At 60.0% G+C, this 57,671-nt stretch carries 53 protein-coding genes and 3 pseudogenes (2 of these 56 cut by a window edge); 17 read left to right on the plus strand and 39 right to left on the minus strand.

Annotation, left to right across the window (positions count from 1 at the left end; all coding sequences use genetic code 11):
- The 3 genes from BLR13_RS03405 to BLR13_RS03415 all read right to left on the minus strand — a co-directional run.
- Positions 1-229 carry the 5' portion of a response regulator transcription factor gene (locus BLR13_RS03405; protein ID WP_074827630.1) on the minus strand. The gene continues 176 nt to the left of window position 1, outside the view, so only the first 229 of its 405 coding nucleotides appear in the window; its start codon is at positions 227-229; its stop codon lies beyond the left edge, outside the window.
- Positions 226-507, minus strand: a complete 282-nt coding sequence (locus BLR13_RS42405; protein ID WP_074827628.1) for an ATP-binding protein — start codon at positions 505-507, stop codon at positions 226-228. The genes BLR13_RS03405 and BLR13_RS42405 overlap by 4 nt, the downstream gene beginning before the upstream one ends.
- A gap of 96 nt (positions 508-603) precedes the next feature.
- Entirely contained in the window at positions 604-4,503 is a 3,900-nt protein-coding gene (locus tag BLR13_RS03415; protein ID WP_074827626.1) for a response regulator, read from the minus strand.
- A 235-nt stretch (positions 4,504-4,738) separates the two neighbouring features.
- On the opposite strand from BLR13_RS03415, the pseudogene BLR13_RS03420 reads away from it, so the two are divergent.
- Both BLR13_RS03420 and BLR13_RS03425 read left to right on the plus strand, forming a co-directional pair.
- A pseudogene (locus BLR13_RS03420) lies at positions 4,739-5,495 on the plus strand (IS5 family transposase).
- Positions 5,496-5,592: 97 nt separating this feature from the next.
- Positions 5,593-6,900: an IS701 family transposase gene (locus BLR13_RS03425; RefSeq protein ID WP_083387649.1), complete on the plus strand. Its 1,308-nt coding sequence runs from the start codon at positions 5,593-5,595 to the stop codon at positions 6,898-6,900.
- Between the two features lie 725 nt (positions 6,901-7,625).
- Here BLR13_RS03425 and BLR13_RS03435 read toward each other — a convergent pair.
- Genes BLR13_RS03435 through BLR13_RS03445 form a run of 3 tightly spaced genes read right to left on the minus strand, consistent with a single transcriptional unit; the run spans position 7,626 to position 11,647 of the window.
- On the minus strand, positions 7,626-8,975 hold the full coding sequence (locus tag BLR13_RS03435) for a c-type cytochrome (protein WP_074827622.1): 1,350 nt from the start codon (positions 8,973-8,975) through the stop codon (positions 7,626-7,628).
- A complete protein-coding gene (locus BLR13_RS03440; protein ID WP_074827620.1) occupies positions 8,972-11,173 on the minus strand; it encodes a xanthine dehydrogenase family protein molybdopterin-binding subunit in 2,202 nt (733 codons plus the stop codon). Before BLR13_RS03440 ends, BLR13_RS03435 begins: the two co-directional genes overlap by 4 nt.
- A gap of 9 nt (positions 11,174-11,182) precedes the next feature.
- Positions 11,183-11,647, minus strand: a complete 465-nt coding sequence (locus BLR13_RS03445) for a (2Fe-2S)-binding protein (protein WP_074831963.1) — start codon at positions 11,645-11,647, stop codon at positions 11,183-11,185.
- 320 nt (positions 11,648-11,967) lie between these two features.
- Between BLR13_RS03445 and BLR13_RS41565 the strand changes: the two are divergent.
- Positions 11,968-12,336, plus strand: a pseudogene (locus tag BLR13_RS41565) (PRC-barrel domain-containing protein); the annotation flags it as partial.
- A gap of 66 nt (positions 12,337-12,402) precedes the next feature.
- Positions 12,403-12,720: pseudogene (locus BLR13_RS41570) on the plus strand (PRC-barrel domain-containing protein); the annotation flags it as partial.
- A gap of 199 nt (positions 12,721-12,919) precedes the next feature.
- Here the strand turns inward: BLR13_RS41570 and BLR13_RS03455 are convergent.
- Positions 12,920-13,270 carry a DUF5335 domain-containing protein gene (locus BLR13_RS03455; RefSeq protein WP_074831957.1) on the minus strand — a complete coding sequence of 117 codons (351 nt, stop codon included), beginning with the start codon at positions 13,268-13,270 and terminating at the stop codon, positions 12,920-12,922.
- A gap of 132 nt (positions 13,271-13,402) precedes the next feature.
- On the opposite strand from BLR13_RS03455, the gene BLR13_RS03460 reads away from it, so the two are divergent.
- Entirely contained in the window at positions 13,403-13,891 is a 489-nt protein-coding gene (locus BLR13_RS03460; protein WP_074827618.1) for a hypothetical protein, read from the plus strand.
- 2 nt (positions 13,892-13,893) lie between these two features.
- Positions 13,894-14,232, plus strand: a complete 339-nt coding sequence (locus BLR13_RS42540) for a hypothetical protein (protein ID WP_157793683.1) — start codon at positions 13,894-13,896, stop codon at positions 14,230-14,232.
- On the opposite strand, the gene BLR13_RS03470 is transcribed toward BLR13_RS42540, so the two are convergent.
- Positions 14,170-14,457 (minus strand): hypothetical protein, encoded by a 288-nt coding sequence (locus BLR13_RS03470; RefSeq protein ID WP_074827613.1) that lies wholly within the window; start codon positions 14,455-14,457, stop codon positions 14,170-14,172. The genes BLR13_RS42540 and BLR13_RS03470 overlap by 63 nt on opposite strands.
- Positions 14,458-14,587: 130 nt before the next feature.
- Here BLR13_RS03470 and BLR13_RS03475 point away from each other — a divergent pair, with 130 nt between their 5' ends.
- A complete protein-coding gene (locus tag BLR13_RS03475; protein WP_074827612.1) occupies positions 14,588-15,796 on the plus strand; it encodes an alkene reductase in 1,209 nt (402 codons plus the stop codon).
- A 3-nt stretch (positions 15,797-15,799) separates the two neighbouring features.
- Here the strand turns inward: BLR13_RS03475 and BLR13_RS03480 are convergent, their stop codons facing one another.
- The 6 genes from BLR13_RS03480 to BLR13_RS03505 form a co-directional block, all read right to left on the minus strand.
- Positions 15,800-16,108, minus strand: coding sequence for a UBP-type zinc finger domain-containing protein (locus BLR13_RS03480; RefSeq protein ID WP_171944997.1), 309 nt, complete (start codon positions 16,106-16,108; stop codon positions 15,800-15,802).
- Positions 16,109-16,173: 65 nt separating this feature from the next.
- Positions 16,174-16,611: a hypothetical protein gene (locus BLR13_RS03485; RefSeq protein WP_074827609.1), complete on the minus strand. Its 438-nt coding sequence runs from the start codon at positions 16,609-16,611 to the stop codon at positions 16,174-16,176.
- Positions 16,612-16,762: 151 nt separating this feature from the next.
- On the minus strand, positions 16,763-17,119 hold the full coding sequence (locus BLR13_RS03490) for a hypothetical protein (RefSeq protein WP_074831951.1): 357 nt from the start codon (positions 17,117-17,119) through the stop codon (positions 16,763-16,765).
- 896 nt (positions 17,120-18,015) lie between these two features.
- On the minus strand, positions 18,016-18,702 hold the full coding sequence (locus tag BLR13_RS03495; protein ID WP_079586816.1) for a COG4705 family protein: 687 nt from the start codon (positions 18,700-18,702) through the stop codon (positions 18,016-18,018).
- 87 nt (positions 18,703-18,789) lie between these two features.
- Positions 18,790-19,191 (minus strand): hypothetical protein, encoded by a 402-nt coding sequence (locus tag BLR13_RS03500; protein ID WP_074827608.1) that lies wholly within the window; start codon positions 19,189-19,191, stop codon positions 18,790-18,792.
- A gap of 66 nt (positions 19,192-19,257) precedes the next feature.
- Complete coding sequence (locus tag BLR13_RS03505) at positions 19,258-20,040, minus strand: COG4705 family protein (protein ID WP_074827606.1); 783 nt, start codon at positions 20,038-20,040, stop codon at positions 19,258-19,260.
- A 200-nt stretch (positions 20,041-20,240) separates the two neighbouring features.
- Here BLR13_RS03505 and BLR13_RS03510 point away from each other — a divergent pair, with 200 nt between their 5' ends.
- The 3 genes from BLR13_RS03510 to BLR13_RS03520 all read left to right on the plus strand — a co-directional run bounded on the left by BLR13_RS03510 (position 20,241) and on the right by BLR13_RS03520 (position 23,307).
- On the plus strand, positions 20,241-20,903 hold the full coding sequence (locus BLR13_RS03510) for a response regulator transcription factor (protein ID WP_074831947.1): 663 nt from the start codon (positions 20,241-20,243) through the stop codon (positions 20,901-20,903).
- A 41-nt stretch (positions 20,904-20,944) separates the two neighbouring features.
- Positions 20,945-22,237, plus strand: a complete 1,293-nt coding sequence (locus BLR13_RS03515; RefSeq protein WP_244525217.1) for an ATP-binding protein — start codon at positions 20,945-20,947, stop codon at positions 22,235-22,237.
- Positions 22,238-22,458: 221 nt separating this feature from the next.
- A complete protein-coding gene (locus BLR13_RS03520; protein WP_074827602.1) occupies positions 22,459-23,307 on the plus strand; it encodes a PepSY domain-containing protein in 849 nt (282 codons plus the stop codon).
- A 1,425-nt stretch (positions 23,308-24,732) separates the two neighbouring features.
- Here BLR13_RS03520 and BLR13_RS03525 read toward each other — a convergent pair.
- The 11 genes from BLR13_RS03525 to BLR13_RS03575 all read right to left on the minus strand — a co-directional run bounded on the left by BLR13_RS03525 (position 24,733) and on the right by BLR13_RS03575 (position 36,155).
- Positions 24,733-25,920 carry an NAD(P)/FAD-dependent oxidoreductase gene (locus BLR13_RS03525; protein WP_074827600.1) on the minus strand — a complete coding sequence of 396 codons (1,188 nt, stop codon included), beginning with the start codon at positions 25,918-25,920 and terminating at the stop codon, positions 24,733-24,735.
- A 40-nt stretch (positions 25,921-25,960) separates the two neighbouring features.
- Positions 25,961-26,476: a nuclear transport factor 2 family protein gene (locus tag BLR13_RS03530; RefSeq protein ID WP_074827597.1), complete on the minus strand. Its 516-nt coding sequence runs from the start codon at positions 26,474-26,476 to the stop codon at positions 25,961-25,963.
- A 59-nt stretch (positions 26,477-26,535) separates the two neighbouring features.
- Positions 26,536-27,510, minus strand: a complete 975-nt coding sequence (locus tag BLR13_RS03535) for a Bug family tripartite tricarboxylate transporter substrate binding protein (RefSeq protein ID WP_074827596.1) — start codon at positions 27,508-27,510, stop codon at positions 26,536-26,538.
- Between the two features lie 203 nt (positions 27,511-27,713).
- Entirely contained in the window at positions 27,714-28,982 is a 1,269-nt protein-coding gene (locus tag BLR13_RS03540) for a CaiB/BaiF CoA transferase family protein (RefSeq protein ID WP_074827595.1), read from the minus strand.
- A gap of 36 nt (positions 28,983-29,018) precedes the next feature.
- Positions 29,019-29,216 carry a ferredoxin gene (locus BLR13_RS03545; protein ID WP_074827593.1) on the minus strand — a complete coding sequence of 66 codons (198 nt, stop codon included), beginning with the start codon at positions 29,214-29,216 and terminating at the stop codon, positions 29,019-29,021.
- 18 nt (positions 29,217-29,234) lie between these two features.
- A complete protein-coding gene (locus BLR13_RS03550) occupies positions 29,235-30,437 on the minus strand; it encodes a cytochrome P450 (RefSeq protein ID WP_074827591.1) in 1,203 nt (400 codons plus the stop codon).
- A gap of 16 nt (positions 30,438-30,453) precedes the next feature.
- Positions 30,454-31,272: an SDR family NAD(P)-dependent oxidoreductase gene (locus BLR13_RS03555; RefSeq protein WP_074827588.1), complete on the minus strand. Its 819-nt coding sequence runs from the start codon at positions 31,270-31,272 to the stop codon at positions 30,454-30,456.
- 192 nt (positions 31,273-31,464) lie between these two features.
- A complete protein-coding gene (locus BLR13_RS03560; RefSeq protein WP_074827586.1) occupies positions 31,465-32,364 on the minus strand; it encodes a fumarylacetoacetate hydrolase family protein in 900 nt (299 codons plus the stop codon).
- Positions 32,361-33,437 carry a cupin domain-containing protein gene (locus BLR13_RS03565; protein ID WP_074827580.1) on the minus strand — a complete coding sequence of 359 codons (1,077 nt, stop codon included), beginning with the start codon at positions 33,435-33,437 and terminating at the stop codon, positions 32,361-32,363. Before BLR13_RS03565 ends, BLR13_RS03560 begins: the two co-directional genes overlap by 4 nt.
- Before the next feature lie 55 nt (positions 33,438-33,492).
- The gene (prpB, locus tag BLR13_RS03570; protein ID WP_074827579.1) at positions 33,493-34,419 is read right to left on the minus strand and encodes a methylisocitrate lyase; all 927 of its coding nucleotides are present in this window, start codon (positions 34,417-34,419) and stop codon (positions 33,493-33,495) included.
- Entirely contained in the window at positions 34,416-36,155 is a 1,740-nt protein-coding gene (locus BLR13_RS03575) for an FAD-dependent monooxygenase (RefSeq protein ID WP_079586814.1), read from the minus strand. Before BLR13_RS03575 ends, prpB begins: the two co-directional genes overlap by 4 nt.
- A 298-nt stretch (positions 36,156-36,453) precedes the next feature.
- Between BLR13_RS03575 and BLR13_RS03580 the strand changes: the two genes are divergently transcribed.
- The 3 genes from BLR13_RS03580 to BLR13_RS03590 all read left to right on the plus strand — a co-directional run bounded on the left by BLR13_RS03580 (position 36,454) and on the right by BLR13_RS03590 (position 39,703).
- Positions 36,454-37,215, plus strand: coding sequence for a FadR/GntR family transcriptional regulator (locus BLR13_RS03580; protein ID WP_074827576.1), 762 nt, complete (start codon positions 36,454-36,456; stop codon positions 37,213-37,215).
- Between the two features lie 57 nt (positions 37,216-37,272).
- Positions 37,273-38,283: a LysR substrate-binding domain-containing protein gene (locus BLR13_RS03585; protein WP_083387648.1), complete on the plus strand. Its 1,011-nt coding sequence runs from the start codon at positions 37,273-37,275 to the stop codon at positions 38,281-38,283.
- A 205-nt stretch (positions 38,284-38,488) separates the two neighbouring features.
- Entirely contained in the window at positions 38,489-39,703 is a 1,215-nt protein-coding gene (locus BLR13_RS03590; RefSeq protein ID WP_074827574.1) for an ABC transporter substrate-binding protein, read from the plus strand.
- Positions 39,704-39,839: 136 nt separating this feature from the next.
- Here BLR13_RS03590 and BLR13_RS03595 read toward each other — a convergent pair whose 3' ends face one another.
- The 8 genes from BLR13_RS03595 to BLR13_RS03630 all read right to left on the minus strand — a co-directional run bounded on the left by BLR13_RS03595 (position 39,840) and on the right by BLR13_RS03630 (position 47,597).
- Positions 39,840-40,709, minus strand: a complete 870-nt coding sequence (locus BLR13_RS03595; protein ID WP_244525074.1) for an MBL fold metallo-hydrolase — start codon at positions 40,707-40,709, stop codon at positions 39,840-39,842.
- 2 nt (positions 40,710-40,711) lie between these two features.
- The gene (locus BLR13_RS03600; RefSeq protein ID WP_074827572.1) at positions 40,712-41,815 is read right to left on the minus strand and encodes an NAD(P)-dependent alcohol dehydrogenase; all 1,104 of its coding nucleotides are present in this window, start codon (positions 41,813-41,815) and stop codon (positions 40,712-40,714) included.
- Positions 41,816-42,010: 195 nt separating this feature from the next.
- On the minus strand, positions 42,011-43,123 hold the full coding sequence (locus BLR13_RS03605; protein ID WP_083387647.1) for a cytochrome P450: 1,113 nt from the start codon (positions 43,121-43,123) through the stop codon (positions 42,011-42,013).
- A gap of 268 nt (positions 43,124-43,391) precedes the next feature.
- Complete coding sequence (locus tag BLR13_RS03610) at positions 43,392-44,066, minus strand: 3-oxoacid CoA-transferase subunit B (RefSeq protein ID WP_074827570.1); 675 nt, start codon at positions 44,064-44,066, stop codon at positions 43,392-43,394.
- Complete coding sequence (locus BLR13_RS03615) at positions 44,060-44,731, minus strand: 3-oxoacid CoA-transferase subunit A (RefSeq protein WP_197679559.1); 672 nt, start codon at positions 44,729-44,731, stop codon at positions 44,060-44,062. The genes BLR13_RS03610 and BLR13_RS03615 overlap by 7 nt, the downstream gene beginning before the upstream one ends.
- An 84-nt stretch (positions 44,732-44,815) precedes the next feature.
- Complete coding sequence (locus BLR13_RS03620; RefSeq protein WP_074827565.1) at positions 44,816-45,223, minus strand: Zn-ribbon domain-containing OB-fold protein; 408 nt, start codon at positions 45,221-45,223, stop codon at positions 44,816-44,818.
- 3 nt (positions 45,224-45,226) lie between these two features.
- Complete coding sequence (locus BLR13_RS03625; protein WP_074827563.1) at positions 45,227-46,393, minus strand: thiolase domain-containing protein; 1,167 nt, start codon at positions 46,391-46,393, stop codon at positions 45,227-45,229.
- 34 nt (positions 46,394-46,427) lie between these two features.
- Positions 46,428-47,597, minus strand: coding sequence for an ABC transporter substrate-binding protein (locus tag BLR13_RS03630; protein ID WP_433994273.1), 1,170 nt, complete (start codon positions 47,595-47,597; stop codon positions 46,428-46,430).
- 541 nt (positions 47,598-48,138) lie between these two features.
- Between BLR13_RS03630 and BLR13_RS03635 the strand changes: the two genes are divergently transcribed.
- The 3 genes from BLR13_RS03635 to BLR13_RS03645 all read left to right on the plus strand — a co-directional run bounded on the left by BLR13_RS03635 (position 48,139) and on the right by BLR13_RS03645 (position 50,442).
- Positions 48,139-48,630: a MarR family winged helix-turn-helix transcriptional regulator gene (locus BLR13_RS03635; protein WP_074827556.1), complete on the plus strand. Its 492-nt coding sequence runs from the start codon at positions 48,139-48,141 to the stop codon at positions 48,628-48,630.
- Positions 48,631-48,830: 200 nt separating this feature from the next.
- Complete coding sequence (locus BLR13_RS03640; protein WP_244525075.1) at positions 48,831-49,142, plus strand: hypothetical protein; 312 nt, start codon at positions 48,831-48,833, stop codon at positions 49,140-49,142.
- Positions 49,123-50,442, plus strand: coding sequence for a Rieske 2Fe-2S domain-containing protein (locus tag BLR13_RS03645; RefSeq protein ID WP_074827552.1), 1,320 nt, complete (start codon positions 49,123-49,125; stop codon positions 50,440-50,442). The genes BLR13_RS03640 and BLR13_RS03645 overlap by 20 nt, the downstream gene beginning before the upstream one ends.
- A gap of 9 nt (positions 50,443-50,451) precedes the next feature.
- Here the strand turns inward: BLR13_RS03645 and BLR13_RS03650 are convergent, their stop codons facing one another.
- From BLR13_RS03650 to BLR13_RS03675, 6 genes are read right to left on the minus strand one after another with little or no spacing between them, the layout of a single operon-like run.
- Positions 50,452-52,596, minus strand: coding sequence for an acetate--CoA ligase family protein (locus tag BLR13_RS03650; protein ID WP_074827551.1), 2,145 nt, complete (start codon positions 52,594-52,596; stop codon positions 50,452-50,454).
- 37 nt (positions 52,597-52,633) lie between these two features.
- The gene (locus BLR13_RS03655; RefSeq protein ID WP_079586803.1) at positions 52,634-53,833 is read right to left on the minus strand and encodes an ABC transporter substrate-binding protein; all 1,200 of its coding nucleotides are present in this window, start codon (positions 53,831-53,833) and stop codon (positions 52,634-52,636) included.
- Positions 53,834-53,862: 29 nt separating this feature from the next.
- The gene (locus tag BLR13_RS03660; protein ID WP_074831937.1) at positions 53,863-54,567 is read right to left on the minus strand and encodes an ABC transporter ATP-binding protein; all 705 of its coding nucleotides are present in this window, start codon (positions 54,565-54,567) and stop codon (positions 53,863-53,865) included.
- Positions 54,560-55,294: an ABC transporter ATP-binding protein gene (locus tag BLR13_RS03665; protein ID WP_074827547.1), complete on the minus strand. Its 735-nt coding sequence runs from the start codon at positions 55,292-55,294 to the stop codon at positions 54,560-54,562. The genes BLR13_RS03660 and BLR13_RS03665 overlap by 8 nt, the downstream gene beginning before the upstream one ends.
- Complete coding sequence (locus BLR13_RS03670; RefSeq protein WP_074827545.1) at positions 55,291-56,241, minus strand: branched-chain amino acid ABC transporter permease; 951 nt, start codon at positions 56,239-56,241, stop codon at positions 55,291-55,293. The genes BLR13_RS03665 and BLR13_RS03670 overlap by 4 nt, the downstream gene beginning before the upstream one ends.
- Positions 56,238-57,113, minus strand: a complete 876-nt coding sequence (locus BLR13_RS03675; RefSeq protein ID WP_079586802.1) for a branched-chain amino acid ABC transporter permease — start codon at positions 57,111-57,113, stop codon at positions 56,238-56,240. Before BLR13_RS03675 ends, BLR13_RS03670 begins: the two co-directional genes overlap by 4 nt.
- Before the next feature lie 254 nt (positions 57,114-57,367).
- Here BLR13_RS03675 and BLR13_RS03680 point away from each other — a divergent pair, with 254 nt between their 5' ends.
- Positions 57,368-57,671: the 5' end (the start) of a FadR/GntR family transcriptional regulator gene (locus BLR13_RS03680; protein ID WP_143039796.1), read on the plus strand. The gene runs 602 nt beyond the window's last position; only the first 304 of its 906 coding nucleotides appear in the window; its start codon is at positions 57,368-57,370; its stop codon lies off the right edge, out of view.

Below are 57,671 nucleotides of genomic sequence, written 5' to 3' on the forward strand. Positions count from 1 at the left end.
CATGGTTGGACGCGACCAGATGCTGCTGCAATTGGAGCCCGTCCATACCCGGCATATGCACGTCCAAGATCAGGCAGGATGTCTTCTCCAGCCGGTCGGAGCCAAGAAATTCCTCGGCCGATGCAAAGGTTTCGACGGCGAGGCCGAATGACTTCATCAGCCGCCTGACAGCTCTCCTGATCGAGTCATCATCGTCGACAATCATGACGATCGACGGATCGTGGGTCATAGGCTGACTCCAGAGGCCGACGGCAATGCGAACGCGAACATGGCGCCAATGGGAGATCCGGGTGCAGCCCACAACCGACCATGATGGGCTTCAATGATCGACTTGCTGATCGCCAGCCCCATTCCCATCCCCGCGGCTTTCGTCGTGAAGAAGGTCTCGAAAATACGCTCCTGGCGCTTTAACTGACGGCGAATGACCACCTGGCCGGCTGCATCAACGCCATGCACTTGAAAGACCGACTTCGCGATATCCAGACCGATTGTCGAAATTGACTGCATAGGCTGCTCCTCCGAATCGTGGGAGCCTCAAACGGCGCCCACTCCTTGGCGCTCTCGCGCCGGTGGAGGAGCCGTCCACAGCATCAACAGCGGAAATCAAAACGTCGGTATAGGGTTCAATGCCTCTGTAATCTTTCCCATCAATTCGCCTTCGGTATAGGGCTTCTGAAGTATTCGCGCTTCGCCGAAATCCTTTAGTTCCTCGCGATTGCCGTAGCCGCTGACGACGATGACTGGCAACCCGGGATATGTGGCGTGGATCGCTTTCGCGAGCTCAACGCCTGTCATTTCGGGCATGGCAAAATCTGCAAGAACGAGATCGATCTTCAGTCCGCTTGCGATCAGCTGGAGCGCTTCCCTTCCGCTTGCGGCAGGAATCGTCATAAATCCGAACGCGTCAAACAATCTGAGGGTCGTCCTGAGGACCACCGCGTCATCATCCACCACCAGGATCGTCGCCGTCGCCTTGGCCGGGGAGTCCTGTTTAGCGATCGACGCCTGGTCGTGATCGTCCTGGACTCCTTCGGCGCGAGGCAGGAAGACCTTGACCGACGTACCCTCTCCGATGCGCGTCTCAATCCCGATGCCTCCTCCGGATTGTTTGGCGAAACCGTACGCTTGCGCTAGTCCGAGGCCGGAGCCTTTTCCTGGTTCCTTGGTGGTAAAAAATGGTTCGAAGACGCGGGGAAGCACATTGTCGGGGATACCGACGCCGGTATCCCGGACGGACAGACCCACATACTGTCCCGGAACGAGTCCTTCCGTCCAGCCCGGCGCGCTGTCGATGACAGCATTGAATGTCTCAAGGGTCAGAATGCCGCCCGACGGCATGGCGTCTCTGGCGTTGATGGCCAGGTTCAGGATGACCAGCTCAATCTGGTTCGGATCGACCAGGGCAGGCCAAAGATCCATGGCCAGCACCGTCCGCGGCTGTACCGTCCCGCCCAGCGTAGCATTGAGCATTTCCCTCATGCCGGCGATCTTGCTGTTGAGATCGACCGGCTGAGGCTCAAGCCGCTGTTTGCGGGAGAACGCAAGAAGTTGTGCGGTCAGATTCACACCCCGCTCCGCGGCGGTGCGGATCAGTTCGATGCCTTCCTGATCGCCAGGTTCACGCAAACTGTGGGACAACAGACGTGCGTTGGTGAGCACAATGCTAAGCAGATTGTTGAAGTCGTGCGCGACGCCTGACGTGGTCTGCCCGATCGCGTCAATCCGCTGTAACTGCTGAACTTCGGCTTCGGCGAACTCGCGCTGCTCGATCTGGGAGCGCAGCTGCCTGTTAGTTTCTTCCAGTTCGCGCGTCCGGGCTTCAACGCGGCGCTCGAGCGACTTCTCGATACGTTTGCGGTCGGTGACGTCCAGCGCCACCCCGTAAAATGCAACCGGCATGCCGTTCTTGAAACCGGTCTGCCCGCGCGTCGCGATCCAGCGTTCTACGCCGTCAGTTTTTCCGATCACCCGGTACTCAATATCGTACACGCCGTCGCCCCGTGGGTCGGCGCATCGCTGGATCGCAGCCTCGACGCGCGCAAGATCGTCCGGATGCACGCCGGCCCGCCACACATCGTAATCGACCGGTGCGCCTACAGGCAGGCCCCACATTGCCTTCAGCGTGCCGTCCCACTGCAATTCATTCGTTTGCGGATTCCAAGCGTAACGGCCCAACTTCACCAGGTCGACGGCGGCTTCGAGCCGAGCTTCGCTTTCACGAAGTCGCCGGGACATCGAAAGGTGTGACCGCACCCTTGCGACCAACTCGCGGGCGGAGAATGGCTTGACGAGATAATCGTCGGCGCCAACGCTTAGTCCTTCGATCCGCGCCTCCTCTCCGGCCCGGGCCGACAGAAGGATCACTGGGATGTTGGCCAGATCGGGGTCGGACCGCAGGGCGGATAGAAGGCCGATCCCGTCGAGGCGTGGCATCATAACGTCGGCCAGTACGAGATCGGGTGTGTTTTGCCTTGCGGCTTCGAGTGCCGCCAATCCGTCGTTCGCGGCTTCGACGTCCCACCACTTTGCCAGCACCCGACTGAGATGCTCGCGCATGTCGGCATTGTCATCCACGATCAGCACGCGCGACCGTTGACGGTCGGCAGGGACCATGTCCGTTTGGGAACCGAGGTCGTCAACTATGGTTTCGGAAATGCCGGACGCTTGAGCTGATGGTAGCCAGCGCAATGCTTCTTCGACGAAGGCGTCGGCGCTGATGGCCGTCGAAGCGAGTCGACGTGAACCCTGGACACGATCGGCGGGAAGATGATCTCGACCGAATGGTACCGTCACGATGAAGGTCGTACCATGTCCCGCCTTGCTTTCGACCCGAATCTCGCCGCGGTGCAAGTGCACCAGTTCCTGCACGAGTGCGAGACCGATTCCCGTGCCCTCGTGAGTGCGGCCGCGCTGACCTTCGACGCGATGGAATCGTTCGAACACGCGCGGCAGCTCCGCTTCGGGAATGCCGACACCGCTGTCTTTCACAACAAGCACTGCGTCGGCACCATCGGCGTGGACTGCAACCTCGATCCAGCCGTCCAACGTGAATTTGAATGCATTGGAGATGAGGTTGAGAACGACCTTTTCCCACATCTCGCTGTCGACGTAGACAGGTTGTCCGAGCGAAGGACAACGCACGTCCAGAGCCAAGCCTGCTCGTTCGCATGCCGAGCGGAAATTTGAAGCGAGGTCTGCTGTTAGCGTGGCAAGGTCGATCGGTTCATAATTCGCCTGGATGCGTCCGGCCTCGGCTCGCGAAAAATCAAGCAGGGTATTGACTAGCCTGAGTAGGCGCAGAGAGTTGCGGTGAGCGACATGTAGAAGCGAGCGATGCTCAGATGCGAGCCGGGAAGGAAGTTCTGCCAAAATTTCTTCAATCGGATTCATCATGAGTGTCAGCGGGGTGCGGAACTCGTGGCTGACGTTGGAGAAGAAGTTCGTCTTGGCACGATCGATCTCGGCCAGCGCCTCGGCGCGCTTGCGTTCCGCCTCGAAAGCACGCGCATCCGCAATGCTCGTGGCGATATGGCCTGCAACGAGATCGAGGAAGGTGCGGTAGTCGGGGTCGAGGATGCGGCGCGGGCTCACACCGGCGATCAGGAAGCCAGCGGGTCGCGGCTGGGTCTGTGCGGCCAGCGGGAGCACAACGGCAGTCTCGACCGGGTCCGGCCATGGACCGGCGGAGAAGATGCCGACAGTCCCGGGAAGATCGGATATTTGGCAAGACCGGCTGGTCTCCGCGACTCGGTTCAGCGGCCAGGGCTCGCTCACGAGGCTGCCGTGGATGACCGGATGGCTCTCGGGGAAGACCGTCGAACCATTATCCAATCGCGTCCCGGCGACGCGGCGCGCGCTCATTCCCTCTTCGTCGAGCAGGTAGATTGCCGCAAATGGAATATCGAGCGGATCGGCGCGCAGAACCTCGGCCGCATCCCGGCAAGCGACCTCGGCACTCCGCTGTTCTGTCGAACGGGCGCCGAGATCGCGTAATGTCGCGAGCCGCCGCTTGCCAACGACCTTCGCGGTCGTCTCGGTGCAGGCATCGAAGGTGCCCTCGATCGTGACGCCGTCCGCCGCCAGGATTGGGCTGTAGCCCCAGCTGACATAGACCTCCTCGCGCGGCAGCCTTCGGGTGAAAAACAGCTGCACGTCTTCGACCGAGGTCGCTCTTCCAGCCGCCACCTCGTCATGCATCGGCTCGATCGCCGCCCAGATCTCCCCCCATGCCTCGCGTCCGGGTGCGCCGAGCATTGCCGGATGCTTCGTCTCGCCAAGGAAGGGAATGTAGCTATCGTTGTAGACAAGCCGCAGTTCGGGACCAAGCCAGAGCGCGATCGGAACGCGCGCGTTAAGACATATGCTGACCGCCGTTTTGACACTTTGCGACCATGTCTCTGGATGTCCAAGTGGTGATGTGGACCAATCCTTGGCGCGCATTCGCGCGCCCATCTCGCCGCCACCAGCGAGCCATGCTGGACTTGTGGGATCAACGCTGATCATTGATAACCCCGCTGTCAAAACGCGAGGTACAATGTCGCGCAGAATAGGACTCACTGCTCCATTCGTCCAGGGTAATAAGTCCGCTATGGGTCGGTCATTTTCGACGGTTTCAGCGGAGATTGTCGGCTGGCTGATGTCCGCTTCTACCCCGTAAGCGTCCAACCGGGGCCTGCCCGGAAGCGTTGCGTCCGGTCAGACCCCTGTGATTCGAGCTTCCGAACTGGGGGCTCGAATCATGCGCTATGAACTCGCCGATTATGAATGGATTGCCATCAAGCCCATGCTGCCGAACAAGCCGCTTGGCGTTCCTCGGGTTAACGACCGTCGTGTCCTCAATGGCATCTTCTGGGTCTTGCGCTCTGGAGCACCTTGGCGTGATCTGCCCGAGATGTTTGGTCCGAACACCACATGCTACAACCGCTTCGTCCTTTGGCGGCGGGCTGGTGTCTGGGGTCCCATCATAGACGCACTTGCTGCTGCCCACGATGCCGCTGTCCAAATGATCGACACCTCAATTGTCCGCGTGCATCAACATGGAGCCTGCATCACGAGGAATCGGCGCCAATCGATGGGAAGGTCACGCGGCGGCTTGACGAGTAAAATCCACGCGGTGGTCATAGCAATGGTTTGCCGGTACGGTTGGCGTTGAGCCCCGGTGTGACGTTCGACTTGCCGGAAAACTGCTCTCTCGCCTGAAGCCCGGGTCAATGCTGCTTGCCGACCGCGGCTATGACGCCGACTGGATAAGAGAAATGGCCATGAAAAAGGGCGCGTGGGCCAACATCCCCCCGAAAAGCGATCGCAGCGATCCGATCTGCTTCAGCCCGTACCTTTATCGCGCTCGCAACCAGGTCGAACGGTTCTTCAACAGAATCAAACAATGTCGTCGTGTGGCGACGCGCTACGATAGGCTTGCGGGAAACTACCTTGCCTTCGTCCAACTCGCATCTATCCGACTATGGCTGGCCGCGCGTTATGAGTCCACGCCCTAACACTACTTTGGCAGATTATTGCAATTGATCGGCGAAACTGGATTCCCGAATCAGATTTTCAATGATTCATGGGTGGTCGGCTTTTGGAGGGCCGACCATGGTGAACACGACACCGAAGTGGGAAGACGAGCTTGGACGCTGGCTCAAGCCATTCCTGGATCGCTTGGGTCACAAGGCCCGGCGACGGATGTGTCCGCTTTATATCTCGGGACTGATTGGACCAGGCGATCGCAAGAGCGTCCAGCCGATGGCGGCGCGGCTGGCACCGGGCGACTATGACCAGTTGCATCATTTCATCGCTGATGGTGTCTGGGATGCGGCGCCATTGGAGTCGGAATTGCTGGTTCAGGCCGATCGCCTCGTTGGCGGCAGTGATGCGGTGCTGGTCATTGACGACACCGCGATGCCGAAGAAGGGCGATCGTTCGGTTGGTGTGGCTCCTCAATATGCCTCATCTCTCGGCAAGACGGCCAATTGCCAAACGTTGGTGTCGCTGACGCTTGCGCGGGGTGAAGTGCCGGTCATGGTGGCGTTACGTCTCTTCGTTCCCGAGAGTTGGACGAGCAATCCGGTGCGTTTGAAGCGTGCGGGCGTTCCAGTCGAGCACCGCGCAGCGCGGACCAAGCCAGAGATCTCCTTGGCGGAGATTGACCGCGTCATCGCCTCCGGTGTGCGCTTTGGCTGTGTGCTGGCGGATGCCGGTTACGGCCTCAGCGCGCCGTTCCGTCAGGGGCTCACGACACGCGGCCTGGTTTGGGCCGTCGGTATCCCTCGTCACCAGAAGGTTTATCCGGTGGAGGTTAAATTGATCTGGCCGGTCGCCGGTCGAGGTCGTCCCCGCAAGCGGCACATTCCCGATGTATTGTCGACGGCGGCCGAAGACATGCTGGCCAATGCCAAGTGGCAAAATGTGAGTTGGCGAAACGGGACCAAGGGCCGGCTGGAAGCTCGCTTCGCCGCGGTTCGCGTGCGGACCGCCGATGGACCTCCGCAGCGGATCAAGGACATGGGCCAGCAGCATCTTCCGGGGGACGAAGCCTGGCTTATCGGCGAACACAGGACGTCGGGAGAGAAGAAATATTATCTCGCCAATCTGCCGGCCAAGACGAAGCTGCGCACGTTAGCTGCCACGATCAAAGCACGATGGATTTGCCAACAGGCCCACCAGCAGTTGAAAGAGGAGCTCGGGCTTGATCACTTCGAGGGACGATCCTGGCAGGGCCTTCATCGTCATGCGCTCATGACCATGATCGCTTACGCATTCCTCCAGCATCGCCGTCTCGCACAAGCGGGGCGGAAAAAAAAGAATCAACGGTCCACCGCCTCAGCCGAGCCTGCCGGCCGTACGCCAAGCCATCGTCGATCTCATCGTTCAACCACGACCTCAGCGATGCCCGTACTGTAGAAGACAAATCGGCGGAAAGCAGCAGCGTGAATAAATCTGCCAAAGTAGTGCTAACTAATGTGGCGTTCAATGCGGCAGTGTCGGTGACGATATCCGACGGATTCTTCGCGCGGTTACCTTTGCCGAGTATGAGTTCCGCCTGGAGATCGGCGAGATAGCGGGCGCGCACAGCTCCTTCACAGTAATCGCCTTGTGATCGAGCTGGCGGTCTTCGACGGGATCACCTCCAGCGACGCGACCGAGTTGCATTTTTGCCTCTCGGCGCGCCGTCTCTGGCGCCCACGCTCCGTGAAGCCCAATTGTTTAGCGACGGGAGCGACCTCTCGTTCGATACTGGATGACGTAGCTGCGCTTGCCAGAACTAAAGATCCGGAATCCGAAGCCGGGCAGTTCGTCATGATCAGGTAGCCTTCTCTTGGGCTTCCGCCGCCTCGACGACCCTCTTCGTAATCTTGACCATGACGTTCCTCGTTCCGGGCGCGATCTCTCGCGTAAGAACGCGCAGGGCGATCCCAAAATTCATGATTGACGCCCGCAGCCACGCCCCAACTGTCATCGTCCGGCTTGACCCGATGATCTAGCAGATGTCCATAATAGAGCCGAAAAGCCGCGGCCTAACCCGCAGAGGCCCGTCATCGGACTCGCCGAAGGCGAGACTCAGGATGACAATTGAGAGTGCGGGCCGCTCCGCGCGCCGCACAGCACCACTCAGTCGACAGCGGCCTCTACTCCAACGCCTGCTGGCGCAACTCCGCCACGTCCTGCGCGGTGAGGTGCGATGACTTGCTGCCGAAGCGCGCGGTGACGTAATTGGCGAGCGCGGCGATTTCCGTATCGGAATAGACATCGCCGAACGCCGGCATCGAGATGGCGTCGGGTGGGGTGTGCCGCTTGGTTCCGTGAAGCACGACCTGGACGACATTGACCGCACTGGGATCGTTGACCGCCCACGCTCCGGTGATTGTGGCAAAGGGCGAGATTGAACTTTCGCCGGTCCAGCCGTGACAACTGACGCAGGCGCCCTCGAATACCATCTTGCCGCGCGCCTCTTGTGTGCCGCCTCCCTGCTTGTGCGAGGCCGGCGCGGGCGGCGCCACGCTCGCCGGCAGGTCGGGCGAGGTGATCGGCGGCACCGTGCGCAGATAGGCCGTCACGGCGCGGATGTCCTCTGGCACCAGATGGTTCAAGCTGCGGTCGACCGCTTCGCCCATCGGCCCCGAAGCGGTGCCGTGGCCGTTGGCGTGGCCGATCGCAAGATAGGCGACGAGATCGTCGTCGCTCCAGCCACTGATGCCGGTCGCCTTGTCCGATGTGACGTTGTAGGCGCGCCAGCCCGCGGTGACGGCACCGGCAAATTTCTTGCGGTTGTCCAGCGCAAACGCCAAGTTTCGCGGCGTGTGGCATTCGCCGCAATGGGCCAGCGCCTCCGCGAGATAAGCGCCCCTGTTCCATTCCGCAGTCTTCGAGGTGTCGGGCTCAAACCGCGTATCCCGATTGAACACCGCTGACCATAACCCCATCGCCCAGCGCTGGTTGAACGGAAATTTCAGCGTGTTCTCGGGATCCTCCGCGTGCACCGGCGACAGGCTGAACAGATAAGCTTTGATTGCCAGCACGTCCTCGTCGGTCATATAGCTGTAGGACGCAAACGGCATCGCCGGATAAAGCCGCGCGCCGTCCTCGCGGATTCCGCGATGAACCGCATTGAGAAAATCCTGATCGCTGTAATTGCCGATGCCGGTGTCTTTATCGGGAGTGATGTTGGTCGAGTACAGCGTGCCGAATGGCAGCTTGAAACCGAGGCCGCCGGCATAGGGCTTGCCATGCTGGGTGGTATGGCAGGCCTCGCAATCCGCCGCTCGCGCCAAATAGGCGCCGCGTTCCACCAGGCTCGCCTTGGCGAGCGCGGCCGGGACGCCGGTCGGATTGGGGCCGTGGTAATCCGCGAGCTTGACCTTCGGGCCATCCGCAAACGCCATCGGATCGGGACCGCGCAGGATCCAGGCGGCTGCGACCACCGCGATCACCACGATCCCTGTAACGCTAACGAGAATGCGACGTGTGGCGGAGCTCATGCTTTCCTCCCCACAGCGATCAGCGAGCGGTCGATCGGCAGTCGCCGCAAGGCGACGCCGGTCGCGGCATAAATCGCGTTGCGCAGCGCGGGCGGCCCCGCCGTCACGCCGGTTTCGCCGATGCCGCCCGGCGCCTCGCCGCTCTTGATGACGTGAACCTCGACCTTCGGCACTTGGTCGATCCGGAGCATGCGGTAGTCGTGGAAGTTGGATTGCTGGACGCGACCTTTGTCGATGGTGATTTCGCCGTAGAGTGCGGCGGTCAGGCCGAAGATCAAACCACCTTCGAGCTGGGCCATGATGGTATCGGGATTGACGGCGATGCCGGTATCGACCGCGGATGTTATGCGATGCAGAAGCACTTCGCCCTGTTCGTCGACTTCGGCTTCGACCACGGTTGCGATGAAGCTGCCGAACGACGGCTGCACGCTGACGCCGCGTCCGATGCGTGCGGGAAGCGGCTGGCCCCAACCGGATTTTTCCGCGACCAGATTGAGCGCGGCCAGCAGACGCGGGTTCTTGCCCAGCATGCCGCGGCGGAAGTCGATCGGATCCTTGCCCACCTTGCGCGCCAGTTCGTCCATGAAGCTTTCGATCGCAAAGACATTGTTGTTGGGACCGACGCCGCGCCAGAAGCCGGTCGGCACCGCCGGCGGTTCGGCGCGGACATATTCGACGTGGAAATTGGGAATGTCGTAAGGCGCATCGACGGCGCTGTCGACGGCGTCGATATCGATGCCCTTCTGGAACGCCGGCGGCAGCCAGCGCGCGATCACCGCCGCGCCGCTGACCTTGTATCTCCAGCCGACGATCTTGCCGGCGGACAAAGTCGCCGAAATCGTGTCGCGATAGACCGGACGATAGACGTCATGCTGGATGTCTTCTTCGCGGGTCCACACCACTTTTACGGGGCCATCGACCTGCTTTGCCACGCGCACCGCCGCGACCACCATGTCGGGCTCGAGCTTGCGGCCAAACCCGCCGCCGAGCAGGTGGTTGTTGACGGTCACTTTCTCGACCGGCAGCCCGGCCGCTTTCGCCGCCTCCGACTGCACCCGGGTCATGATCTGGGTGCCGGTCCAGATTTCGCAGGAGGAGCGTGTGACGTGAACTGTGGCATTCACCGGCTCCATCGTCGCATGTGCGAGAAACGGAAGCTCATACGACGCGTCAAGCCGCTCGCCGGTTGCGAGGCCCTTGGCGATATCGCCTTCGGATTTGGCGACCACGCCGTTCTTTTCGCTAGCCGCGCGCAAATCCCGCCAGATGTCCTTCGAGCTGACATGTGCGTTCGGGCCTTCGTTCCAGTCGATGACGAGCGCATCTAGGCCTTTCTTGGCGGCCCACATGTGATCGCCGACCACGGCGACCATGTCGTCCAGTACAACGATCTTCTGCACACCGGGAATTTTCTTGGCGGCGCTGTCGTCGACTTTACCAACCTTGCCGCCGAACACCGGACACGCAGCAACGGTTGCGAACTTCATACCGGGGAGGATCGCGTCGATCCCGTAGACGGCCTTGCCGTTGGCCTTGTCGGGCGTGTCGAGACGCTTCAGCGGCTTGCCGATCAACACGAAATCGTTCGGGTCTTTGAGCGCGACGTCTCGTGGCGGCGTTTGGCTGCCGGCGGCTTGCGCCAGCGCGCCATAGGAAAGCCTGCGTCCGCTCTCTTTATGGATGACCTCGCCGTTCGCCGCCGTGCAGCCTGCCGGATCGACCTGCCATTGTTGCGCGGCGGCTTGGACCAGCATGGCGCGGGCGCCGGCGCCGCCTTTGCGCAATTGTGTCCACCACGCCCGGATCGAATTGGAATTGCCGGTGACCTGAAGACCAAACACCGGATTGCCGTAGAGCTCGTCGTTCGGCGGCGCATGCTCGAGCGTCACATGTGGAAAAACGGCGTCGAGTTCCTCGGCCAGGATCATCGCGATCGCGGTGTAAACGCCCTGACCCATTTCAACCTGCGGCATCACCAATGTGGTATGGCCGGCTTGATCGATGCGGATGAAGGCATTGGGCGCGAACTTGCTTTCCGTCGCGTCCGGCGGCTGCACGGGCTCGTTTGGCGCCAGCGCAGACAGGGGGAGATGGAATGCGAGCAGAAATCCGCCCGCTAAACCAGTCGTCAGCAACGTGCGGCGTGAAACGTCGCCGGAAATCTTTTCGCGAAGAAACGCTTTTTCTGCAAGGATCATGGCGCGATCCTACGACGGCCGGCCGGAGGCGGCCTGTTTGATCGCGGCGCGAATCCGCACATAGGTGCCGCAGCGGCAGATATTTCCCGCCATCGCAGCGTCGATATCGCTGTCGTCCGGATTGGAGGTGGCCCCGAGCAAGGCGGCGGCCGACATGATCTGGCCCGGCTGGCAGTAGCCGCACTGGATCACTTCGAGATCGAGCCAGGCCTTCTGCACTTTCGCACCAGAAGGCGTCGCGCCGACGCCTTCGATGGTAGTGACGGCGCGATTGCGGATCGCGCCGACCGGCAGCATGCAGGAACGCACCGGCTTGCCGTCAATATGCACGGTGCAGGCGCCACATTGCGCGATGCCGCAGCCGAATTTCGTTCCAGTCATGCCGAGCACGTCACGCAGAACCCACAGCAGGGGCATATCCGCCGGCGCGTCGAACGATTTCGGCTCGCCATTGATTGTCAGGGTAATGGCCATCGGAACCTCCAATTCGGCGATCACCGGACATCGCCGGTCGCGGTGTAGCTCGCCAGGGACGGATTGAGGTGGCGGCTGGGTTGTATCGCGCTGCTATCCGTCAACAAAGCAGAGATATCTTTTGCAGCGCGGACCTGCGGTGCCGACACGGTCGAGTTAACGAAGGCCTCCCAGCGTTGACGACTGTCAACGCAACGAGCGCGATGGCAGCGTAAACGCTTGCAAGAGAGTGCAAGGCTGCGGGGCCACCGACCAGCGATTCCCCAGGCACCGGCTTTTCATATGCGCAACTGGGGGCTGGCAATCGAGGAGACGATATTATGGTGACCACAATACAGCGCGCACGCATGACGGAGCACGGAACCACATCCTCGCTGATCGCAAGCGATCGGGTGGAAGGAACTGCGGTCTATGACGCGCACGGTAAGCGCATCGGGAAGGTCGAGCGCCTTGTGATCGATAAAGCCAGCGGCCGCGTCGCCTACGCGGTCCTGAGTTTCGGGGGCTTTCTCGGCATCGGCGCGCACCATTATCCGATTCCCTGGCCGATGTTGGACTACGATGAGAAGCTCGGCGGATACCGTGTGGACATTACCGAAGAGCAACTCAAGAAGGCCCCGAAAATCGAACAAGGGGAAAGCTGGGAGCAAGCGAACCGGGACCGCGACGAGGGGGTCCATGGTTATTGGGAGCAACCCGCACCGGTGCAAGAGCGCCAAACTTCATCCCTGATCACAACCGACAGGGTGGAGGGAATGCCGGTCTATGATGCGCGCGGTAAGCGCATCGGGAAGGTCGAGCGCCTGATGATCGACAAGCTCACCGGCCGGATCGCCTACGCGATCCTGAGTTTCGGCGGCTTCCTCAGCATCGGCGCGGACCAATATCCGATTCCCTGGTCGATGTTGACCTACAATGAAAAGCCCGACGGGTTCCAACTGAACGTCACCGAAGAGCAACTCAAGAACGCCCCGAAAATCGAACAAGGGGAAAGCTGGGAGCAAGCGAATCGGGACCGCAACCAGGACGTCTACGACTATTGGGAAGTCAGATACTATTGGCTTGTGGAATAGGCCGGATCCGGGACCAGCCGACATGCCGGGAGGGCGGCAGCGGTAGGGACGAGAATTTCTCATCGCCCCTTGGTCGCCGGAGGCGGTCGCCCGAATCATGGTTGCCCATGGGAAATGATAGCGGACGCCCGGCAGGGGCGTCTCGACTTCCTTTGTACTCCCGCGCATGCGGCTGTCGAATACAACATCCGACGAATTATCAGCTCGCCTTTTTGGTGAATTGCGCCGGCGACGGCAGCATCCGCGGATCTTTGAGAACGACGATTTGACGCGAGCCTTCAGCATCCACGACCTCAAGAGCTGACAGCTCCAAGCCATCTTGTTTGACGTATACCTCCCGGGGCTCGTGGATCAGATGAGTCAATCCCTCAAGAGCAATATCGATGACGTCGTTCTTTGGGTCGTAGGAAATCCCCAGAAGCGGCAACCACTCCGCCTCGATCTGGTCACCGAGCTTGAGCGAGGCCACCTCTATCTCTGCGCGCTTGCTGACAAGTGCTTTTGACACCCGATCGAAGTAGCCGCACCACTGCGATTTCTCGAGCTTCATTATCTCGACCTCAAAATCAATCCTGCTGCGGTCGCACGCGTTAACCTCAATTATGGTATTCGCGGCTCGCTCGAATGCGCTGACGTTGGTCAATTTTCCGGCAAGTTTCGAACGAGAGCCCGGTTAGATCGCATGAACACCTCCGAACCATTCACCGCCGCCCCGTCGACCTCGTTGCTGATGATGGCGCTGGCGGTTGCCGGCATTGCGGCCTTTCCGCTCCTGCCGGTGGCGCCGCTGCCGCAGAACGATTTCCCGACCGTCAAGGTCGCTGCGCAGCTTCCGGAAGAAGCCTCGAAACCATGGCGGCAACCGTGGCGCACCACTAGAGCGCCAGTTCGCGCAAATCTCCGGTCTCACGGACATGACGTCGACGAGCACGCTCGGGCAACCTCGATTGTTCTGCAATTCGATCTCGACCGCAACTTGGATGCCGCGACGCGAACCGTCAGCTTCCCACCAATCTTCCCTCGCCAACCTGCTTATCGGAAAGTGAACCCGGCAGATTTGCTGATCCTGGTCATCGCCGCATATTCGGATACGTTGCCGATCGCGACCGTCGATGACTTCGCGGACACATCGCCGCTCAGCAGATTTCGCAGATCAAAGGGGTGGCGCTAGTCGTGATCGGGGGCGAGCAGAAGCCGGCGATGCGCGTTCAGGTCGACCGCGCAAAACTGCACACGCGAGGGCTCGCGCTCGAGGACGTGCGCACCGCGATTGCGGTTGCAACCTCGAACGCTCCCGAGGGCGGCAAACGCTGCAAGAGCCGGAACGAAACTGCGATCCCCGCCCCGTACGCCTCCAATTTGGAAGGGCTCATCGAGGGTTTTAGCGCGGAACTTTGGCGAAAAACGCTCGCGAGGAACTGCGCACTGAATAGCGACAGCGCGAGCACATCAGTTTTCGCCGTCGATGCTCTCATGTGTCCGACAACTGCATACGACTTGCGCAGCCGCTAGCCAGTCTTCCCACAACGTCGGATTGACCGGCGAGCCATCGGCCCATTTCAAGCCGCCTATCAGAAGCTCGATCTCGCCGGCGGGCTTACCTTGGCGCTGCGAGACGGTCTCGAGGAAGATCCGCATCGCGTCATAGCCCTCGACGACGGTGATCATGTCGGTCGGTTTGATGATGGCCATATCTTCATCTTCTCTGGTCACGCCCGCCTTCACCGATGCGGTCACTGCGAGCGCGGACTCTATTGGCGAAATTCAGCCGATCTTTGCATTGACGGCGATCAATGGAAGCGAGCCGATCCGTCGCTAGTATTTCCCAATGTGACAGGCTTTTTGGATGTCCTTGAGGAGGGAAACGATGGACGAGATCGCCACCGCCACGCGGCTACGTACCACTCAGGGCTCAGACACGGACCCGCTGTTCCAGCCCTACCGGCTCGGCCCCTTCAATCTACGCCATCGCATCGTGATGGCGCCATTGACCCGCTCGCGGGCACGCCAACCAGGCAATGTGCCGAGCTCCCTTGCCGCCTGTTACTATGCGCAGCGCGCCTCCGCCGCTTTGATCGTGAGCGAGGCCACGCAGGTATCGATGCAGGGCCAGGGTTACGCCTGGACCCCCGGCATCCACAGCCGCGAGCAAGTGGAAGCGTGGCACCGGGTCACCCAGGCGGTGCGCGAGGCCCAGGGATTGATCTTCAATCAGCTTTGGCACGTCGGGCGCATCTCGCATCCGGCGCTGCAGCCCGACAACATCCTCCCGGTCGCGCCGTCGGCCGTCATACCCGAGGGCAAAGCCTTCATCGAAAACGAGCGCGGCGAAGGTGAACTTGTTCCGTTCGTGCGGCCGCGCGCACTGAATATCGAAGAGATGCCCTACATCGTCGCTCAATATGAGCGCGCGGCCAGGAACGCACAGGCCGCCGATTTCGACGGCGTCGAGATCCATGCCGCTAACGGCTATCTGCTCGATCAGTTCATCGAGACCGGCACAAATCGGCGCAGCGACGCATATGGCGGCCCGGTAGAAAACCGGGCGCGGCTGTTGTTCGAGGTCGCCGAGGCACTGATGCCGATCTGGGGGCCGGATCGCATCGGCGTGCGCATCTCGCCGATGGGCAAGTTGAACGATATTCACGACGATAACCCCGAGGCGACCTTCGGATATGTTGCCGAGCGGCTCAGCGACTACGGCTTCGCATATTTGCATATGGTCAACCCTGCGCTGGAGCAAATGCAAAATGGACAGGAGCCGGACCCGAAGGCGATGAATATGGTCCGGCTGATCCGGAAGAAATACAAGGGAACGCTGATCGTGGCGGGCGGCTTCCAGGCCGACACCGCGGCGAAATGGCTTCGTGAAGGCATGGCGGACCTGATCGCGTTCGGCCGCAGATTCATCGCCAATCCGGATCTGCCCGAGCGGATCCGCCTCGGTGCGCCCTTCAACGTCGACGATCCAACGACCTATTATGGCGGTGGCGAGAAGGGATACACGGACTATCCTTCCCTGGCACAGGACCGCGGCGAACAGCCGAAGGCCTGCGTCGACCAGCGCTGGAGATAAACCTCAGTAGAAGCGGGGAATCGGACTCAGATGCGGCGTCGGCCGGTCCGAAAGGTCGAACATCACTTCGTCGACATAACACCAACCCCATCCTTCCGGCGGATCATAAGCTTCGATGATCGGGTGCCTGGTTGCGCGAAAATGTTTGGTGGCGTGTCGGTTTGGCGACTGATCGCAGCACCCGACGTGGCCGCAGGTGCGGCAGACCCGCAGATGCAGCCAGGGGTCGCCCAATTTCAAGCATTCTTCGCACCCGGGAGCGCTCGGAACAACGTCACGAATTTCCACGAGATGTTTGCAAAGAATCGCCATGCTCTTCTTGCGTGCTCGCCTTGCTCTCTGGGCAGTGACACTTGGTGACGATGTGCTGAAGGGACTTAGGAGGTCATCTCTAGCTCGGCCGCAGGTATCGAGGTTGTCTCGGCACTGACGCTACGTTCTTCGGCGCTATGTTCTTGCCTAGTGACAGGCAGCTGAATGACCCGCGCATGCTGTCCTTCCGACAACAAATTCACCAGAACTGTGTTGCCGTCTGGAAATGCGAGCGCATCGCGATGCTGCTCAGGCATGCGCGGCACGATCTGGCAAAACCGGGCAACGCGAAAGCCTGCATTTTTGGTTGACAGCCAAAACCGATTGTACCTGACGTGATGTTCGAACGCCAGTTCAGTTCCAGGCAACAGACATACCGCGACACCGGGCTCTTGCTTCGCAGCAAAACCGCGCGTGGATGTACCGTAGAAACTGGTTGTAACAAGCGTCTCCCCAACTTTGGCCGGGCGAGAAGCAACAGCATGCAGGCTATAGTCGCACATGGGTTTTCTCCACTGATTGGCGCACCCGAGAGACTGTACGGCGCAATGGCGTACGCTACCTTGACCGACGTCAACAATCATCGGTCGGTTATGCTTCAATGCGAACAGAAAGCGGAAGACGAGGCGTCGAGATAGCAAGAGCACGCTGGAGTCAGGTCATAGTGCCCGGCATGAAGCAGCGAATTGAAGTCCCGAGCGTCCCCTTGGTCGGCCAGACCATGGTTCTACCGTAGCGGTTCGGTTCGGTGACGACCGCATCATCTGGAACGTCGACCCACTCGATATCGACGCGGACGCGGTAATGGCCATCTTTCGATTCCCAATCCGGATCGGAAACAGAAAAGCCATCGGCATCCGAACAGCACAGTCCCTTGCCGGACTTGAGGCCGTCGAACCATGGCTTGAGTGGGGAGTGCGCATAGCGCCCGTCGTCGCGGGCCTGGACGACCGCTCCAGCAATCGTCAACACCAAAATGCAGAAGGTGATACCGAGGACAGGTACTTTCATGATCGTATCCAGTCTGACAAAAATACCGCTGGCGGCGCACGGCATCTACGCGACGATCGTATCAAAGTCCTCTTGACCTGCCCTTGATGAGCGTCAACTTGCGCTTGCGAACACTCCAGCCTTGGTCCACGCGATAGACCAGTTCAAATATCGATCAGCGCTAATCCCACATCCGCTCGCTTCTTGCGAACGAAGCTTGACGCCGTCTCGGTGATCGTGACTTCAAGCTGGGTCGCACCTTGCCGGCTAGAAAGTGCCCTCGCCGCACGCTAGCTAATGTAGAAAAATGCACACAGAAACCTAAAAGCTGGGAGAGCGCCCCTACCGTGACCTGAGGCCATCAGGATCTGAGCCGGTCCCCATGTTCAACCGATCAGTCAGGTTCCCGCCACATGCCCACGCTATTTTCCTTCACACCGGCTCATTGACGACCTCAAGGGAATTCTGCCTGAAGCAATTTTTGGCTAAATTGCCGAGACAACGGCGGCCGTTACTTCGTCCCTGCAGGGCAAGGCGGAAATCACTCGCCCGAAATTTCAGTGACCTGTTTTGAATCTGCGATTTTTTCGGCCAGTACCCGGCTGGGCCCTTGCCGTCCCCGGTCCAAGTTAATGGTCCCTTTGATTTTTGTGGTTGGCCCCTTTTGGGACACCGCCCAAAACCCCATGTTCTGAGCGGGGCGCTTTGGAGAGTTCATATGCGTACCGAAAAACAGACTTTTCGCGGCTACGAAATCCAGGTCACGAACAACCCCGCACTTTGGCAAGCTGCGATTTATCGGACGAGCCCGACACTGCCGGAGATCGATTGGGTGGCCTTGAACATTCGAGCCGCTAGCGTTTCACCAGCGTTTCAGGAGGCAAAGCAGGTGATCGATAAGACCCTGGGTAAGGGGGTCAGTCACCTGAGTCGTCCTCACAAGTCTGGTTCCGAGAATTGGTAAAAAAAGACCCCCGCCTCTCCTCCGGCGCCCGGGTCCTTTTTGCCGCGGGGCAATCGGGATCAGCGGCACCGCCCTCATTGCCACTTGTGGGATGTCGCCGAGGCAAGACATCATCCAGGCCTGCATCCGCGCCTCCGGCATACCCGAGCCCCGTTGAATCGGCCATCCAGTCGCCGAGCGCGGTGCCCAACGTCTGCGAAAACAGGATCGTGATCCAGTAAAAGATCTCGGCTTTGTTCGAATTGATCGAGTCGATCGAAACTGTTCCCAGCGCACGATGCCAAGTCACCAGGGAAGCGATAAGCTGCGCGGCTAGAAGCGAAGATCCGCCGAGATAGCCGATCCCGAGAGAGCGATCGACGAAATCGGCGAGCGTGGTTCTGACCGTGGTGGTCGCGACGATTATCATCCAGTAGAGAAACGGATGGAATCGCTTGGCGCTGATCTGCGCGGCCGCGGCAACGGCGAAGATCGCCGCAAAGATCGCCGTTCCGGCCAGGTACCCGAGGTTCATCGACATTGTCACCGCATCGCCGCCGGTCTCGCCGAGGGTGGTTGCGAGTATCTTGATGCCCCAGAATCCCAGGGTGACTTCAGGAACCTTGCTCGCGCGCTCCCGGTCTTTGCAGTACTGATCCATGCTGTATCACTTTCGCTGGACGCCGACGGCGGCGCGTATTGCCGCCGTCGGGAGTGCTGGCACATGTCAAATCCGATGCTGTGAGCGTCAGGATTTCGCTATTGAATCCATGACCGACAGCAGTTCCGTGACGGCCTGCTTGCATTTGGTGGCGTCCGGCGTGCTGGCGCGGAGCGCTTCGAGTGCGCGGTCGATCGCCTTGTCGACGCTGTACCAATCGGCGGCGGCGCCCGACTTCAAGGCGGCTTCCGCATCGTCCCACTGGGTCTCGAGGTCTTTGATCCGCGTCTTGGCGCCCGCCAGGTCGCCCTTGTCGATCAAGGCCGACACATCGACAACAATGTTGCGGAACGGCGTCAGGTCGCCGAGCTTCGATGACATCGCCGCTTCGGCGAGCGGCATGAAGGAGAGATGCCGGCCAGCAGTCAGGCGTTCGCTTGTCGATACCGTCGGCACAGCGGTGGTCAACGCAAAAATGGTTCGCTTCATGCACACTCTCCTCGTGTTTCGCCCGCACGCGATTGCCGAGCTCTTGATGGACGCTTGGATTAAAAATCACCGGACCCGATCGGCGCTGCTCGTGCGCTCGCCCTCGAAGCTCACCCACGCGACGAGCGCGACGATGACGGTGAGGAACGCGAGGCTGGTGTAGATCGTGCCGAGACCGGCGCCGCCGTAGTCTCGGGACTGCGAAAGCAGGTCCCCGAGCGAAGCGCCAAGCGGGCGTGTCAGGATGTAGGCCAGCCAAAAGGTGAGAACCGGATTGACGCCGAGATGATACGCGAAAGCGATGGCCGCGATCAGCACGGCGAAGACGATAACGCCGAGCTGGAAACCCAGGCCGAGAGCTTCGGTCGCCAGATCGCCAGCCGCTGTCCCCAGCGCGAAGGTGAAGAGGACCGCCGCCCAGTAGAAAAGCTCACGCCGCCTGGTGACGATGGCTCGAATTGAGAGCGTCCGCTCGACGCCGTACCAGATTGCGAAAATCGCGGCCAACGCGGCAGCAAACACGACCGTACTAAGGTAGAGGCTGATTTCGAGCTTATCGGTGAGGAAATCGGTGATCTGGGTGCCAACGACGCTGACCAGAACGACCGTCAGCCAGTAGATCCAGGGAACGTAGCTTCGTTCGCGGAGCTGCAAGCCCAGCGCAACGATAAGGAACCCAACCATGATCATCGTGGTCGGGCTTGCCCCCAGGCCGACATGCACGGCAAGATAGTCGGCCCCGGTCTCGCCGACGGTAGTCGAAAGGATCTTGATGATCCAGAAGATCGCTGTGACTTCCGGCACCTTGTTAAGCAACGGGGGCCGTTGCGGGTTCGCAGCGGCGAGCACGTTGTCTCTCCTCTAGGAATTGCGGAGTTGCTCAAAGGTAATGCCTGACCGTGCCAATCTTGACTTAGGCACGGCTTAGGAAGGATTTCTGGCTGAAGAACGCCTCTCGGTGCAGGGACAGCCGTTGTGGCTTCCATCCTAAGTCTGCGCTAAGTGAGGGGATGGAAAACCAGTGCCGCGTCTCGGACGAGGAATCGAGCATGCGGGTGTTGCTGATCGAAGACGACAAGATGGTGGGCTCGGCTGTTCAGCAGGCTCTCAGAGATGCGGCCTACGCCGTTGATTGGGTGACCGACGGCGAGACTGCAATCCAAGCCGCGGAAAACGAAGCCTACGAAGTGGCGCTGCTCGATCTCGGGCTTCCAAAGGCGGACGGTCGCGAAGTGCTGCGCCGGTTGCGCGCCCTTGGCCGCAAGCTTCCCGTGATCATTGTGACCGCGCGCGACGGCGTCGAAGACCGCATTGACGGTCTCGATCTTGGCGCGGACGACTATCTGGTGAAGCCGTTCGAGATCAGCGAACTACTGGCGCGCATGCGCGCGGTGCTTCGCCGCCAGGGCAGCGGTTCTGCTCCCGTCCTGAGCAATGGCAAGCTTCAGCTTGACCCGGCGACGCGGGAGGCATCTTTCCTCGGCGAGACATCGCTGCTGACCGCCCGCGAGTTCGCGTTGCTGTCCGCGCTGCTGACGCGGCCTGGCACCATCCTGTCGCGCGGCGAACTCGAGCGACAAATCTACGGCTGGAACGAGGAGGTCGAGAGCAACGCCACCGAATTCCTGATCCACACGATAAGGAAGAAACTGGGAGCTCCGGCGATCCGAAATGTCCGCGGCGTCGGGTGGATCGTGGACCGCCCGTCATGACATCATCTTTGCGCGGGCGCCTCTTCGTCGGCTTGACCGCGGTGATCCTGCTGGCGGGCTGCATCAGCGGCGCGTTCAGCTATCTCTGGGCCTTCGACGAGGCGATTGAGATGCAGGATTCCGTCCTGATCCAGGTCGGCAGCTTGTTGCAGAGCGGCAGCGTCAAGAGCGATCAGACCCTTCGCGGCGTTGACGCCGACGCGGAGGTCGACGTGGTCGAATTGGGGACGGCGCCGCGGGGCCGCACCGAGGAGGGTCAACTCTGGAGCCTGCAGGACGGCCTGCACGTGGCATCGTTCACCGATCGATCGATGCGGGTGCTGTTGCGGACAAGGCTAGATGGAAGCCGGTTTGCGGTCTTGCAGCCGACCGACGTTCGCGACGACATTGCAGGCAATATGGCGCTCCGCACGCTGCTGCCGATCACCGCGCTGATTCCGTGCCTGCTGCTGGTCACAGCGCTGGTCATCGCGAGGTCTCTGCGCCCGATGGTCCGGCTGGCGGGCGATCTCGATTCACGGCGCGTCGACGACATGACCCCGCTTCCCCTCGCGGCAACGCCCAGCGAACTGCAGCCCTTCATTGCGTCGATCAACGGGCTATTGCAGCGCATGAAATTGCTGATGGATCAGCAACGGCGTTTCGTTGCCGATGCTGCGCATGAACTGCGGACGCCCATTACCGCGCTTGGCTTGCAAGCCGAAAATCTTGACTCCGTCGATCTGCCTGAGTCGGCGCGCGAGCGTGTTGCGGCCCTCAAGGAAGGCATGGCCCGCACCAAGCATCTGCTCGAGCAATTGCTGGCGCTGGCACGACACGAGGCCGCGCCCTCCGGCGACGCCGTCGTAGTGCCGCTCGACCGCATCGTGAAGGATGTGGTAGCAGACGTCCTGCCGGAGACGGCGCGCAAGGGAATAGATCTCGGCTTCGAACTAATCGAGCCGATCGCGACAGCGGGAGAACCGGTCATGATCGCGACGATGGTCCGGAACCTGATCGACAATGCCGTGCGCTTCACCCCTCCCGGAGGCCGCGTCGACATCGGGGTCCTTCGTGAGGGTAGCGAGGCGGTGCTGCAGATTGAAGATACGGGACCGGGTGTTGCACCAGACGACATCGACCGGATATTCGAACCGTTCTTCCGGGGCAGCCGGCCGACCGAGGATGGCACCGGCCTGGGACTGTCGATCGTAAAACGTATCGTTGACCGGCTCGGGGGCTCAGTCGTGCTGGAAAATATTTCTGGCCCAGCCTTGACTGGCCTTCGGGCAATCGTCCGTCTCCCCGCCGCGAATAGCTGTTCCGCGTCAATCCGCACGCATGCTACAGGCTAGGGGTGTGCCGGACAGGCAACTCTGCCTGCAATCAATGGCGACCGCGCCCGGGGCCGAGCCTTTTGAAATTGCAATTACGTTTTGGCGAGAGCGAGCCCCGATTTTGTGCCGGACGCCGCGGAACGCGACCAGCGCGTCCTACGATAAGGAGTTGCCCTCATTTTATCCTAAGTGTCACGCCGTAAGCAGGATTGGAGAAATGCCTTACAGGAGGATGACCCATGCCGAAATCCTTTACCCATCAGGGGCTCGGCGCTCTGTGCTTTGTCCTGCTCGTATTTTCGCTGAGCACCGAAGCATTGGCCCAACACGCGGCGAACCAAGCGCTGACCCGGCGCGATCTTTCGTCCTTCCGCAGCATTGCCGAAGACACGCTGGCAATCGTGGATATGGGCAATCTCAAGCGCGCCAAGTCACGGATCAAGGGTCTTGAAACGGCCTGGGACCGTGCCGAGCCCAAGCTCCGTCCTCGAAGTCCCGAGCAATGGCGAAAAATAGACAAGGCGATCGACGCGGCCTTGCAGCAACTGCGTGCCGACACCCCGCAAGCGGCGACGGCGAAAGAAGCTCTACAAAACTTGCTCGCAGAGTTTGATCAGCCCAATGAAAGCGCGACGGTTGCGCCCGGAAAAGCCGAAGCCGCCCAGTCGGCCAGGCTATCGATTGCAGACATCATCGCGGCCCTTGAGAAACTGCGGGCCCACGAAAGTGTGCTCGACGTGAGCTTTGAGCCAAAAGACGGTCTGCCAGCCTACGCCGTCCGCACCTATGCGAACGGGAAGGTGTGGGACGGCCTTATAGACGGCCTCAACGGCGCGGCCATTGGCGACGGCACTGTCACAGACGAATCCGCACTCGACGATGAAGACAAGGCGGAATTAGCGGCATCGATACACGCGAAAATTACGCTGGGACAGGCCATCGAGACAGCAGAGAAAGCAAACCATGGTCGTGCGCTCAATGGCGGATTAGAACAGGTGCGCGGGCGCGTGGTATGGGAAATTCTGTTTCAAGATGCAAAACATCATCAACAGATTCGCATCGACCCGATGACCGGCAAGATTCTATAACGGCGGCCGCTTCCAATGGCTCGTCTCGTAACGCTAAAGATCGCGATATTCTGGTAAGTCTGCTTTTGGCGGCACTTGACCGACATCGGCGTTTGGCCGAATGACCTCTTTGCGCCGATACTGTTGAAAAAGTCTTTTCGGGTTGGCGGACGAAATTTTCTAGAGCCGCTGATGCGGGTTGTGAGCAACGATATGAGGGACCTCGTCGCATCTCAGAAAAACGACCACGGACTTTCGCATCGGCGCTGCGGCGCATCCCAACGGTGGAATTGTGCAAAAAGCAGCATTTGCGGGATTTTTGGGGGCGCTCGATTTTCGACTTTTTCAACAATATCCGCCAGAACCGGCCGTTCCATAACCGCTCATTCCGCGAATTGAACTCTCGGCAATTGACCGGCGCAAACCTGGCGCTTGCCGAGCGAGATCACGTCGCTTCCGAAACATCGGCCTGCCGCTGACGCTGCACCGCGTTCAGTTCGGCCTGCTCACGCTAGTTGTCTCTAGATTTTCTTTGATCTCCCGGTGCACACATCGTGCACACGCCGCCTTCTAACTCATTGAAACACTTGAACACTCGTTCCAATCCATCATGGGGAAGTTTGAGCTAGGTCCAGCCAGCTGTAGAAAGCCAAATCCAACATGCGGATACAGCGACAGCTTTGCGCCACAAGCGGCCGATCAGAAACGGCCGCTTGGGCGAGAACAAAGGTCAAGACGGTTTTGACGCGATGGTCTTCGGCTCGTTATAGAGCGACGCGGAGGGTGGGATGGCGGAGGAACTGTCATGCCTACGCCGCCATCGGCATCCCGGGAATGCCGCGGAAGTTCGGCGGTCCCGACTTTGCAAGGGGAAGAGTTTCAATTCGGAGATAATTTCATCAATGATCGAATCACTATTTTACGGCAGTTCGAGGCGGGCGACCCGCCTCGATGTCAGTGACAGACAGCATCTGCAGGGAGAACACGTATGACGAATTCCGAGGATTGGGGCATTTTCCTTTCATTTCAAGCTCTTAAGTCGATCGCCAGTTTGTCCCTCGATCACGCCGCGCCTTCTCCCGTACAGCATTGCAGTACCGAATGAGCTCGTGCAGTACCGCGCTGGTTCCGACCCTCTTTACCAATCCCGTTTGCCTCAACCGCAAAGTAACGTGCCGCCCTGGCCACGCCTAGAATAGAACAAGTGCCATCGTAGTTTTGGCGGCGATAGAGAAAGAAACCTGCGGGCGGCGATCCGGAGGTTGGCGTTTGCGCGATCAGAACCGCACGCTTGCGAAAGCTGCGGCCCATATCAGGCTCGAAGAATGAGCGTTACCCTCCGAAGGCAAAGGTTGCTCGTCAGCCAGAAAAAGCCTCGTCAGCCCACGTTTGGTCCATTCGCGTTCGTCTAGAGGTCGCGCATATGTGGCGCGACCTTGCACTCTCCTACGCATCCGAGCCTACGTTTACGGGGTTGCGTGCAAGCTTTGAGGCATACCGCATGGTCCTTGCGCCAGCATTGCTCCCGACGACGCCCGTGAGTTCCCCTGCCTTGCGGTATTCCACGACAAAGGCTCGCTTTTCTTCGTCTTGATGTACGATCCGTATGTCGTCGGCATCGACCGCGGATCCCAGCATTTGTAGCCGTATTCCATACAGATCCGACCAGAAGTATGGAACGAAATCGCGCCATGGAGTTACGACACCGCCAGAGATGGATTGTGCGACGATGCGGGCCTGTTCCCTTGCTGCTGTCCAGTGCTCGTGTCGTACGTGCTGTCCGTTGAACGGATCGCGCCAAGCCGCGACGTCTCCAGCCGCGAATATGCCCAAACTTCCCGTCTTGCCCTGCTCGTCGCAGAGAATGCCGTTCGATATCTCAAGTCCCGAGGATGCCAGCCATTCCACGTTGGGTAGCGAGCCCAGGCCGGCAACGACGACGTCGGCATCCATCCGCACATCCCCGGCGATGAACACGCGCTGCCCGCAGCCCCAACTTTCGACTCGTTCGACGGAAACCCCACACAACAGTTCGACGCCGGCCTGGACATGCAGGCTTGCAAGCCGAGCCGCGACCTGGCTACCCAGCACCCGCTCGAACGGGAGCCTCGCCGCTTCGATGACGACAACATTAACCCCAAGGCCAACAGCCGTCGATGCGACCTCAGCCCCGATAAAGCCTCCACCAATGACGACAAGACGCTTGCCAGGACGCAAAAGGGTTCGCAACCGCGTTGCATCGTCCAGATCGCGCAGCAAATGCACCGTGCCTGTACAACGATCGGCAGGAAACGGCCGGGCGCGTGCGCCCGTAGCGACGATGATTCGATCTGCCGTTAGCCGTTGTCCCGAATCCAGAAGAACCGTGCGCGTATCCAAATCCAGCATTTTCGCGGCGGTTCCGAGCTGCAGATCGATGTTCGTCCGCGCGTAGTGATCTTGATCGTGAAACTGCAAGTCCGGTAGCGTATCCTGGCCGTAAAGCGCTCCTTTCGACAGCGGTGGTCGATCATAGGGCAAATGAACCTGCCAATCGACGAGCGTAATTTTGCCCGAAAAGCCGCATCGCCGGAGTTCGTTGGCCGCGCCTACGCCGGCTACCGAAGCGCCGATGATCAGTACACTATCGACCATGCTGATCCTTTTGATTGCTGTCTCTGGATGACGCCTCTACTCAGAGCGTCTCAATCAGAAAGGTATTGGCAATCTTTCGCTTGAATGCATATGCGGCGACCACTGGATTGAAATATTCTCTCACGTGGCTAATCCGGCCATCCCGAATGGAAAACCGAAACACGTATTTGTTGCGATATGGCCGTCCGTCCGTCAGAACCATGTTCCCCCTCTGCTCGATGAACACCTGGCTGCCGTCACCCGTGATGGAAAGTTCGACATCTTCCGCGCCAAGATTCTTTGGACCGTTCGCAGTGGTTTCCATCCAGAACTCGACGACTTCAGTCGTCCCAACATAGCGCCTGAATCCGCCGGCTTCCGTTGAGCCGCTTTCACTGAACGGTATTTCGTACACGGCATCTTCGGTGATGCTTTGGGCCAGTGCCGCCGCATCCCTGGTCGCAACGGCCTTGAAGAACCGCAGGATTGCGTCCTTGGCCGCCCGTCGTCCCGCAGCAGAATCGGCCGGATCGTCATTGGCTTTTAAGAGCGCACCGAGACTGATCGCCTTGGTCATTGTTCAAGTTCTCCGTAATTGCAGGAAAGCGCCGACCAACCCGGCGCAAATCAACTCGTTCATTCGGCCTGGACGCCGGCGGCATCGATCATGGTCTTGAGCGATGCGGTATCCTTTTGCACGACGGTCGCCAACTCTTCAGGTGTGCTTGCAATGACTTCCAGACCCTTCGAAGCGATCTGTTGCTCGACAAACTCCGGGCGCCGCAGGATAGCCCGAAGGTCGCCTCCGACCCTGTCGACGATCTCCGCCGGCGTGCCCGGTGGAGCAAAAGCCGCGTACCAGATCGAAGATTGCAGGTAACCGAAGCCAGCCTCCTCGGTTGTCGGGACGTCCGGAAACTGCGGTGATCGTTTCGCGCCGGCGATTGCGAGCGCCTTCAATTTTCCGGTTCGTATGAATTCGCCCGCGACGCCTGCGCTGCCGGTCGTAAATGACACCTCTCCGGTAATCATCGCGATCAGAAGCGGCGATATCCCGTTGTAGGGAATGTGCAGAAGGTCGAGATCTTCCTTGCTGTTCAAATATTCGAACAGCAATTGCGGCTGTGAGCCGCGTCCGAACGAGCCATAATTCCATTTCTTCGGCTGCTTTTTGACGAGATCGACCAACTCGCGAAGACTGTTGGCCGGCACCGCCGGATGAGCCAGAACGAAGTTGTCACTCTGGACCATCAGGGTAATCGGCGTGAGTTTTGACGGATCGTACTGCAGCGACTTGAATAGATATGGCGCCGTCGTGATGGTTTGATTGACGGTGGCCAGCAAGGTGTAGCCGTCGGGGGCTGCACGAAACACCGCTTCCGTTCCAACCGTCCCGCCGGCACCGGCGCGATTCTCGACGATAACCGGCGTGCCCCATTTCGAGCTCAGCTCCTGCGCGGCAGCACGAATAATCAAATCGACGCCGCCACCAGCAGGAAACGGCACGACGAAGCGCACGAGACGCGACGGATAGCTCTGTGCGTGAACGGCGCCGGCAAAGCCAGTGCTGATTATCAGAGCAACGAATGCCCGCACCGCAACCGCCAGCATAGTTCGCCGCTCTGTTTTCGACGAAATATTGTGTTTCGATGCACCTGACTTTGACCGATTCAATTTCAAACACTCCTCAGTGATGCACGAAACGATGTCGTTCAGAGCTCTTCGAGCAGTTGGAACCAACACGCTTCCTTCAAGCAGCCGGCGGGCGGTTCGGAAGACGCCGGCCTCCGCCAGCCGCCACGCGCTGTCCCTGCTCAGATCGCCTGACCGCCGCGCAGTTCGCCGATTTCTGCTTCATCCATGCTGAGCAGGTCGCGCAGAATGACATCGGTATGTTCGCCAAGCGTCGGCGGACAGCTGATCGCGGGCGTCGGCGACCCACTCATCTTGACGGGCCATCCCGGCAGCACCACCGGGCCGCGCGTCGGATGGATGACCTCCGTCAACATTCCCGTGGCGCGGAAAGAGGGGTCATTCATCAGGTCGCCGGTGTCGAATACCGCTCCGGCCGGAACGCCGGCACCGTTCAACAGCTCCATCGCGCTCCGCTTGTCCTGACTCAACATCCAGGGGCGGATGATTTCGTCGACCTCTTCCTTGCGCTTGAAGCGCGATTCCGGGGTTACGAACCTGCCGTCGTCGAGCAGATCAGGTCGTTCGATCGTCTTCAGCAAGGCGCGCCATTGGCGATTGCCAGTCAGTTCGTCCCGCGCCGTGTAAATGAAGCAATAGTCGTTAGGGCCCCCGCCCTTGCACGGATAAAGTCCCGACGGCGCCGCTGTGCTGCTCGGCGAGCCATTGCCAACACGTGTGACGGGCTTACCGGTGAGTTGGTGGCGCGCAAACGTGATCCGGCTGAAGTTCATGACCGCTTCCTGCATCGCAACCCGGATGCTTTGCCCCTTGCCGGTGAATTCCCTCTGATAGAGCGCGCCCAAAATCCCGATCGCCAGATGCAGCCCGGACCCCGTGTCGGCGAATGTCGGACCGGGTTTGATCGGCGGTCCATCCGGCTCGCCAGTGAACGCAACCGCGCCACCGGCAGATTGGGCGATCGCATCGAAGCAACGAAAATCTCTATACGGGCTTTCCTCGCTGAACCCCCGCACAGTGCCGTAAATGATCCTCGGATTGATCTTGCTGACGGCTTCATAATTGAGGCCGAGCTTATCTGTGGTGCCAGGTGCGAAATTCTCCAGGAAGACATCGCACTCGCGGATCAGCCGTGTCAGGACTTCCTTGCCCTTGCTGTTCTGCAGATCGATCGTGATGCTTCGCTTGTTCGAATTGAGCACCAGGAAATAGAGCGAGTCGGCGCCTGGCGAATCCGCTGAAGCGATTCGTGCCGGATCTCCCAATTTTGGCCTCTCGACCTTGAACACGTCAGCACCGAGAAAAGCGAGCGATTGCGCGCACGCCGATCCGGCCTCCCACTGCGTGAGATCAAGAACCTTGACCCCCGTCAGTGCGCGGGGATGCGCCGAGGCGATGTCGGCCGCAATCGGCGTCTGATGCTGATTCATATGAATTCCTCACGCTCTCGGAGCTGACGCAGACGATTATTCGTCATGAACGGTGATAGCTTCGGATGGACAGACGCGCGCGGCGAGCCGCGCCGAGGCTTCGAATTCGGGCGTCGGCTTTTCGGTCAGGAGGATCACGATGCCGTCCTGTTCGTCCTGGTCGAACACGTGGGGCGACTTGAGAACGCACTGTCCGGCGGCAATGCAACGCGATCTATTGACGGTAATACGCATGAGGGTTGCTTTCGATTGTTACCAGGCCAAGGGAAGCTCGTGGACGCCGTAGACGAACATGTCATGGCGGAAGCGGAGCTTCTCGAATGGCACAGCGAGGCGGAGGTTGGGCAGCCGGTTGAACAGCGATCCATAGACGATGCGCAACTCGGCCCGCGCGAGCACCTGACCCAGGCATTGATGGACGCCGAAGCCGAATGCGACGTGACGAGCCGCATCCCGTTCCACATCGAACTTGTCGGGATCCGGAAACAGATTGGGATCGCGGTTGGCGGCTGGAATCGAACAGATGACGCCTTCCCCCGCCTTCACCAATTTGCCGTTGACGTCGATATCCTCCAGCGCCACGCGGCGCGCACCGACGTGCAGCACGCTCGAGAAACGCAACAGTTCCTCGACGGCTCCCGGAATCATTTCAGGATTGCTCTTGATCAGGGCAAGTTGGTCCGGATGCTGCAGCAGGGTGAGCACGCCCAGCGCCGTCATGTTCTGGGTGGTCTGATGGCCCGCGCTCAGCAGCAAGCGGACGATGTTGATGAGCGTCAGCCGGTCGACATGACCCGGCTTGAGCTGTTCGGCGACGAGGCGCGACACGATGTCGTCCTGTGGCTCGCGCTCCTTGCGGGTGATCAGCGCGTCGAGATAGTTGAAGAGGTCGTCAAGCGACTTGCGGACTTCGGCCGGTGTCGATTTCGAGCCGAACTGGATTCGTGTGGCCTCGTGGAAGAACTCATGATCTTCGTAAGGAATTCCGAGCAGGAAGGTGATGATCTCGGTCGGCAGCGGTGCCGAGAAATGTTCGACGAAATCGGCTCCCTGCGGCAATTGGGAGTACTGCGTGATCAGCCGGTCCACACTCTCCTCGATGCGCGGCGTCAGCTGCTCGATCCGGCGAACCGTGAATTCCTTCGTCACCATCCGGCGCAGGCGATCATGCTCGGGATTGTCCAGGCGAAGAAACGACCGGTCCGCCTTGTCGGCGACCATGCGTCCTTCAAATACGTGCGGGAAACCTTCCCGGTTCGGCTCGCAACTGAACTTCGGATTGCTGAGTACGACCCGGATGTCGTCGAATTTGGTCAAAAGGTACGGATAGGTGCCATCCCATAGCCGCACCCGTGCAAAGCGTTGATGCTCGCGCAGATCGGCGTAGCCGTCGGGCGGATTGAACGGTTTGGTCCGGCTCATCGGATAGGCGAGTTCGGCAACAGCTTGTGACATCTTGTTCTCCTTGATCTCAGGACGCAGCCGCCGATGGCGTCACCTGCGTCAGTTTGCGTCGGGCCGCACGCATCCGGCCCAGCCAATTTTCCCGGTCCGCCGCCCTGCGCTGCTCGTACTCGGCGACCTTCGGATGGGGCAGCACCAGGAAACGCCGTGCCTTCAGCGCCTCGAGAATCTCCCGGGCGACGTCTTCCGCTTCAAGAAAGTTGCTCGACACGCCCGCTTTGAGGCTGCTGGGCTTCGTCATGCCGGTGCGCACGCTCTCCGGGCAGACGCAAGAGATCGAAACGCCATCGTCCGCGTAGGTGATGGAGAGCCATTCGGCGAGTGCGACCGCAGCATGCTTGCTTGCCGCGTAGGGTGCGCAGCGAAAATCCGTCAGTAAGCCGGCCGCGGAGGCGGTGACGACCAAGTGGCCGCCTCTGCGTGCGGCCATGCGCGGGATGACGGCTCGCGCGGCGTTGACGTGACCCATCAGGTTGACGTCGAGCGACATCCGCCAATCGTTCGTTTCGCCAAGGCCGTTGCCGGTGTGAATTCCGGCGTTCGAGCACCAGAGATCGATCGGACCGATCTCGACTTCAACCTTCTCCACCGCCGCTTCGACGGATCGGCTTTTCGCCACATCGAGTTCAAGCGCCACCGCGGGGCCGTGGGGGTACGCCTCATTGATCGCAGCCGCCACCCGCCGGGCTGCTTCGATATTGCGATCGGTAACGACCACGCCGCGAATGCCGTGTTGCACAAGCGCTGCACAGAGCGCCTGCCCGATACCGCTGCCGCCACCGGTAACGACAGCCACCTTTCCTACCGCATCGAAACCGTCCGCCATCCTTGGTCCTCATATGCTCTTTGGTCCAACCATAGACCCATCGGTCTTGAAGATCAACCCGCCGGCGGCGATGCATTGGAGCGATGCTGAAAATGCATTGAAGACGAGCAAGCTGCAGCGCGAGACAATCCGCGCGGCCAAAACACTCGCGGCTCGCCTTGGTGAATGCTCCTGCACGGAGCCGAAATCGCCTTATGCGAGGCTCATGGCCGGCGCTTTGTTCCAGACTGGATGTGCGCCGTCTTTTCCCTGCTTTACTTCCAGTGTCATCTCGCCGACGCTTGCGATCCGGATTGCGACGTGATCTCCAGCTTTTAGCGGCCCGACACCGGCGGGCGTCCCGCTTGCAATGATATCTCCCGGATAGAGCGTCATGACCGAGGAAGCCATTGCGATCATCTCGGGAACGCCGACGATGAGGTTGCGTGTGTTGGCCTTTTGCCGCAGATCGCCGTTGACGCTGAGTTCGAGATCGATGTCGTCGTAACGTGGAACTTCATCTGCTGTCGTGAGGTAGGGCCCCATCGGGCAGAACGAATCGAATGATTTGCGCATCACCCGCTCCTCCTTGCCGCGAACGACGACGTCGATCAGGCACGAATAGCCAAACACATGCTCGAGCGCCCGCTCGCGCGAAATGCTGCGGCCGCCCTTGCCGATGATGATCGCGAGTTCGCACTCGTGATGAATTTCACGATCAGGCAGATCTGGCAGCACAATGGGATCGTTCGGCCCGCAAAGGCTCGAATTCGCCTTGAGGAAAAATCCCTGTCCGCTCGCATCGAATTTCGAGATCAGCCCGGTGCCCGTTTTCATCTCGTCGATATGAGCATGATAGTTGGCAGGAAAGGCGATGACCTTGTTCGGCCAAGCCACCGGGCAATTGAGTTGTACCTCCGCGAACGGAATCCGTTCGGCGGTCTGCAGTTTCTCAACGATTCGCGGCTTGATGTGCTTGAACGCCGTAATAAAGCGCAGCATGCCCGTTGGTGGCCATGCGATCGGGTCGTAGCCGATGACGCTGGATATGTCGGCGATGGCCGCGTCCTCGACGACACCGATTCGTCCCTGATTGAAATTTGCGATCTTCATGCTGCTGTTCCTCGTGACATCGCGCCGTCAGCCGCTTCTTCCCGGTAGAGGCCGAGCGACTTCAACACCGGAATATCATTGACCTGGAACAACACCGCGTCGGCGTTGTCCGAGCGGTTTTGATGGGCGTGGATGGCCCAGGGCGGCAAGGCCAGGAAATCGCCCTTCGACCAGTCGAACTGCTTTCCGTCGATCATAGTCGTGCCCTGCCCGCGCACGACGTAATAGACCACGCTTCCGGTATGCCTATGCGGCTTGCAGTTCGCGCCGGGCCGCAGCGTCTGGATCGCAGTTCCGATCGTCGGCAGTGCCGGCCCGCCGGTCAGCGGATTCTGATATTCAAGCAGCGTATCATCGAAGGGATCCGGCTCAAGCCCGGCCGCTTGCGAGAGAGCTTCCTGCGCCCGCGACCAGGTGTAGGCCAAAACCGGACTCGGACCGCCGGTCCGTTGTTCATGCATCGGCCGCAGCAAGCCGCTTCCAAACTCGCGGTAGGAACGATCCGAGATCCGGTTGACGCTCTGGCGTGGTTCGCTTGAGCCCTCGAAGAACGTCGCGTGCAACGAGCGAACCAGCGAAATGTCGAGCACATCAAGCCAGATCATTGGCTTGCTTCCCTTGTGCTCGTGGTCGTGCCAGGTCCAGCTTGGCGTCAGGACAAGATCGCCCTCGTTGATGACATATTGCTCGCCGTCGACGATGGTGTCGGCACCGCTGCCCTCCATGATGAACCGCAGGGCGGTCGCCGCATGCCGATGAGCGCTCGCGATTTCACCGGGGAGAATGTATTGAATGGATGCCCAGAACGTCGGCGTCGTGCCGTAGGGCAGACCGGGATTGGTCAGGCGCAGCGTGCGACGTTGGCCTCCCTGTTCGAGTTTCAGAGATGCGCCGATTTTCTCAAGCAGGCGCGCCAGATCAGCCGCCTTCCAGTGAAACGGCTGCATCGTGCTTTTGGGCTCTTTGGTGAACAGCGGAGGATCGTCGGGTTGCGCGATGCGAACGCCGTATTCTGCCAGTTCGTCGGCGAGTTCCTGACGCTGCCTTGCGTCGCTCATGACTTCAGAGGCCATGTTTCTCTCCCTTTCGTTCTTAGGCTTCAAATGAAGCAAAACCCTGCTGTCGCGGCTACTCGGCCGCGGCTCCGCGCATCGCATCCGTAACGACGGTCTTCTTGAGCGAGCCGTCGAGTGCCTCATGGTCCGCATAACCGATAAGATCGTAGAGTTCCGCGCGGGTCTGCATGCTGCCAAGCATTCCGTCCGCGCGATCGTGTTGCCGGACGTGATCGTAGAAGGTTTCTTGCGCCCTGGCGGCAATGCGGAGTGCGCTGACCGGCCAGATGATCATCTTGTACCCCAACGACTCGAAGGCGCTTGCGGAGAGATAAGGCGTCTTGCCGAACTCCGTCATATTCGCGAGCAACGGAGCTTTCACCTGTTTTGCGAAGTTCCGAAACATGTCTTCGGTGGTCAAGGCTTCCGGAAAAATCGCATCCGCGCCAGCCTCGAGGTACAGCTTCGCCCGGCGGACCGCCGCCTCAAATCCCTCGCTGGCCGCCGCGTCCGTTCTGGCGATGATGCAGAGATGCTTGCGCGCGCGTGACGCAGCCGCAATCTTGGCGGCCATCTCCTCGGGCGAGATCAGCTTCTTGTCGTTGAGGTGTCCGCATTTCTTCGGCAATTCCTGGTCCTCGATCTGGACCGCAGCGGCACCCGCATCCTCAAAGCTGCTGACCATGTCCATCGCGTTCAGAATGCCGCCGAATCCGGTATCGCCGTCCACCACGAGGGGAAGATCGGCCGCGCGGCGGATTTGCCTGACAAAGAAACAAACATCTTCCTTGCTGATGATGCCGAGGTCAGGCAGCCCCATCGAGGCCGACATCGCGGCGCCTGACAGATAGAGCGCCTTGAAACCGGCTTGCTTTGCCTGCAATGCCGCCAGGCCATTGAAGGCTCCCGGAATCCTCAAGATGCCCGGCCCCGCCAGCATGTCGCGAAAGCGATCTCCCGCCAGTCGTGCATCGCGCGATGTTGCGACAAGATAGGTCATTGAGTGCTCCCGGCCGGAATCGCTGGTTCCTTGACAAATTGATGATCGGCCCCTGCAAGGCGCGTTCCCGTGCGCCGGTCGGCCAAGCCGCGTACGACATCGATAACATGCCCAACGCTTTCGGGTCGCGCGTTGCCCCGCCAAGCGACATGTCCATCGGGTCGAACCAAGACGTAGTTCGCGCCGTAAAGTTCACGGATCTTGGCTTCGTCGCTGAGGTCTATGAGCTGTAAGGGAAATCCTCGCACTCTTGCCTCCGCGGCGAAGCTATCGCCCACAGAACCGGCCACCGCGAAGCAAAGCAGCACGAAGCCGCGACCGAACAGGTCAAGAGTCGATCTGCCGTCCTTTAGCCAGGCATGCGGCGCGCGATGACCGGGCCGCGCGGTCTGAATGTAGTCCGATACTTCATCGGGCGGCGCCGGCGTGTTGTCGGAGTAGACGACGGGAGAATGATAATAGTCAAATCCGAGATGGATGCCGGTCGAATACCACTCTCGCCTCATGGTCTCGGTGTACCAGTCGCCGTATTCCTTTCGCGCTACGTCGCCATCCGGACCGGGCTCGAAGGCGACCTCCGGTGGACCCTTCTTGCGCGCGGCGAGCATGCGTCCCAAATTGCCGCTTGCTTCCTTCACGGCGCGCTCCGCAACCGGCTTGCGCTCGACGCCGTAGGACCGCAGCAGTTCGGGGCCGCCCCACCCCTCCACGACGGCTTCCAGCTTCCACGATAAATCGATGGCGTCGGCAATGCCGGTATTCATGCCGAAGCCCCCCGTCGGCGACATCAGGTGGCAGGCGTCGCCGGCGAGAAAGACGCGATCGGTGCCGTAGGTTTCGGCGACCAGCTCCCTCCGCACCCAGGGCATGATCGATTCGATCTCGAACTCGAACGGCTTGCCCATGGCTCGAACGATCAGCGCGCGAATTTCACTTTCCGGAATTTCCCGCTTCGACTTGTCGCCGATGATCGACATTCGCCACCGGTCTGCACCATCGATCGCAACGATCGTCAGCCAGGTCCCTTCGCGGCCTATGAAAATGAAGCGATACGCCTTGCCCTTGTCGTGTAACGACGGAAGATCGCGACACCGGAAAATCACGTTGGTGGTGTAAGTGAGAACCGGCTCCCCTCGCATGGGAATACCGAGCTTCTCCCGAACAACGCTCGCTCCGCCGTCGGTTCCGACCAGATAGTCGGCAACGACCTTTTCTTCCTGCCCCGTCACAAGATCGCGAAGCGTTGCAACAACGTTCGTGCGGCCTTCCTCGAGATCGACCAGTTCGGTTCGATAGCGGAACTCAACCGCGCTGAACTGACCCGCGAAGCGGCGAAGGATCGGATCGAACATGTCCTGAGGGCATCGTTCCCTCTTTTGGGGACTTTGCGGTGGGCACGGCTCTTCACTCTTGCTGGCCATGCGCTCGCGGCCAAATTCGAAGCCGGTCAGGGATTCGAGCCAGACGTTATCTTGCGGATAATCGCGCGGGTAAGGTGAATTCTCGACCCAACCGGCAATGCCCCATCGCCGGCAGAACTCCATGGTGCGAACGCCGACCATGTCCATTCTGGGCTGGAAGATCGCGCCGTCGGTCTTTTCGACCAGACAGCATTGCACGCCTCGCCAGCCGAGATCTCCCGCCAAGGCGAGCCCGACGGGCCCTGCGCCGACAATAAGGACCGGTACCTTACGGCTGGTCATTCGAACAAACCTCCGAACCAAATGCGTTGCCATCGGCAATGCCTGTGCGCGACCATGCGGACCGGGGAAGCCATTGTCTAAGATTGCTTGCAACCGACGTCATACGCATTCGCTATGGTTCGGGCGCGCTCCGGCAGGAAGAACGTCCCCCAACCAGGCCGGCCTCGGATATATGGGCTAAGGTTGGACCAAGAGCCAAATAGGCTCTATAAGGGCGTTAATCCCATCGCGGGTATCCCGAAATACGTAGCGTTTTCAGCCAATGAGCCGTTCCATGAGCCCTCTATCGGCAAAGAAACCAGAGCCTCCTCCGGAACCCGGAACGAACCCGATGTTCAGTCCGGCGAAGCCCCGGCGGACGTTTGAAGAGATCATCAATCAGATCAAAACCAACATTGAGGAAGGCCGCCTGCAACGCGGCGACAAGTTGCCGACCGAGCGCGCGCTCGCCGCGCAATTCCAGGTCAGCCGAAATACCGTGCGCGAAGCGCTGCGGACGCTCGAAATAAGCGGCTTCGTCACGTTGAAGCGGGGACCGACCGGCGGCGCGTTCGTCGCGGCCAGCGATCCAAGGATTCTCAACAGTCAATTGACGAGCGCGCTTCGGCTGACGGATTTCTCCGTCGCCGATCTGACGCAAGCAATGCGCGCCATCACAGCCATGCTTCTGGATGCCGCGATGCCCACTTTAGGCGAGCCCGATCTGCAGGCCATGGAAGCCAATATCAAGGCAGCAGAGGCAGTCATCGACGATCCCCAGAAGCGCTCCGCCATCCTTATTCAGTTCTATCGCCAGCTCGCGGAGGCAAGCGAGAACAAGATCCTCGTCTCGATCGCCGATTCCTTCGTGGATCTCCTGCAACAATGGGTGGTCAGGCTCGGTTCGTTGAGCGGCAACCGGGTGATCCGGTCCCGGCGGGCCATCGTCAAGCATCTTCGGGCCGGCGATGCCAAGGCCGCTCACAAGGAGCTGGAGACCTATCTGAAGGAACTCCATGAACTCTGGCTCCGCGGTGAAAACACCGGAACAGCCTCCCCTGCCAAACCGCCCCGGAAGAGGCGGGGCGGTTTGGCGCTCAAACCGGTAGCCTGACCAAATCGGTCGGATTGGCGGTCGGACCGGTGTTTCGCATCAACTCGGAGAGCTAAATTGGCACGCACCCGAAAGACCCGCAGTCCCGTGCCTCTGGATGAGAAGGGCGGACGCGCCGACGTCTACGAGCACACGCCGCGGATCGAACTTCGACAGTTGCGATATTTCCTGGCTGTCGCCGAACACCTCAATTTCACCCGCGCCGCGGAACAGATGGGAATTGCCCAGCCTCCGCTCAGTCAGCATATTTTGGCGCTCGAACGCCAATTGAACGTTCAGCTCTTCGTGCGGTCGCGGCGCAACGTCGCGCTGACACCAGAGGGCGAAGCGCTCGTAAGCTTTGCCCGCCGTCTGAACAATACCACCCAAATGGCAGCGCAAGTCGTTCAGGCGATCGCGCGCGGTGAGGACGGGCCGCTCGCATTGGGAGCGATCTTCTCGTCGATCTACGCGGTGATTCCGCGCATCCTCCCGCCGTTCATGCAAAAATATCCCAAGGTCAAGCTGCATCTTCAGGAGATGACCATTTCGCAGCAGATCTCCGCCCTGAAGGAGCACCGTATCGATGCTGGCATCCTTCGCGGTCCGATCAACGAGCGGGAACTCGAAGCGGTGACATTGTTTCAGGAGCCTTTCGTCGCCGTGGTGCCGAGTAGCCACGAGTTCTGTCGGGAAAAAACCCTGACGCTTGCCCAGATCGCGAACCAGCCTCTTATTAGCGTTTATCCGACCGCGAACAGGGATTTCAGCCGGCGCATGTTCGGAGCCCTACTCGACAAGGGACACAAGCTCAACATCGTGCAGGAGGTGTCGGACACGCACACCCTCCTCGGACTGGTTGCCGCAGGAGTAGGTGTTTCGTTGGTGCCCGCGTCGCTGCAGACTCTGCAAATCGCCCAGGTCAGATACATTCCACTGCGCGAGAAGACCCCGATTACAACGCTTCAACTCGTCTACAACAAAGAGAATTCGTCGGCCGTGTTGGGCAATTTCGTCCACATGGTCGAGAGCATGGCGTCGGAACTTGGAGCTACGCTAGGCACCGGCAAACCGTCGGATCAGCGCTAGGCAGGTTTCCCGAAGCAAGTGCCAAGCTGAGGCTGCCACCACCTGTTCTTCAGCCGTTCAGACGAATCCGGTCTCAGTATGATCGATCTGTGTATTAGACAGCGTCAAGGCCGAGCTGCATCTTCAACGCAACGGTCCTCTGCCGCGCTATCTGCAAGCAAACTGCGCAGCCAGACGACCTAGGAACAAACTCCGGGAGGGATAGTTGCAGAGCGGATTTCGTATCGTCCAAACTTTGGCAGTCTCGATTGGCCTCGCTGCCACCGTGCTGCCTTCGGCGCATGCACAGGAGCCCCCGATACGGATCGGTTATCTGACGGATGTCGGCGGTCCGAGTTCGAGCAACGACGGCACCGCCGGTGTCGACGCCGCGCGCATGGCGATTGAAGATTTTGGCGGAACGGTTCTGGGGCGACGTATCGAACTCCTGGTCGGGGATCACCAAGGCAAGGTCGACATTGGTGCTGGCATCACGAGACGATGGCTCGAGGTCGATGGTGTCGAGGCGGTTATGGACATGAATAATTCAGCGATCGCGCTCGCCGCCAATAATCTGGTCCTGGCCAAAAACAAGATACTGCTTGCCACGGCCGCCGCATCCGACAGCCTCACTGGCAAGGATTGCTCACCTAACCTCGTGCAATGGTTACCCGATACCTATTCGAACTCGCGCACCATCGCCTCCTTACTGACGAAGAACGGCCTCGACACGTGGTTCTTCATCAGCGTCGACTATGCCCTTGGGCACGCGTTGGTGAATTCAGCAAGCCAAGCCATTGCTGAAAATGGCGGCAAGGTGCTCGGCACGGTGAAGCATCCGCTTGGAACATCGGATTTTGCCTCGTTGCTTTTGCAGGCCCAGGCATCCAACGCGAAGGTGTTAGCCATCGCGAGTCCCGGCGCCGATATGGCCAACCTGGTCAAGCAGACCCACGAATTCGGGCTCAAGATGAAGACGGCCGTCTTCCTGCTCTACATCATGGAAGTCCACAGTCTTGGTCTGGCCGATACCGCAGGTATCGAGTTCGTCGATACGTTCTACTGGGATCTGGACGACAAGACGCGGGCGTGGTCGAAGCGCTTCTTCGATCGCAACGGCAAGATGCCGACGGCGCCGCAAGTGAATGCGTATGAGGGCCTCTACCATTATCTGAAGGCGATCAAGGCCGCGGGAACAATGGACACGCAGGCTATCATGAAGACGATGAAAGAGCTCAAGATCGAGGATCCAACCGGCGCTTCAGGTTACATTCGCGAGGATGGCCGCGTGATCCGCGACATGCATCTCTTCGAAGTGAAGTCGCCCAAGGAATCGAAGTATCCTTGGGATTACTTCAAGAAAGTCGGAACACTTTCCGGCGATCAGGCATATCGCTCGCTTGCTGACGGAAAGTGCTCGTTCGTGACGAAGAACAACTAATGGATCCGCTCGCAGACCGGTTAGTCTGCTCCTCCCTTGACTGGACCGCTGTCGCCTGGTGCGACAGCGGCTTTTTTGTGCAGATCGGCCTCCGATTTCCGGACCGGCATCCGGGTATGAAAGTAGCTCAATCCTCTCAGACGAAGGACCAGTCAAAGCGATCGCCACGACGCGTCACGCGGCCAGCTGAACTGCTCGCAAAATGCGCGGTAAATACCGTCGACCCGGTGTCCGCCGCGTGCTCGAGCAACCACCGCCGCGAAGCTCGCGCGTTCGCCGGATCCTCGCAAAACGCGCTGTTCCAGTCGGGACGAAACACCTGCAACGGCTGATGCATAATGTCTCCGCTGAAGACGGCCTGGTCTGCACCGCTTAAAAGCTTTATGGCGACGTGACCAACCGTGTGTCCCGGCGTCGGATGAAACATAAGACCATCTCCCACCGCGCCCTCCCCGTCGACGATTTCCGCCTGCCCGCTCGCGACCACCGGCAGAACACTGTCCTCATAGACGCCGGCGTTGACACCCTGCTTCCCCGCGGGACCTCGCCAATGCTCATATTCATCTCTCGGGAACAGATATTTCGCATTGGGAAACGTCGGCACCCAGCGGCCGTCGACCAACCTCGTATTCCATCCACAATGGTCGACGTGAAGATGTGTGCACATCACGTAGTCCACGGACTCTGGTGAAACTCCGGCTGCCGCCAACCCCTTAAGAAACGGGAGATCGAGTTGATGAAAGCGCGGGGCACCGGGTCTGTTCTTGTGATTGCCGGCACAACTGTCGATCAGAATCGTATGGTGTCGGGTGCGCAACACCCACGCGTGAATACTCGAGATCAGGCGCCCCTCCTGCTCATTGAAGCACGCCGGCACCATCAGCGCCCGATACTGCTGCAGAATCGCAGGATCCCAATCCGGGAACAGAATCCCAGGCGCGAAACTCGTGCCACGCTGCTCGATGACTTGAGTTATCGATGCTTCGCCGATCGAATGATGCATCATAATCAATTAAACCATAGCACCGGCTTCAGTACGGCGCAGGCGGCCGATGCATCCATCGCCGCGTTGACGTCCGCAAAGCCGAAGGGTGTTATCAACCTATCCAGCGGAAAATTTCCAGCCTGATAGAGTTCGATGAGCCTCGGAATGAAGTGCGACGGTTGACTGTCCCCCTCGACGATGCCCTTCACATTGATGCCGTTCAAGACGATGAAGCGGGTATCAATCGGAAGTCGATGGCCCGGTGGATACATCCCGACCAGCGCGCAGGTTCCGCGCAACGAAAGGCACTGAAGCGCCTGCGCGACAACGTCTCCAACGCCGGTACTGTCGACGACGTGCGTCACACCGGAGTTGGAGATTGATCTTACTTCGTCGATCAAGTCGGACGTTTCCTTGGCATCAACAACATGGGTGGCACCCAGCTCCAACGCCAATTCGAGGCGCTGGCGGACACGATCGATAGCCACGATCTTCGAGCAGCCGCTGGCACGGGCCGCCATTATGGCGCTCATTCCGACTGCACCAACGCCGAACACGGCGATCGAGTCGCCCGGTCTCGCTTGCAAGGAATTCAGAACCGCGTCGGCGCCGGTCTGCACCCCACACCCCAAGGGGGCGAGCACGTCCAGGGGCAAGTCCGGGTCAACTCGGATGAGGCTCGATTGCGGCACGATGGCGTGGGTAGCAAACGCAGACTGGCCGAAGAACAGGCTGTTTACGGCACCTTTCGGACCGCTCAGGGTGGTCGTACCGTCTGAGCGCGCTCCACCGAAATTCATCGGATTGAAATGCTCACAATATGCCGGGTGCGCCGTACGGCAGGAGTGACAGAAACCGCAGCTAGCGAAGCTTAGCAAAACGTGATCGCCAGGCCTCACGCGCGTGACGCCTGCCCCGACTTCCTCCACTATGCCGGCTCCCTCGTGGCCCAATACGAGCGGCAGCTTGAGCGGGATGACCGCATCTCGGCACGCCACATCAGTATGGCAGACACCGCAAAACGCGATCTTGACGCGAACTTCGTCTGACCGCACTTCGTCAAGGTCGAGTTCCTCGATCACCAGCGGCCTGGATGACTCTCGCAACACAGCTGCTTGAATCTTCATGCGAAGTCGTCCGTGCGAGCCACGATTGCCTTGTTATTTTTGATTTGCCGCACGGGTTGTTCCGCTCTCAAGTGACGAACGAACACTTCACTCTCATGCTTTTGGGGCCACCCAGAAAGTTGTTCTTCACCCATGTCGCCGGCTGGGTTAACTCGACTCGCCCGACGCGAGCCGCGAACTCTCCCAGAAAATGCTTCACTTCCAGGCGCGCGCCAGCGCCAAGCCGATACAAACGTGCGGGCCGAATCCGAAGGCGATATGCTCATTGTTTGTCCGTTGAATGTTGAACGCTTGGGAATCTTCAAAGATCTCCTCATCCCGGTTGGCGGACGGGTAAATCATCACGACGGATTGGCCCGCCTCGATCTTCTTCCCGCGAAGCTCATAGTCGTCGACGGCAACACGAATGAATGTTCGAACGGGGGACACGTACCTGAGCACTTCTTCGACGGTCCTGGTGACGAGGTCCGGACTTGAGCGCAGGAGCCGGAACTGCTCCGGATTCGCCGAAAGAGCGTGAATGCCACCAGCGATCGCGCCAGCCGTTGTCTCATGAACAGCAGCCATGATCGACACGCAATACGACAGCGCCTCATGAACAGCGATCGGAGCATCGTCGATCTTCGCGTTGGCGATTTCAGAAGCCAGATCGTCCCGCGGGTTCTTCCTTCGATCTTCCAACAGGTCCTTATAGTACGCGAAGAGCTCGGCCCCCGCCTCGGCGATCGCGTGTCCTTCGGTCTGGCGCGCGATATCAGGATCGTCAGGACTGAAGAGCTGCCCGGTCAACCGATGCATCATTTCGCCGTCCTTTTCCGGCATACCGAGGATCAACATGATCACTCTTAACGGAAACCAGACGCTTACCTTCTTCACGAAGTCGATTTCCCCCTCGGATTCCTGGATCAGGTCAACGTATTCCTTCGCCAACGCCGCGAGCCTTGGCTCCAGCGCCTTAAGACTGCCGGGCTGAAACCACCGACGGGTAACGTTGCGGTATTTGCGGTGATCCGGATCGTCCATTGTCGGCAGCGTGCGCATCAACGCATTGCCACCAGTCTTCCCCCGAACGCGCTCCTCTTCTTCGATGGTCTTAAGCCGATTGCGTGGCCCGACCAGGAATTTCGAACTCTGTCGTTCCACTTCCATGATGTCGGCATGCTTGGTTAGAGCCCAAAACGGCTGGTAATTCGAGGGCTCAGTCCAACGTACCGGGTCCCTACGGCGCAACTCCGACAGCATCTGATGCAATCTGGCTTCATCCGCATAAAGAGCAGGGTCAACGACATCGTTGTGTGAAATGTGCAAAGCAGTCCCTCCTCATGCAGAACTTTAGCTGGAATTCTTGGCAACGATCAGAAGATCGGCCAGCCTTTTCCGGTATGAGAGGGCCCACGCAGCGCGCCGTCTAATACTTTCTTGGTTTGGCGTTACACAGAATACATATGTGCGATTGACTGATTGACGTCCCGCAAATGCGCTCAAACGATCCAGGGTGATCGTAGCCATTTGAACACTTCATGGACACCGATACGGCGAACAAGCAGCCAAATGAGCCAGGCACGACCTTCCGTGCTCAAGCGGCAAGCGGCGCAGCCAAGATCTGCAAGTTGGTGGCAAACCGGAGTTTCGGCTCCGTCAACGACTGAAGCTCGGCGACGCCTATCCCTCCGACCATCTCTCTGACCAAAAGTCCGTCCGGCCGAACATCGATCACGGCCAAATTTGTGTAGATTCGCTTGACAACACCAGATGCCGTAAGCGGCAAGGTGCACCGATGCCGAACACGCGGCTCACCGTTTTTGCCGACGTGGTCCATGAGGACGCGAACCTCCCTCGCACCAACGGCCAGATCCATTGCCCCGCCAACCCCGGGTGGAAACGTCGGGTCGTCTGTAGCCCAGTTCGCGAGGTCTCCGGCTTCTGAAACCTCAAAGGCACCCAGCAAGCTAACGTCGAGGTGTCCGCCACGAATCATCAGGAACGCATCGGCGTGGTGCATATAGCCACCGCCGACAGCCAGCGTCGCAAGGTTCTTGCCGGCATCAATCAGATTCGGATCCTCCATCCCGGGTGTCGGTCGCGGTCCGAGACCCAGAATGCCGTTCTCGCTGTGAAAGATGACTTCTCGATTTTTCGGTACAAAGTTTGCTGCCAAGGTCGGAATGCCAATTCCGAGGTTGACAAAGCTGCCTTCCAGCAGGTCTTGCGCGGCGCGCCAGGCAACCTGTTCCCGCGTCAGCTTCACCATGCGCCCTCTCCAACGACGACGACCCGATCGACGAATATGCTTGGTGTCACGATCGCTTCCGGATCCATTTCGCCAAGTTCAACCATCGTGTCCACCTCCACTACAGTGAGCTCGGCGGCCGTCGCCATGACCGGATTGAAGTTTCGGGCCGATTTTGAGTAGATCAAATTGCCCCAGCGATCGGCCGCTCTAGCTTTGATCAACGCGACATCGCCCTTCAGCGGCTTCTCGAAAACGTGCAGCCGGCCGCCGATCTCACGGGTCTCTTTACCTTCTGCGAGTTTAGTGCCTGCGGAGACCGGCGAGAAAAAGCCGCCGAGACCCGCAGCGGCGCATCGCATTCGTTCGCTGATCGTACCCTGCGGCACCAGTTCAAGCTCCAGGGACTTCGACCTGTATGCTGCAAGGAATGCGCGGTAATCGCCAGAACGAGGATATGAGCAGATCACTTTTCGGACACGACCGGAATCAATCAACTTCGCCAGTCCGTAATCACCGGTGCCGGCATTGTTGGCCACGACCGTCAGCTCCTTGGCGCCCTGATCGTGAAGTGCATCCAACAGGTGATCGGCCACACCGACCGCGCCAAACCCAGCGACCAGCACTGTAGCGCCGTCGTTGATCCCAGCTACGGCTTCGCGGCACGTCTTCACTTGTTTGTTGATCACCTTCGGGCCTCATTCATTCGCAATTGCTCCGTGGAATACAACGCGCGCAATCGATACTCGTTCGTAAACGGACCGGCTCGATCACGCATGCCTATCTACCGGTCTAAACATGGGAACGAGCGATCCGTTCGTTGAAGCGACGTAGACAACCTCGACGACCTGTCCGATCCTCAGGCTGTCGAAGTCGCACTCGACAATGTTCGTCATCATCGCCGGTCCTTCGTCAAGCTGGACGTAAGCGAGCACGTACGGCTTACCGACCCTTCGCATCACGGTATATGAATAGATCCGTGCCTTGCCCGAAGCCAATGCCCAACCGACGTCGGCAGAAAGGCAGAACGGACAGAAATGCCGCGGGTAGAAGAATGGCTTCTGACACTTCGCGCACTGGCCAATTCGGAGTTGGCCGTTGTTCGCCGCAGCCCAAAACTGCTCATTGTCCAAATCAACGTTAGGCGGAGGCACGTCACTTTGAGTGGATCCGGCCATGCTTCACTCTCTTTCCAGAATCAGCGTAGCACTGCAATGACGCGAAGCGATCCAGCCGCCTGTGCCATGAGCGAGTGCGATATCGCAGTTCGGAACCTGGACACGCGGATGGGCTTCCCCGCGCAACTGACGAACTGCTTCAATCACCTTGGTCATGCCGCCTCGGTTCGAAGGATGGTTGTTGCAGAGACCACCTCCATCGGTATTAAACGGCAATCGACCGATACCGGAGATCAAATTGCCGTCGCTGACGAATTGACCGCCCTGCCCTTTCTCGCAAAATCCCAAATCCTCAAGAGCGATCAAAACCGAAATCGTGAAGCTGTCGTAAATGCACGCGCATTTGATATCGCTCGGCGTCACGCGAGCCTCGGCAAATGCCTGCCCGCCTGAGACAACCGCGCCTGACGACGTCATGTCTGGATATCCGCCGTGAATTTGCTTCACGAACTCGCCAGAGCCACGAACCCTCACCTTCGGTCGAGAGAGCGATTTGGCGATTTCGGGGCTTACAACAACGAGCGCGCCTCCGCCGTCGGTTATGACGCAGCAGTCCAGCCGGTGCAAAGGATCGGCAACCATCGGGGAATTGACAACTTCTTCCACTGTGACGACGTTTCGGAGCAACGCCAGCGGATTGTGTTGGGCATGGACGGAAGCCGCGACCTTGATCCACGCGAGTTGCTCGCCGGTCGTGCCAAATTCGTGCATATGGCGTGCAGCGGCCATCGCATACATACCAACGACCGATGATCGAAAAGGGCTCTCGAAACCGACGTCGGGCCCTGCGAATCTGGACGCAACAGTTGTCTTTCCCTCGGCCCTGGGTCGACCCGCCAGTGTGATGAGCGCGACCGAGCACTTGCCCGCTGCTATCGCCTGAGCCGCGTGATTCACGTGCAGCAAATAGGACGACCCTCCGACATCGGTCGAGTCGACGATTTGCGGCTTGATCCCAAGATGCTCGACAATGGCGATGGGTCCTAAACCGGGGGCGTCCGCCGTATAGAAGGCATCAACGTCCGCGATACCCAGGCCCGCGTCTTCCAACGCGCCCCTGGCAACCTCGGCATGAAGCTGGGCAATGCTCCGATCGGTTGCAAGTCGCGTCGGATGCTCGAATGCCCCGGCGATATATGCTGCGCCTGCCTTTGATAGACTACTCGACAACTTGCACTCCTCGATTCCAACGGCAGTTGGCGGGTTAGGGGCTCACGACGGGCCCAAACAGAACCCAATGCTCTCCGTTGAACCGCATCATCTGGAATTGGTCGATTGGAACAAAATCGGTAGCGCTCGTGTTCATCGTAATACCGGGAAGCAACAGCCCGATTTCCACATTGCGAAGACTCGCCGCCTGCTTCATGAAGTTTTCGCGAGTCAAATCGTCTCCGCATTGGCGAAGCAAATACACAAGGCTCTGCGCAGAAGCGTAGCCGAGCGCAGCAATATCGTTTTTGGCGCCAGATGGATAATGCCGGTCCATGAAGGCGAAGAATTCCAACATTCCCGGATCCTTGGCCCAAGCCGGATCCTCTGGATCTTTCCTGTAGGCGGCCGACATTATTCCGACCGCATTCCCCAAGCCCGCAGGCTTCAGCGTGGTGTCGATTGTCGCGGCTGTGTTACTGACATAGGTCGTAGGCTTCCACGCCAACTCGGCAACAGTTCTGATAGCTTGAGTTGCGAACTTGGAAATGGCCGCCACAACGAGCGTATCGGCTCCAGACGCCTTTAGAGTAATGACCGACGACGAAATCGTCGGCTCGGAAGTCTCATAAGACGCTTGGGCAATGAGCATTTCCGGAGCTCGCTCGCCAAGTCCTTCTTTTAGACCGGCCAGGTAGTCCCAACCAAAATCGTCATTCTGATAAAGAATCGCAATCTTGGCGTTCGGGTTCTGCGAGATGATGTGCTTTCCGTAAATCACCCCTTCGCGTTGGTAGTGAGGGATCCATCCCATCGTCCATGGAAACTTCGTTGGATCACCAAATTTGGCCGCTCCGGAGGTCACAAATATCTGCGGGACCTTCTTCTGATTCAAATACTTCATGGTAGCGGTATTCGACGCCGTTCCCGGTGAACTAAAAATCGCGAATACCTCGTCGCTTTCGACGAGTTTTCGCGTTTGTTCGACGGACTTGGGAGGGCTAAAGGCGTCGTCATAGGAAATGAAGGCTATCTTTCGGCCGTTGATGCCGCCTTCGTCGTTGATCTTCTTGAAGTAGGCCTCCTCTACTTTTCCCAGGAGACTATATCCGGACGCCGACCCGCTATAAGGCATCAGATTGCCGATCTTGATTTCCGTGGCGCTCACGCCTGGAACCGGCTTTGTGTCGCTGGCGACAACTTCGCCAATTTGCAAGAATAGCAGCGCGCAACCTAGGAAAAGCAGTTTCACAGCCGTGCCTCTTCGAAAGGGATGTTCGTATTTTCTTGGAAACGGACAGTCTTTGCGAACACTTGCCAACAAAGCGCGACCCGGGCACGCAACAATGAGATGGCCGCGGTGCGAGCACAAATACTCATTGCCGATGATTTGAGAGGATATGCATATGATTAATGCGACGCTCATAGCCGGATGCGGATAGCTGCCGGCTCGACGAAAGGATAGTTGGCTGCGAGTTTGCCGAAACGGGTTGCGATACGTCGACTGCCGCTTTTGCTCTCGCTCGGCGTCACCGGCTTCAACGGGATCACCGCCTATTTCGGGCTGCTGGACATTGGCTAGCCCCGCCCTGACGATACCGTGGTGGCATCGAGCGCGGCCGGTGCGAGAGCGGCGCCACGGCCTTTCGTACCGATCGCCCTACGGTGGCCCCGCTTTGGAGAATCTAGCAGCTTGCAATGGCGAATTTCTCCGCAAACAGGTAATGCAGGCTTATGACGGAGCGCACAGTCGATTTGAGAATCCCATGAAAGCCAGGTCGTCCAAAGGAGATACCCGATCGGCATCGCCGGACGAAATCGCCGGCAGGCTCAAGCTCGACAAGGGTCTCGGCTTCCTGGTGCGTCTGCTGGATACACGCATGAACGTGCTCTATGAGCAACTGACGGCACAGAACGACATTACCCCGCGGCAATTCGGCGTCCTGCTGACGCTCTACCAGCAGGGTACCTTGACCCTGACCGAGCTTGCCCAACATATCCGCGTCGACCGCAGCACGCTCGGCGAAATGATCAACCGGATGGCGAAACGCTCCCTAATCAGCAAACGCGACAACGGCAATGACCGCCGCTCCGCCGAGGTGCAGCTTGCGCCCGCCGGCAAGACGGTCCTCCTGAAGCTCGTGACTGGGGCTGCCGAACTGCAGACCGCCTTGCTGGCACCGCTGGCGGCCGAAGATCGCGCCCATTTCATGCGCTGCATGAAACGTGTCGCGGAACCGCCTGGCGGCGACGACTAGCCGACCGCGGAGCGCCTGTTCGGCAGTACGCCGCAGGCGTCCAGACATAAAATCGCGAAAACAACCCCATGCAAAGTAGGGTGGCGTCCATGTTGGCGGCAGATCGGCCTTGCCCGAACCGCTCCGCCGAGTTATTACGTATACGTAGTAAATAGCGAAAGCGTTTCGGGATGGAGCAGCGGCTGAGGGACTGTCTGAGCGTGCCCTATCTGCTGGCAGCGGAAACGGTCGAGGTCGCACCGGGATCGTGGATCAGCCGCGTCGCCTACCCGGAACTGCCCGGCTGCAGCGCCGAGGCCCCGGTCGTGGAGGATGCGCTCCATCTGCTTGAGCGAAAGCGGATCGAGATGATCGTCCGGATGGTCGGGGAAGGCCGCGCTCCGCCGAGGCCACGGCCACCTCTCGGGGATTGCGACCCGGTCTGGGTCGCCAGACAAGCCAGCTTATCCGACGAAATCATTGCCCTGATCAGCAGTAACGGAGGAAACCAAGATGCTCTCGCGCCAGGATAACGAAACGCTGGTCCGGGTCGGAACGGACACACCGATGGGATCGTTGTTCCGGCTGTTCTGGATTCCATTCTTCTTCTCCAAGGACATCATTGCCGACGGTCAACCAAAGCGAGTGACGCTGCTCGGCGAGGATCTGGTCGCGTTCCGCGATTCGCAGGGGCGTGTCGGTCTGATGGCCAATGCCTGCGCGCATCGCGGCGCGCCGATGATGTACGGACGCAATGAGGACTGCGGCTTGCGCTGCGTCTACCACGGCTGGAAATATGATGTTACCGGTGCGGTTACGGATATGCCGGCAGAACCGGCCAAGAGCCGGCGCAAGGACAAGGTCAGGATCACCGCCTACCCCTGCCGCGAACGCAACGGCATGGTCTGGGCCTATATGGGTCCGGAGACGGCTGACTTGCCGCCGCTGCCGAACGTCGAGTGGAATCTGGTTCCCACCGGGAATGTCGTCGTTTCGATGCGGGTGCAGGAATGTAACTGGCTGCAGGCGCTCGAAGGCGAAATCGATTCCGCGCACGCGCCGATCCTGCACAGTCGGATCGACTCCAAAGGTGCGATCAACGAATGGCTAGCCACGCGCGACCTGCGGCCGACCTTCGAATGCATCCGGCAGGATTTTGGCATGAGCATCGCGGCGAAGCGGCAGCTTGGCGACGAAAGGCTATATTGGCGCGTGAACCAGTTCATGATGCCGTTCTATTCGCTGGTGCCGCCGCAATCGAAATTTCCCGATCTCAGCGGCCACGCCTGGGTGCCGATGGACGATAATCACACGCTTTGCATCTTCTTCTCGTATCACCCGTCCGAACCGCTGCCCGCACGCACGCGCGATTTGTTCGAGGAAGGCCATAACGGCCGCGAAACGGGCCATCCGAGCAAAAATGCCTTCGTCAAGCGCGATGCCACGGTGCCCTATGCTGATTACTGGACCAAATTCACCCGCGAGAACGGTTACCAGTTCGACTATCAAAGCCAGGTCGACACATGGTTCTCGGGGCTGCCGGGGCTCTGGGTCCAGGATGGTGCGTGCCAATCGGGCATCCGCCCGATCTTCGACCGCACCAAGGAGCATCTGGGATCCAGCGACACCGGGATCGTTATGACCCGGCGGCTGCTGCTGGAAGCGGTCAGCGCCTATCGCGACCAGGGCATCAAGCCGAACGGGGTTGGCAATCCCGATACTTTCATGGTGCGCGCGGTCTCGCTAACGCTGCCGGAAACCACGTCATGGGTTGACTACGGCCGGCCGCATATGACGGCGAAACTCGGCGCCGATTTCGGCTACGCGCTGTAGCTCACGGCATCATCGACACACGATCAAGGCGTCGGCGGCCATCACCCCGCCGGCCGATGCGATCACCGGGTTGACATCGATCTGATCGACCACATCGCGCAAATCATGCGCGAGTTCGGAGAGCCGGCAGATGGTGTCGGCCAACGCGTCGATATCCACGCCCGCGTTTCCGCGAAACCCGGTCAGCAAGGCATGGCCCTTCAGCGATGCCAGCATCGCATGCGCGGCCTGATCGCCGACGGGCGCAAGCCGTACCGTGGTATCGCCAAGCAATTCGACCATGATTCCACCAAGGCCCGCCGCAATCAGCGGGCCGAACTGGCGGTCGTTCTTGACGCCGAGCACGATCTCGATTCCCGGCAACACCATCTGCTGCACGCTGACGCCGTCGATCCGGGCCCGCGGCGCGTAGCGCATCGCCGATGCCAGAATATCCGCGGCCGCCGAGCGCACCTCTTCCGGCGTCGAGAGCCCGAGCTTGACGCCGCCGGCTTCGGTCTTGTGAAGAATGTCCGGCGATACGATCTTGATCGCTACCGGGCCACCGATTTGGTCTGCAGCCGACGCAGCTTGCGCGGGATCGCGCGCCAATATCTCCTTCGGCGTCGCGATGCCATAGCAGGCGAGTATCCGTTTCGAATCCACTTCCGATAGCGCCACCCCGCGCCCCCTCGCCTCGATGAGGATGGCGCGCGCAGCCTGTTCGGCCGACGGCAAGGATTTCCGCGCCCCAGCGCAGCGAGGCGCGCGATGTTCGTGCCAGTCGAACCATGCCCGCAACGTTGCAAAGCAGCGGTCGGCCGAGCGGAACATGCAGACTTTCGGATCCGCGTCGAGCAGCTCACTGCCCGGTCCCTGGTACCATTCGTTCATCCAGACCACGGCCAGCGGACGGTCGGTGCGGTCCGCCGCCTCGACGATCGTCGGCGCCCGCGCGCCGCTCGACGACACGTGGGCAAAGATCATCGGCATGACCAGCGCGCTGAAACTGGAATCATTCATGAAAGCATCGAGGCAGAAACCGAACGTCTCGGAAGTCTTCAGGACTTCCGCGGTGAGGTCGGACGGATTGGCAACGGAACCAAAATCAGGAACGACCTGATGCAGTGCCGTCGCGGTCTTCGCCTCCAGCGCCGGCAACGCAACGTCGTGTGCTTCGGCCTTGTCGGCGCAGATCACGGCGGCACCGCCCGACGTCGAAAGGATACCGACGCCCCTGCCGCGGGTCGGCGCGCTCGTCTTTGCAAAGAACGACGCAGTTTCCAGCACCGCTTCCAGATCGTCGACCGCGATGGCGCCGGCTTCACTGATCGCCGTCTGGTAGGCGACAACCGAGCCCACCATCGTTCCGGTATGCGACATTGCCGCCTTGCTGGATGTCTCTCTGTTGCCGGTCTTGCAGACGATAAGCGCCTTGCCGGCGTCACGCGCTTTGCGGGCCGCGCCGAGGAAGCGATCGCCATCCTTGACGCCCTCGAGCAGGCAGATGATCGCTTTGGTGTTGTCGTCCTCGGCGAGATAGGAAATGAAATCGCAGACATCGACGTCGCAGGAATTTCCTGCTGCGAGGTAATGCGAGAACCCAATGCCGCGTTCCATGCCTTGCAGGACAGTGTAACCCAGCGCCCCGCTTTGCGAAACGATCCCTATCGGACCGCGCCGGTGGCCCATGCCGGCATAGTCAGGCATGAAGTTCAGTCCGGCGCCCGAACGCGTATTGGCAAGACCGACGCAATTCGGTCCGACCACGCGCACGCCGGTTCGATGCGCAAGCTCGATCAAACGCTGCTGCGCTTCGATGCGATCCGGCTTGGCCGTCTCCGCAAAGCCCGAGGCATAGACCACGACCCCGCCTGCCCTGGCCGCAGCAGCAGCTTCGATCATGCCCTCGACCATCGGCCGCGCCACGCATAGCACCACGCAGTCAGGACTTTCCGGCATTTCCGCCAGCGACGGCACACAGGGGCGGCCCAGCAAAGTCTGGTATTTCGGGTTGATCGCAAAGACCTTGCCGGTGAACGCCGACATGTTGGAGAGTGTGCGCTCGCCGAACGAGCCGCGTGTCTCCGAGGCGCCGACCACAGCCACGATTTTGGGATTGATCAGGCGTTCGAGATCGGCAGCATGATAGAGCGGCCGCGTTGATGGTGTCATGTTTCCTCGCAAATGTGGTGCTGCGCGATGACGCCGCTCAGGGCGTGTTGAATCCCTTGAGAACGGGCTTCGCGGTGGCCTTCTCGGGCGGCCATACGGTGACAAGCTTGTCGCCCTGGAACTGCGTCACCGTGGTGTCGCGCCCCTTGTTGCGGCCGTTGTCGTCGAACTCGAGAAAATCCGACGAGGTAATCATCTCGTCCTTGCCGACCTTCACCTTGCGCAGCGCGTCGGCGACATCCTCCGGCTTGAAACTCTTGGCCGCATCGAGCGCCCGGATCGCCACCATGGCGCCGAAATAGCCGAGCGCCGAATTCAGCGTTAGCGGCTGCTGAAATTTCTTCTCGAACGCCGCGCCGATCTTCTCTGCCGCCGGCAGGTCGCCGGAAAATGGCGTTACCGCGAACTGCCAAGCCACCAGTTTTCCAATTTCCGGGCGCAGCTTCGGATCGCCGGACATCCCGCCGGTTCCGATCACGACGGGGTGAAAGTCGAGCTGTTCATAAGCCTTCGAGGCCAGTACGCCGGCACGGAAATATCCGACCTGAACCACGACGTCCGGCTGCGACGCCTTCACCTTCAAGACCGGCTGCAACAGATCCTGTGCCGATGCGCCGTAGTCGATGAACGACGTCACCATCAGATCCTTGCGCCCGGCGAGTTCGAGCTTGAGCTGCTTGCCCATTTCGATGCCGTACTCATTGTCGGGACAGAGCACGGCCACCTTGGTCAGCTTCGGATTGAGCTGATGGACCATGTCGAGCGCACGGAAGATGCCGGTGACATAGTCGCTGTCGATCAGCGTCGTCGACCAGGTCCATTTCAGGCTGCCATTGCTCAGCGATTCCTGCTGCGGGATCGCATTGACATGCGGAATGCCGTATTTCTCCGCGACCTGGGACAACGGGATGGTCTCGTTGGAGGTCCCTGCCCCAATGATCAGCGCAACCTTGTCCTGGTTGATCAGCCGTTCGGTCTCGCCGACGGCATTGACCGGCTTGCTCTGCGAATCGCCTTTGACGAGTTCGATCTGGGCGCCGCCATGATTTTTGAGACCGCCCGCCGAATTCACTTCTGCAACGGCCAGCTCCGTACCCCGCATGCCATCGCCGCCGGCAACCGCACCCGGACCCGTTAGCGCATAGACCGCGCCGACCTTGACCGCGTCGGCAGCGTTGAGGCTAACGACCGACAACAACGTCGCTGCCGAGAGAAGAAAGCCCACCATGCGTCTCATCTGCGTCTCCCTGTTTTTCTCGTTACGCGCTAAATTCCAAGATAGGCCTGTTTGACGCGCGGATCCGCCGCGAGGCTGGAAGCCGCGCCCTGAATGGCGAAACGACCCTGTTCGAGCACATAGCCGTGGTCGGCGACTTCGAGAGCCAGCGCCGTATTCTGCTCCACCACCAAAATGGTCAGGCCTTGCGCCGCCAGCCGCCTTACCGCGACGAAGATCTCGTCGACGACGATCGGCGCGAGGCCAAGGCTGGTTTCGTCGAGCAGCAGCAACCGCGGCGAGGCCATCAGCGCACGCGCGATCGCGACCATCTGTTGCTCGCCGCCGGACAGCGTGCCGGCAAGCTGAGCGCGTCGTTCCCGTACTTTCGGAAACAATTCGAGGACGGCCGCGAGGTTTTCATCCCGCTTTGGACGCGCCACCGGCGACGACGAACCAACCAGCAGGTTTTCCAGCACCGTCATGTCCGGAAACAGCCGCCGTCCTTCCGGAACCTGCACGAGACCAGCCCTCACGATGTCCTGCGGCGGCATGCCGACGATATCCCGGCCATCGTAATGGACGGTTCCGGCCTCTGCCGGAATGATCCCGGATATTGTGCGCAGCAGCGTGGTCTTTCCCGCGCCATTGGCGCCGATCAAGGCCGTGATGCTGCCGGCCGGAATCGAGAGATCGATCCCCCGCAGCACAGGCACGTCGCCATAGCCAGCGCACAGTCCAACCACCTCAAGCAGTGCCATGATGCCTCCTGCCGAGATAGGCCTCGATCACAGCCGGATCGGCGGCCACCGCGGCCGGCAATCCCTCCGCGATCTTGCGGCCATTCGCCATGACGACGATACGGTCCGACAACGACATGATCGCGCGCATAACATGCTCGACGATCAGCAGCGCTATGCCACCGCGCCTGATGTCGGCCAGGATCACCATGATTTCGTCGATCTCGGCAGGATTCAATCCGGCCATCACTTCATCGAGCAGCAGCAAGCGCGGGCGGGTGGCCAGCGCACGCGCAATCTCCAGCCGCTTCTTTTCCGGAAGCGACAAATTGCGCGCCAGCGCGGCAGCCCTGTGATCGAGTTTGACGCGGGTCAATACCGCCATCGCTTCGGCCGGCGGATCAGCGGTCTCCCGGTTCGGCCCAAGCACGCCGGCAATGACATTTTGCAGCACGGAGACATCGCGGAACGGTTGGACGATCTGGAAGGTGCGGCCAATGCCCAGCCGCGCCAGGCGATGCGGCGGCTGGCCGGTAATGTCTCGCCCATCGAAGGAGATGGCGCCTTTGGTCGGGCGGATGAAGCCGGAGATGGTTTCGAACAGCGTGGTTTTGCCGGCGCCATTTGGCCCGATCAGGCCGACGATCTCATCAGCGCCAAGATCGAACGACACCTCGTCAACGGCGCGCAGGCCGCCGAACCAGCGCGACACGCCACGCACCTGCAACAGCGGCGCGCTCATTTTTTTCTCCGCAAGACGGCGGAGGACAACAGCCCCCACAGGCCCTGTGGTGCCAGCCGCATCACCAGAATGAGCATGACGCCATAGACAATGAGGTGAACGCCGGCGAGCTTGCCACCGAGCAGGCTGCGAAGAAGCTCGGTGAGAGGCACCAGAACGACCGCGCCCAGCAGCGGTCCGAACAGCGAGCCAAGTCCGCCGACAAAGGAAAACAGCAAGGCGTCGATCGAGAGCGTCACGCCAAACAGGGATTCCGGATCGATGAACAGCATATAGTTGGCGTACACAGGACCGACCAGCGCCGCCAACGCGCCGCTGATCGCCGCGGCAATGACTTTTCCCTGCACGACATCGATCCCCAGTGCCGCCGCCGAACGTTCGTTCTCCCGGATCGCAAGAAAGACATAACCCAGACGCGTGCTATCGATGGCAAGGATGGTGACCGACGCCAAGGCGAGAACGCCGAGCGCGGCATAGCAAAAGCCGAGTTTGGAACTGAACTGGAGATTGACGAAATCCGGCTTCGACGGGATCGACAATCCGTTGGCCGCACCGAGGAACGAAACATTGCTGACGATGTGCAGCGCCATCTCGGCCAGCGCCAACGTGACAAGCGCAAAATAGACGCCGGACAATTTGCGCCGGAACACCGTGTAGCCCATCAGGGCGCCGAGCGCGCCGCCCAGCGCGGCGGCCGCCACCAGACCGATCCAGGGGCTGACGCCGGATTTCAGATAGAGCGCGGTGGAAACATAGGCGCCGGCACCGACGAAGAGCGCGTGGCCAAGCGACATCTGGCCTGCCATCCCGCCGAGGATGTTCCAGGCCAGCGCCACCGAGCCGTAAAGCGCCACAAGAACGAAGATGTGCTGCCCGTAGATCGACAGCAACGGCGCGACGCCGGCGAGCAGCGCGACCGCGAGCGCGAGATACAGCATCCGCCTCATAGCCGGCGTCCCCCGAGCAGCCCCTCCGGCTTGAACAGCAGGAACAGAATGAAGATCGCATAGGTAATGATGAAGTTGATCGAACCGCCGGTCAGCAGGCCGCCAACGGCCTCAACCACCCCAATGAAGAAGCCGCCGATCAGGGCGCCAGCGAAATTGCCCATACTGCCGAGCACCACCACGATGAACGCGGTGAGCGTGAAATTCGAGCCGACGCTTGGGCTGACATAATTGAACGGCGCGATCAGCGGCGCCACCAGACCGAGCGAGCCGACGCCGATGCAGAACGCGAAAAGATACATCCGGTCGACATTGACGCCGCACATCAAGGCCGCGTCGCGATCCTGAGCGGCTGCCCGGATCAGCCGGCCCTGTTCGGTCGATCGCAAGAACCAGTAAAGCCCGAGGCAAAGCGCAATCGATACGGCGCTCGCGATCAGCGCGGCGGCCTGAAGGAACACGTTGCCGAGCCGCACCACCTGACCGGACAGGACCGACGGGATGGCATGGAGATCGGCGGTGAAGAACACAAGCATGGCGTTCTGCAGGATCAGCGACAATCCGAGCGTCACCACGATCTGGTTATGCTCAGGCGCCCGGATCACCGGCGCCACCAGCAATTTGTAGGTAAAGGCAGCTGCGAGCGTGACCAGCGGCAGCACAAGCACCAGTGACAGATATGGATCGAGACCGAGCAGCTTCGCGCCGAGATAGGTCAGATACAGGCCGACCGCTAAGAAGTCGCCATGCGCAAAATTGACGATCCGCAGCACGCCAAACGTCATCGTCAGCCCGACGGCGACGATGGCGTAGACGCCGCCAAGCAGCAGCCCGTCCGCGAGCGCTTGTGGGAGAAGCGGCAACAAATCCATCAGGCCGCTGCCCCGCCGCGCCAATGCTGCAGCCTATCTCCGCCCACGACGCCGTCCCTTGCCACCGATTGTTTGATATCGCCCGTCTTGAAGCCGGCGGTGCTCCAGACATGCCTTGGCCGGCCAGAGTCTGCCGGATCGCTGCGTCGCCTTGGCTTTCGGGAACGAAAGCTAATGGACAGACCATTGATGCATTTTACCTGGACTTCGTCAAGAATGCTGTGCATCCCGGTCGCGTTGGTATAAAGGACTAGGTGCCAGCATCGGCGCGCACGCCAGAGGTGAACAAGACCGTGATCAGGAAGACGACGATCGCCGCAACGGCGCCGGCAGGAGCGAAAAAGCGTCCCGCCGCGCGGCGATCCGCCGCCAAAACTGCCGATCCGGCGATCAGCGACCGCTCGCAACCGCGCTTCGCGCCGATCCGCACCAAGCGCGTATTCGAGGAAATCTGCGAACAGGTCCGCCGCGAGATGGCCGCAGGATCGCTGCGCCCGGGCGACAAGCTGCCGCCGGAACGTGAGCTGGCCCTCAAGCTCGGGGTCAGCCGGGCCGCCG

This window comes from Bradyrhizobium ottawaense, assembly GCF_900099825.1.
In the GTDB taxonomy this organism is placed as follows: Bacteria; Pseudomonadota; Alphaproteobacteria; order Rhizobiales; family Xanthobacteraceae; genus Bradyrhizobium; species Bradyrhizobium ottawaense_A.

Bases quoted from the DNA above. Each gene is read 5' to 3' on its own strand.
- BLR13_RS42405 (WP_074827628.1), bottom strand. From the start codon at position 507: ATGCAGTCAATTTCGACAATCGGTCTGGATATCGCGAAGTCGGTCTTT.
- BLR13_RS03415 (WP_074827626.1), bottom strand. From the start codon at position 4,503: ATGATCAGCGTTGATCCCACAAGTCCAGCATGGCTCGCTGGTGGCGGC.
- BLR13_RS03425 (WP_083387649.1), top strand. From the start codon at position 5,593: ATGGTGAACACGACACCGAAGTGGGAAGACGAGCTTGGACGCTGGCTC.
- BLR13_RS03435 (WP_074827622.1), bottom strand. From the start codon at position 8,975: ATGAGCTCCGCCACACGTCGCATTCTCGTTAGCGTTACAGGGATCGTG.
- BLR13_RS03440 (WP_074827620.1), bottom strand. From the start codon at position 11,173: ATGATCCTTGCAGAAAAAGCGTTTCTTCGCGAAAAGATTTCCGGCGAC.
- BLR13_RS03445 (WP_074831963.1), bottom strand. From the start codon at position 11,647: ATGGCCATTACCCTGACAATCAATGGCGAGCCGAAATCGTTCGACGCG.
- BLR13_RS03455 (WP_074831957.1), bottom strand. From the start codon at position 13,270: ATGAAGCTCGAGAAATCGCAGTGGTGCGGCTACTTCGATCGGGTGTCA.
- BLR13_RS03460 (WP_074827618.1), top strand. From the start codon at position 13,403: ATGAACACCTCCGAACCATTCACCGCCGCCCCGTCGACCTCGTTGCTG.
- BLR13_RS03475 (WP_074827612.1), top strand. From the start codon at position 14,588: ATGGACGAGATCGCCACCGCCACGCGGCTACGTACCACTCAGGGCTCA.
- BLR13_RS03480 (WP_171944997.1), bottom strand. From the start codon at position 16,108: ATGGCGATTCTTTGCAAACATCTCGTGGAAATTCGTGACGTTGTTCCG.
- BLR13_RS03485 (WP_074827609.1), bottom strand. From the start codon at position 16,611: ATGTGCGACTATAGCCTGCATGCTGTTGCTTCTCGCCCGGCCAAAGTT.
- BLR13_RS03490 (WP_074831951.1), bottom strand. From the start codon at position 17,119: ATGAAAGTACCTGTCCTCGGTATCACCTTCTGCATTTTGGTGTTGACG.
- BLR13_RS03495 (WP_079586816.1), bottom strand. From the start codon at position 18,702: ATGGATCAGTACTGCAAAGACCGGGAGCGCGCGAGCAAGGTTCCTGAA.
- BLR13_RS03500 (WP_074827608.1), bottom strand. From the start codon at position 19,191: ATGAAGCGAACCATTTTTGCGTTGACCACCGCTGTGCCGACGGTATCG.
- BLR13_RS03510 (WP_074831947.1), top strand. From the start codon at position 20,241: ATGCGGGTGTTGCTGATCGAAGACGACAAGATGGTGGGCTCGGCTGTT.
- BLR13_RS03520 (WP_074827602.1), top strand. From the start codon at position 22,459: ATGCCGAAATCCTTTACCCATCAGGGGCTCGGCGCTCTGTGCTTTGTC.
- BLR13_RS03525 (WP_074827600.1), bottom strand. From the start codon at position 25,920: ATGGTCGATAGTGTACTGATCATCGGCGCTTCGGTAGCCGGCGTAGGC.
- BLR13_RS03530 (WP_074827597.1), bottom strand. From the start codon at position 26,476: ATGACCAAGGCGATCAGTCTCGGTGCGCTCTTAAAAGCCAATGACGAT.
- BLR13_RS03535 (WP_074827596.1), bottom strand. From the start codon at position 27,510: ATGCTGGCGGTTGCGGTGCGGGCATTCGTTGCTCTGATAATCAGCACT.
- BLR13_RS03540 (WP_074827595.1), bottom strand. From the start codon at position 28,982: ATGAATCAGCATCAGACGCCGATTGCGGCCGACATCGCCTCGGCGCAT.
- BLR13_RS03545 (WP_074827593.1), bottom strand. From the start codon at position 29,216: ATGCGTATTACCGTCAATAGATCGCGTTGCATTGCCGCCGGACAGTGC.
- BLR13_RS03550 (WP_074827591.1), bottom strand. From the start codon at position 30,437: ATGTCACAAGCTGTTGCCGAACTCGCCTATCCGATGAGCCGGACCAAA.
- BLR13_RS03555 (WP_074827588.1), bottom strand. From the start codon at position 31,272: ATGGCGGACGGTTTCGATGCGGTAGGAAAGGTGGCTGTCGTTACCGGT.
- BLR13_RS03560 (WP_074827586.1), bottom strand. From the start codon at position 32,364: ATGAAGATCGCAAATTTCAATCAGGGACGAATCGGTGTCGTCGAGGAC.
- BLR13_RS03565 (WP_074827580.1), bottom strand. From the start codon at position 33,437: ATGGCCTCTGAAGTCATGAGCGACGCAAGGCAGCGTCAGGAACTCGCC.
- prpB (WP_074827579.1), bottom strand. From the start codon at position 34,419: ATGACCTATCTTGTCGCAACATCGCGCGATGCACGACTGGCGGGAGAT.
- BLR13_RS03575 (WP_079586814.1), bottom strand. From the start codon at position 36,155: ATGGCAACGCATTTGGTTCGGAGGTTTGTTCGAATGACCAGCCGTAAG.
- BLR13_RS03580 (WP_074827576.1), top strand. From the start codon at position 36,454: ATGTTCAGTCCGGCGAAGCCCCGGCGGACGTTTGAAGAGATCATCAAT.
- BLR13_RS03595 (WP_244525074.1), bottom strand. From the start codon at position 40,709: ATGATGCATCATTCGATCGGCGAAGCATCGATAACTCAAGTCATCGAG.
- BLR13_RS03600 (WP_074827572.1), bottom strand. From the start codon at position 41,815: ATGAAGATTCAAGCAGCTGTGTTGCGAGAGTCATCCAGGCCGCTGGTG.
- BLR13_RS03610 (WP_074827570.1), bottom strand. From the start codon at position 44,066: ATGGTGAAGCTGACGCGGGAACAGGTTGCCTGGCGCGCCGCGCAAGAC.
- BLR13_RS03620 (WP_074827565.1), bottom strand. From the start codon at position 45,223: ATGGCCGGATCCACTCAAAGTGACGTGCCTCCGCCTAACGTTGATTTG.
- BLR13_RS03635 (WP_074827556.1), top strand. From the start codon at position 48,139: ATGAAAGCCAGGTCGTCCAAAGGAGATACCCGATCGGCATCGCCGGAC.
- BLR13_RS03645 (WP_074827552.1), top strand. From the start codon at position 49,123: ATGCTCTCGCGCCAGGATAACGAAACGCTGGTCCGGGTCGGAACGGAC.
- BLR13_RS03650 (WP_074827551.1), bottom strand. From the start codon at position 52,596: ATGACACCATCAACGCGGCCGCTCTATCATGCTGCCGATCTCGAACGC.
- BLR13_RS03655 (WP_079586803.1), bottom strand. From the start codon at position 53,833: ATGAGACGCATGGTGGGCTTTCTTCTCTCGGCAGCGACGTTGTTGTCG.
- BLR13_RS03665 (WP_074827547.1), bottom strand. From the start codon at position 55,294: ATGAGCGCGCCGCTGTTGCAGGTGCGTGGCGTGTCGCGCTGGTTCGGC.
- BLR13_RS03670 (WP_074827545.1), bottom strand. From the start codon at position 56,241: ATGAGGCGGATGCTGTATCTCGCGCTCGCGGTCGCGCTGCTCGCCGGC.
- BLR13_RS03675 (WP_079586802.1), bottom strand. From the start codon at position 57,113: ATGGATTTGTTGCCGCTTCTCCCACAAGCGCTCGCGGACGGGCTGCTG.